The following is a 57,671-nucleotide window of genomic DNA, read 5'->3' as shown; positions in this document are numbered from 1 at the left end:
TATTCTACCGAGACATGAAGGTATTCTTATATCCAATGTTGGACGAAGATGGTACTTTAATGAACTCGAATAACTTAAAAGTTCATCCTAGAATGAAAGAATTGTACAAATTCTTCAAATTCAACGGAAAAGTGGTTGATATTGAAGATTACGATCCAAACATCTTGGATGTTTTCTCTAGAGAAGTTTTAAAAATGATCAACCAAGGAAAAAAAGGCTGGGAACCAATGCTTCCGTCCGGTATTGCAGAATTAATCAAAGAACATCATCTTTTTGGATATCACCCACAGAAAGAATTAGAACAAAATACATAATAAAAAAAGTCCCTAAAAAAGGGACTTTTTTTGTTTCAAGTTTTCTTTGTTTCAGGTTTCAGGTTATAGTTGGAGCGGATATTTTTTTACCGCAAAGCACGCTAAGTTTTCTTCTACCAGTTTATGCTAAAAATACAAAATTCGCAAAGCTTAGTCTATTTAAAGCTTTGCGAACTTTGCGTATACCATAGCGTGCTTTGCGGTTAAAATATGAGTTCCAACAGGCAACTTGAAACTTGAAACCTGAAACTTGAACCAAAAAAGCCACTATTTCAAAATCTGAGATGCGTGTTCTTTTGTTTTTACTTTTTCGATTACTTCTTCGATAATTCCTTTTTCGTTGATTACAAAAGTTGTTCTATGAATTCCGTCATATTCTTTTCCCATAAATTTCTTTGGCCCCCAAACTCCAAAAGCATTGATAACCGATTTGTTTTCATCTGCGATTAACGGGAAAGGCAATTCGTATTTTTCTTTGAATTTAACTTGCGCTTTTGCACTGTCTGCACTTACACCCAAAAGCTCATAATTATTGGCTTGAAAACGATGAAAATTATCTCTTAAATCACAAGCCTCTGCTGTGCATCCTGGCGTACTTGCTTTTGGATAAAAGAAAACTACTAGTTTTTTTCCAGCATAATCTGCTAGTTTATGTGTTTTTCCGTCTTGATCTATTCCCGAAAAGTTTGGCGCTTTATCTCCTGCCTTTAATGTTGTCATATATTTTATTTTAGATTGTTGATTTTAGATATTAGATTAAAAAACAAAGATAACTGATAACTATTTACCGAGCTAATAACTAATAACTCATAATTCATAACTTATTTGCCCCAGATTGAAGTGAAAACCCCGGAATTATGATAGTTTACATTTTTTGTATTTAAAAAGCGACCAACGGAAGCTCTTTTAAATACTTAAAAATGTTACTAGCATAATGAGGAGTTGAAACGGAAAGCTGGATTAGGCACATCATTAAAATTATATTATTTTTACAGCATTAAAAACACGGAAATGAATAAAGAAGCTCGCGTACAATTTGTTATCGACACCTTAAAAGAACTCTACCCTACTATACCTGTTCCGCTTGACCATAAAGACCCTTACACGCTTTTAATTGCAGTTTTATTATCTGCTCAATGCACTGATGTTCGCGTGAATCAAATTACACCACTTTTGTTCGCTAAAGCTGATAATCCGTACGATATGGTTAAAATGTCGGTGGAGGAAATCAAAGAAATCATTCGTCCGTGCGGTTTGTCTCCAATGAAATCAAAAGGAATTCATGGTTTATCTGAAATTTTAATTGAAAAACATAATGGTGAAGTTCCGCAGAGTTTTGAAGCCCTAGAAGCTTTACCTGCAGTTGGACATAAAACAGCGAGTGTGGTAATGTCGCAAGCTTTTGGCGTTCCTGCTTTTCCTGTAGACACACACATTCACAGATTAATGTACCGATGGAATTTATCTAACGGAAAAAATGTAGCGCAGACTGAGAAAGATGCCAAAAGATTATTTCCGAGAGAATTATGGAACGACTTGCATTTGCAGATTATTTGGTACGGCCGAGAATATTCTCCTGCGCGAGGATGGAATTTAGAGAAAGATATCATCACGAGAACTGTCGGAAAGAAATCTCTCATTGAAGAATTGCAAAAAACAGCATCAAAAAAATAAAGGCGCAAAGATAAAAATCTCTGCACCTTTGTTACTTTGCAACTTTGTGCCTTTTAACTGGAAACTACATTCCCGCTTTCAAAGCATTATACTCTGCTGTCATATCAAGCGATCTGTAAACGCCTAGCAGCGTTTTTGTTGCATCTTGATTTTTTGGTTCAAGCGTAAGCACTTTTTTCAGATATGGAATTGCACTTCTTGTGATGTCGTCTTTTCTGGCATTCAGCTTATCGTACTTCTGCATCTCAGCTGGCGAAGTTCCCAATGATGAAATTTCATCCGCTAAATCTTTCTTTATTTGCAATTTCAAATAAGCCAAATTGATATAAGCATCTACATAATTTGGATCTAATTCTAAAACATAATTATAAATGGATTCCGCTTTGGAATAATCCTTTTTCTCAAGATATGCATAAGCCAAATTGTTGTTCACTTCTATTTTTTTAGAAGGCACTGATTCTGTTCTTGGCTTTTCATAAAGACCTTGCTGTATAGCCGATTCTCGAGCTTTTGGCGAAATGAAAACATCTTCTTCTTTTGTTTTCTTATTTGTAGCGTAATACAAAACACCTTTTCCTGAATAATTAATCTTTTTTAGAAGTTCATAATAAGTTACAGCGGCATTGTAATCTTTTGCATTAATAGAGGAAGCGGCCGCATTGTACAAGTTTAGAGTATCTTTCTTGTCGAATAAATATACCTTATAACTTTTCTCGGCACTTTCTTTATATTTTCCAGCACTAAAATCTGCCATGGCCCCATTTACAAGACTGGCTTTCATATCTTTTAAAGCCATATTAGCTTTAACAGTCCATTTAAATTTTCCTGATTCATTCTCGTACAAAAATACATCTTGGTACGATTGTGATGCCAATGTAAAATTATTTGCTGCATCTATATTTTTTACAGCCAAATCTTTTAAAACGTTCCCTTTTAAGAAGTAGTAATCAGATTTGTCTTCATCAGATGCGTTAAGAATAAGATATTCTGTCTTAGTTAAAATCGCTAAAGCTTCCTGGCTATTTCCTTTATCAAATAAAGACTGTGCTTCCTTAATTTTGTCTTTTTGGGCAAATGCGCCAATACTTATCATCAATAAGCATGACAACACTTTAATGTTCTCTTTCATTTTGCGGTTAAGTTTTGGTGATTAAATGATTTTCTTAGTTTGTTTTGAGGTACAGTAAGAAGAGATAATTAAACTGGATTGAAAATTACCTTTATTACTATTTTATGAGAAACATTTGCTGGTCCAAATTGTCACTCAATAATCAAATGGGCATCAAACTTAACAAAATAAAGCAGGGTAGTTTTTCTTCATAAACAATCTGTTTTGGGGTTAAATATTTAATTCTTAATATATTGTTTTTCTAATTTTTAACTTAAACTGAATTTTCAATGCGAATAATCCTTTACAAAAGCATTTATACCGAATAAAAAATTAGTTTTTTAACTAAAATAGAATTAAAAATCAAACAAACACATAAAATCCAATCAAAATATTAAATTTTAACAAATTAGAGAGAAAAATGCTGTAAAACCTTATACTTTTTTTACACAAAAAAATTTAAAACAAAAAACTCACTACTTGTATATAGAATATACAAACAGTGAGCTCTTAAACCAAAACGACCATTTGGTTTGTTTTTTATAAACATCCGACAGGAGCAGTGGGCTGTTTAGTTAGCTATAATCTCAAAATTTTTATCGTCGATCTTAACAACAGTCAAGGCTTTCGAGTAATTCAATAAAAAAGAAACGACTTCTTTTTTAGGTTTAAGATTTTTAGAAGCTAGTGCTTTTTTTGAGTAAATTTTCCCCATACTATCAAAATGTTTTATACTAGTATAACGGGCTAATTATCAAAATAGTATTAGTTGGTTAAAATAATTTGATGTTTATCTATTATTTTTCTCAAATTCATCAGCGCATAACGCATTCTACCTAATGCTGTATTAATACTTACGCCAGTAACTTCTGAGATTTCTTTAAAACTCATGTCCTGATACATACGCATTACCAATACTTCTTTTTGATCTTCTGGAAGCTCTTGAATTAGTTTTTTCAAATCAAGCTCTACCTGATCTACAATCATTTTGCCTTCAATTGTAAGCGCATCATCTGACATAATAGAGAAGATAGAAAATTCTTCTGTTTCTCTGTACATCGGCATTTTTTTGGTTTTTCTGAAATGATCAACGATTAAGTTATGAGAAATACGCATAACCCAAGGCAAAAATTTACCTTCTTCGTTGTACGAATTGCTTTTTAAAGTTTTGATTACTTTAATGAATGTGTCTTGAAAAATATCATTTGAAATATCTCTATCAGCAATCTTAGAATATATAAAACCATATATCTTAGATTCGTGCCTCTTTATTAATGTTGCCAGTGCAGCTTCGCTACCGTCAACATAATTTTTTACTAATAGAGCGTCTGGAGTATGCAGATCAGCCATAATAACTACTTTTTTTAGTTTTATTTTAAAATTTGGAGTATTTTCTAAAAAGTAGTTTTCTTATATAGGCGTGTCTTTTTTTGAGTTATGTTAATATTGTGACCAAATTTAACAAATTTTAATTTTAAAAAGCAAATAAAATCATTAATTATTATTAGTAAAACTTTTATTAATGTACAATAAACATAATATTTACGCAAAAAAAGCTAAAAATCCGTAAAATAAAAGCTCTCAAAAAGTGTTAAAAAACAAACGTAAATACCTTACAATTAACAAGATAAAATATATTTATCACATAAAATCTAAATTTAAATTACAATTTTTCTTGAAATAAAACGACAATTCATCGATATTTTTCTAAAAAAGACTTTAAACTGCATGTTTTCACACTCTAAAAATAGATTTTTTCAGCCGAAAGAAGTCATTCGAATTATGATAAAATAGTTAAGATTTGGAACTAAATCCTTAACTAAATCCAATTCAAAATTGATTACTTTTGTAAAAATTGACTTTTTTATGCAAATTGACCTTTCTAAAATAGATCCAAAATCAAATATTATAATTAAAGGAGCGCAGGTACATAATTTAAAAAATGTAGATGTTGTTATTCCGAGAAATAAACTGGTTGTCATTACAGGTCTTTCAGGATCAGGGAAATCGAGTTTAGCTTTCGACACTTTATATGCCGAAGGACAAAGACGATACGTAGAGAGTTTATCTTCTTATGCTCGTCAGTTTTTAGGTCGTTTAGATAAACCTAAAGTAGAATACATTAAAGGTATTGCTCCTGCAATTGCTATAGAGCAAAAAGTAAATACGACCAATGCCCGTTCGACTGTTGGAACTTCTACTGAAATTTACGATTATATCAAACTTTTGTTTGCCAGAATTGGACGAACGTACTCTCCTATTTCTGGACAGGAAGTTAAAAAAAATACAGTTACAGATGTTATTTCTGATGTCAAAAGCCTTCCTCTAGACAGCAGATGGCTTCTCCTCGCTCCTATTCACTTAGAAGAAGGAAGACAGCTTGAAGATAAACTAAAAGTACTTTTGCAGCAAGGTTTTGCCCGTATTTTGGTTGATAACGAAATGATTCGTTTAGATGAATTTTCTGCCTCAGATTTACATCAATTTGACAATAAAGATATTTTATTGATTATTGATCGTATTGTTGTAAAGGAAGAAGAAGAATTTTACAATCGTCTGGCCGATGCAGTTCAGACTGCTTTTTTTGAGGGGAAAGGAATTTGTTTTCTTCAGGAATTAAACGGTGAGAAGAGATTTTCTTATTCGAATAATTTTGAACTTGACGGAATAACTTTTCTTGAGCCAAACGTTCATTTATTCAGTTTCAACAATCCATATGGAGCCTGTCCTGTTTGTGAAGGTTACGGAAACATCATAGGAATTGATGCCGATCTGGTTGTTCCAAACACTTCTTTATCTGTTTATGAAAGTGCTATTTATCCATGGCGAGGTGATAGCATGAGCTGGTATAAAGATGAATTGGTAAAACATGCTTATAAATTTGATTTCCCAATTCATAAACCTTATTTTCAATTAACAGAAGAACAAAAAGATTTAATTTGGACTGGAAATCAGTATTTTCAAGGGCTGAATGATTTCTTTAGAGAATTAGAAGAAAAAAATTATAAGATTCAAAATCGTGTAATGCTGTCTCGTTATCGTGGTAAAACGAAATGTCACGCTTGTAAAGGCAAACGCTTGCGCGAAGAAGCCTCTTATGTAAAAATCAACGGAAAAACAGTTTCTGATCTGGTTGATTTACCAATCAAACATTTGGTTACTTTCTTCAAGAACATTGAATTAAACCAATACGAACAGCAAATTGCAAAACGATTAATGATTGAAATTAATAATCGTTTGTCTTTTTTATCTGAAGTTGGCTTAGATTACCTTACTCTAAATAGAAATTCTGCAACTCTTTCTGGAGGAGAATCTCAGCGAATTAACTTAGCTACTTCTCTTGGAAGCAGCTTGGTTGGCTCAATGTATATTCTCGACGAACCAAGTATTGGTCTGCATCCTAAAGATTCTGAAAGGTTAATTAAAGTATTGCTTTCTCTTCGTGATCTTGGCAATACGGTAATTGTGGTTGAGCATGATGAAGATATCATGAAAGCTGCCGATATGATTATTGACATTGGCCCAGAAGCTGGAACTTTTGGAGGAAAACTGGTTGCTCAGGGAACTTATGATGAAATTTTGAAATCAGATTCTCTGACAGCTAAATATTTAAATGGCGATTTAGAAATTACTGTTCCGAAGAAAAGAAGAAAATACAAAAATCATATTGATATAATCGGCGCACGCGAAAACAACTTAAAAAATATTAATGTTACTTTTCCTTTAGATGTTCTAACGGTTGTTACAGGTGTTTCTGGAAGCGGAAAAAGTACTTTAATTAAGAAAATTTTGTTTCCTGCTGTTCAGAAAAAACTAGAAAGCGCTGCCGAAAAAGCAGGACAATTTTCTGAGATTTCAGGATCATTTTCTCAAATTAAGCATATTGAATATGTAGACCAAAATCCGATTGGAAGAAGCTCTAGATCAAACCCTGTAACGTACATTAAAGCGTATGACGATATTCGTGATTTGTATGCCAAAGAAAAATTATCAAAAATAAGAGGTTATCAGGCCAAACATTTCTCTTTTAATGTTGACGGAGGTCGATGCGAAACTTGTAAAGGAGAAGGCTCTATAAATGTCGAAATGGTTTTCATGGCCGATGTTTCACTGCCTTGTGAAACTTGTGGAGGAAAACGATTTAAAAAAGAAATTTTAGAAGTTACTTTTGACAATCAAAATATCAATGATATTCTTACGATGACGATTGACGATGCGATTGCTTTTTTCGAAAAAAATAAACAGTCTAAAATCACTCAAAAATTACAACCTTTACAAGATGTTGGTTTAGGATATGTTCAATTAGGGCAATCTTCTTCTACGCTTTCTGGTGGAGAAGCACAGCGTATTAAATTGGCTTCTTTTCTCGTAAAAGGCGCTACAAAAGACAAAGCTTTGTTTGTTTTTGACGAACCTACAACTGGTCTTCACTTTCATGATATTAAAAAACTTTTGGCTTCGTTTGATGCTTTAATAGAAAAAGGACATTCGATAATTGTAATCGAACATAATCTAGATTTAATTAAATGTGCCGATTGGATACTTGATTTAGGTCCTGAAGGTGGAGAAAATGGCGGTCATTTGCTGGCATCTGGAACTCCAGAAGATATTGTTAAAGTAAAAGAATCTGTAACGGGAGTTTATTTAAAAGACAAATTATAAGCAATTGCCTCGTTTTTTAATAACAAAGCCATAAATACAATTGATTAAACTGTATTTATGGCTTTGTATTTATTTTTCTTTTTTAATGTTCTAAGCCACCAAACATCTTTCCTCAAATGGAAGACCGTCTTCGTCAATAGCTACTAAAATCTTTTTCTGTTTTGAAGCCTCAAAGGTTAGATATAGCCAAGCAAATGACCATAAACCTAGAGTTAAACAAAAAATCAAAAAATTTAAACTGTGGTTAACCACTTTTCCTCCTTTAGATAAAACTGCAAAAAGCAATTCATCGTTTCTTTCTTCTAAAGTAAATCCATTATGAACTTTGTTTGATATCATATTAGAAAATACTTGCATGCTTTGTTCATGGCTGAGATGATTGTACTTCATAATTACTAATCTACAATTAATTCTGGTTACACTTTTATTCGTAATTTCCTGCAAAAATAGTTAATTCTAAAAAATAAAAAAACACCTACATTTAATCGTTTTGTTAGAAAAAAAACTGCTATTTGAGCAAACAAATGCTAAACATTCATGATAAAGTTAATTTTTATTCAATTAATTACAAAGTATTCAAGTGTTAAAGTTTTAAATTTAATCACTCGTTATCAATTATTTAACCTTTGTTCTTAATATTAAAAACAGGAGATTCATAATCTTCTTTTAAGTAATTTGGCGGAATCGTTGTGGTGTTTCCATCTCGTAAAGCGCTGTAATGAGGCGACATGATCTCGATACCAGCAACATTAAAAGAATCTTGAATATTCTGATGCAGCGAGGAATAAATTCGTGGCTGTTTTGTCGGTTCTTTTGTATAAACATTGATTTGATACGAAACATAAAAATCGTCTAAACTGGTTTGAAGCACAAATGGTTTAGGCTCTTTTTCTGTCATATCTGTTTTTAAAGCTGCATCAATCAAAGCTGCGTGAATATCTTTCCAAGGAACATCATATCCAATTGTCACCGTAGTATGAATTAATAATCCGCTTGTAGAATGTTTTGTATTTGCAGAATAATTGGTAGAAGTACTTGATAATACTGTCGCATTTGGAATCGTAATGTCTTCGAACTTCGGAGTTCTAATTCTAGTTACCAAACCTGTTTTTTCGATGACTTCACCGCTAACATCTCCAATTTTTATATAATCGCCAATTTTAAACGGACGCATATACGTAATGACCAATCCAGCAACCATATTAGCAATAGCATTGGAAGATCCCAATGAAAAAAGAACCCCGACAAACACTGAAACTCCTTTAAAAATAGGTGAATCCGAACCAGGCAGATATGGAAAAATAACCACTAGCATGAAGGCGTACATCAATAATCTTATTACATTGAATGTTGGCAGCGCCCAATCGCTGTAGAATCCGTCAATTTTTATATTTTCTGATTTTATTTCATCAAAGAAAAACTTAATTACTTTGAGTGAATATTTAAAAATGATAACAATTACAATGATAGTAAACAAGCTCGGCAAAAACCCAACAAATCCCATTAAAGCAGATTTAGCTGGCGTTAAAATCCATCTAAGCAACATTGTAGTGTAATCTTTAGTAGCCGGAAAGATGCTGAATAAAACTGGAAGCGATAAGTAAACTATTAAAACCAGCGTTATTATTTTTATGAAACCAAAAAAGCGAAGAAACAAAACCAATTGTTTTTCTGGAGATAATATTTTAATCGTATTGTAATTAAATCCTTTAAAGTATCTCGCTTTATTCTTGACAATGTAATTTTTAATGAGATTGAAAATCTTACCGACTAAAAATAAAACAAAACCGATTATAACAACTAATAAAGCGGTATAACCAATTCGTTTTGGCAATTGCGAGTAATTTTCATTCTGATATAGTATCGCGCTTTTAATTTTAGATAAATTACGATTAGCAATTGCGCTTACAGAACTATTTTCCGCCTTTGCATCAGCATCCAAAACAGACATGATAACAAAATCGTTTTGGTAAACAATATCCATTGAAACATCTGAAGGCACAATTTTAATAGAATCTTTTTCAAAAAAAGATTCATTATAAAGCCTTTTAATTTTATTGGCAATGTATTCTGCTCGTTCTTTTGCAGAAAAAGACCCCACATTGTGGTAAACTAAAAAAAGTGTGTCTTTAAAAGGAGCTACTGGATAACCTTTTATTTCTACATTTTTCTGTTCTTTATCAGAAGTCTTCAGATTCTTAGTCTGGGCGTTTACTGAAAAAGCAAATAAAACAAAAAATAAAGCTAATAACCTAAGTACTTTTATCCTCATATTCAATTAGAAATAAATTAGTTATCCTTTCTAACAAATATAAAAACAAAAAAGCTACGATTTTAAATTATTTACATTTTTCCTACGACTCAGAATTAAATTTTAATCCCTATCTTTTTAAAAATAGAATCTATAACATTATTAATATCTGGAGATATCTTGAACTTATAATTCAGATACAGATATACAATAGTTACTAATATCGATTTCAGAGCAATGCTGATTAATTGAAAAAATGGAAATTCCCAGAAATAAAACAGTAAAAACAATGCAAATGTTAGAAGCATTGAATGGATCGTCTGTTTGGTAAAAGGATACAAATCGAGCTTCTTAACTACAAAAAGTAATTTTGCCAAACTGTATAACGTAATAGACAAAAGTGTTGCAAATGCTGAACCCATAATTCCAAAATCAGGAATAAACAGCATGTTTAAAATCACAGTTAAAACCACCAGCATCAATCCTAAATATAATACCATTCGGTAATATTTGGTATTAAAAATAATGGCATTGTTATTTCCTAAAATCAAGTCAAAATATTTAGAAAGCCCAATCATAAATACGACCGCAATACCGCCACTGTATTCCTTTGGAACTAACTCATATAATTGTCTAATATTCACAAAAATGCACAACATTACAAATCCGCCTACAATCTGCAAGTTAATAGACGTTTTCTTGTACAGCTGATTCAATTCATCATGCTTATTTTCGTGCATTAATTTGGCGGTAATTGGATACACGATTTGATGCATGGCACGGCTTGGAACCGAAATAACCAAAGCAATATAAGTCGCCACAGAATAATAAGCAATATTCTCAATCTTCATGTACTGATTCAGCATTAGTTTATCGCCATCCAGAAGCAAATTGGCAACACTTCCTGAAAGAATAATATAAAAAGTATATTCCATTACTGCTTTTACATTCTCAGGTATTGTAATCTGAAAATTTGGCTTTTTGATATAGAATGCATAAAACATTGTAATCAGAAATGCGAAAAAATAAATCCCTGCTGTTATGTACACAAATCCAACCAGCGAAATCCAATTGAAATACAATCCAATTAAAGCAAATGTAGAAAGCAGTCTTAAACCAACTTCTTTGATAAAATTTCCGAAAACGGAATGCATATGCACTCGCGCCCAAGCGTAAAAAATTTCAAAATAAGCCATACAGATTCCGATAAACGGAATAAGAAGCATGAATTCACGAACAACTGGATTTTCTTTAGAAACAAAATCAGTTATATCGTCGTAGAAGAAGATTCCGATAAGTCCTAACGGAATACACATTAAAATTGGAAAGAGCGCTGTAAATGACAAAAACTGCTCTCTTTCTTCTTCTGTTTTATACTGCGAATAAAATTTTACAAGCGTATTCTGCATTCCAATCGCAAACAAAGGCATAATTACATTTGCAGCAGAAGTAATGTAATTGGTTAATGCGTAATAAGTTGCCCCAAGAAAAACGGGATAAAGATATAATGTATTAATGGCTCCGATACCAAAACCAATGTATGTAATTATAGTGTTTTTAAAAGACTGATTTAAGACAATACCCATTTTTTGAGTTTAGATTGTATGTGATTTTTAAATGATTATCCTTTAATCAGCTGTGCTAATTGTTTGGTTAGATTTTTTCTTGAATATTGCTGTAAACCAATCCCATGCGACTGCAATTTCCCTTCCAAAAACTGATTAAAAAAGTCCAAAATTACACTTTTTAATTTCGCTTTTTCAGAATAATCAAAAAATACTCCTGTATTGGTCTGCGTAACGATATCGGCAAAGTCAGAACCTTGAGGTCCAATGGCAATTATTGGACGGTTTGAGACCATATATTCGAATAATTTTCCTGGAATGATGCTTTTTGTATCTTCAGAATTAATTTCGATTAGAAGCAATACCTGAGATTTTCTTTGGTGCGCCACAGCTTCTTTGTGCGAAACGTAACCCACTAAGTTTAAATAGTCATTTAATTGATGTTCTTGAATAGCATCTAAAATTTCTTGACTTACAGCTCCAATTAGTTTTATTTCTAAATGAGATTTAAATTCTAGAATTTCTTGCAGCAATTCAACCAAAACTTCCCATAAAAACGGCGGATTTCTATCAGATAAAAAAGAACCAATATGAGCTAAAGTAAATTTAGTATCTAAAGTCTGTTTTTCGACAGTTTCAACATCATAACCATTTGTAATTACTGTAATTGGCTTATTGGTAATCGCCTCAAATTCAGTTTTAGTGGTTTTGCTGGTTACAATGATTTCGTCTGCTGAATTAAGAACTTTATACTCTAAATTTTTATGTTTTTTTTCTGCATAAGAAGACAAACGGAGTGCTTTATGATATCCAATCGTTGTCCAAGGATCGCGAAAATCGGCAAACCATTTTACTTTTAATTTCTGCTGTAATTCTAATCCGATTAAATGCAAACTATGAGGCGGTCCAGAAGTTACAATTGTATCAATATTGTTTTCTTGAATGTATTTTTCTAAATAAGAAACTGATGGTTTTACCCAAAATACGCGAGCATCTGGAATAAAAAGATTTCCGCGAACCCAAAGAAATGTCTTATCCAAAAAGGTTTGCTTTTTCTTTTGCGGAAAAATCCCAGAACTGATTTTCTTGGTTTTATTTTTTGAAAAAATGGAAGCCAATTGATAAGGCTCCCAAATTTTATTCTTTAAAACAATTACTTTATCTGATATTTCGCTTACCAAACCTTCATCTACAATTGGATAAGTCGGGTTTTCCGGAACGTAAACTATGGGCTGAACATCAAATTCAGGAAGATATTTTACAAATTTCAGCCAACGTTGTACCCCTGGCCCACCCGCAGGCGGAAAGTAATAGGTAATTATTAAAAGTTTTTTTTGTTCCAAGGAAAATGAGATTAATATTTTTTAAAGCGGAAATTTAAAATATTGAAGTTTTAGACTTCTTCTTTCTTATTAGAATTTTTACTTTCAAAATAAACTCCCCCAACCAAAAGCAACAACATTCCAATTGAACTTATTAAAGTAATTGTTCCTCCAGTTTTAATAATCTGAGGTTCAAATTTAAATTCAATAGTGTGTTTTCCAGCAGGAACTTCCATTGCTCTTAAAACATAATCAACTGGGAAATGATCTGTTAGTTTGCCGTCAATATAAGCGTTCCAACCATTTTTATAATACATTTCAGAGAAAACAGCTAAACCATCTCCTTTATTTTCTGACTTGTATTTGATATAATTTGGCTTATATGTAACAACTTTAATAGTTCCTGTTGTATCAAAAGCTTTCTTCAATCTTGCATTTTGGAACTTGCTTTCATGTTCGTGAACATTGAAAACCGCTACTTTTTTAGTATCCAAAGTGTTCAAAGCTTTCATTACATCGTCTGGCTTGTTTACCAGTTTTACCGATTCTACAAACCAAGCATTTCCGTTTGCATCTGGATTAACGCTCGGAATCTGATTTCCATCTTTATCCACTTGAATAACATACTTAACATTCAACATATTAAGTACTTCCAAATTATTTTTAGCAATTTGATAATCGTATAATTGTTGCATTCTTCTTGGTCTTACCGCACTGTATCCTCCAATTGTTTTATGGAAATAAGAAGATCTTCCTTGCAATTGTCCCTGAAGATCAAATACACGGTAAACTGAAGTATCTTTTAATATCTGAGCATCTGCTTGTGTTTCTTGGAAAGGTGCCGCAATCTGAACTGGACTAACAAAATCTTTAGCAGAAACATATTTTTTATCCACAAAGAACAAATCAAAAATCATTACGATTCCAACTACAATTAAAGTTGTAGTCTGAGAAAATTTGTTTTTAACAAACATCCATAATACGACAAAAGTAACTACAATTAAAAATCCAGATCTCAATAAATCTGCATAATACATCGTCATTCTGTCTTCTTTTAAAGCATCTACAAAACCTGGTCCGTAGCTTTCTAAGAAATATTGATCGCTTGTTCCTGTAAAATGAAAGAAGCTTTTTGCTATTAGTAAAATAACAAGAATTCCTAAACCAAAAACTCCTGTCTGCACTAATGCTTTCTGCTGTAATTTTGGTTCATCTTTAGCTTTAAAAAATGATTGTAATCCCATAACAGCTAAAACAGGGAAACATAATTCTAGAATAACCTGAATTGAAGATACAGCTCTAAATTTATCGTAAAGCGGAACATATTCAATAAAAAAGTCTGTCAATAATGAGAAGTTTTTACCCCAAGAAAGCACCAAAGTGAAAAGTGCTCCAGTAAGGAAAACATATTTAATTTTTCTTTCGTCAATAAATAAAGCTAAAACTGCTAAAAAGAAAACTACAGCTCCAATATAAGCAGGCGCAGAAACTATTGGCTGATCTCCCCAATAAGTAGGCATTCCCGAAACAAAATCTTGAGCTTGAGAAGCTGGAACTCCTTGTTCAACCATAAATGCATACATACGGCTGTCTGTACCCACATTTTCATGGCTTGAACCTCCAAAAATTCTAGGAGCAATTAAATTTAAACTCTCGGCAATACCATAACTATATTCTGTAATATAGTCTGTAGTCATAGATGCAGTGGTTTCATTTTTAGATCCATCCGGATTAAAAGTCAACTCGCTTTTATCTCTAATACTATATTTAGCATATTCATTTGTTGCCATTAAATTACCAGCATTCGCACCCAATGCAAAAATTCCAGCAACTAATAAGACTCCGCAAGAAATTAAAAGTCCTTTAAAGTCTTTTTCTTTGATATAATTAAAAGCATAATAACCAGTAAGTATCAATAAGAAAATCAATAAATAATAGGTCATCTGGAAGTGATTGGCACTAATTTCTAATGCCACCGCAAACATGGTGAGCAGACCTCCCTTAATGTATTTTTTCTGAAAGACGAGTATAAATCCAGCAATTACCAAAGGCATATAAGCAATGGCGTGTGCTTTTGCATTATGTCCAACACCTAAAATAATGATCATATAGGTTGAAAAACCAAACGCAATTGAGCCAATAAAGGCTTTCAATGGATCTGTTTTTAAAACCAATAGTAAGCCATAAAAACCAAGAAAATATAAAAATAAGTAATCTGCAGGACGCGGAAGAAAACGCAAAACGTCATCCACTTTACCAATAAAATCATTCGGATAATTTGCTCCAAGCTGATACGTTGGCATACCTCCAAAAGCAGAGTTTGTCCAATAAGGCTCAGCATTTTCCATAGCTCTAAAGTCATTTTGCTCTTTTGCCATTCCGGTGTATTGAGCAATATCAGACTGGAAAATTTGTTTTCCTTGAAGAACTGGATAAAAATAAATTAATGAAACAAAAATAAAGCCCAAGATAACAAGGGCATGCGGATAGAACTTATTTACTATTTTCAATTTTGGCTAGTTTGGGTTAAAATGAATCCTAAATTTTCAGGACACAAATCTAATCTATTTCTTCGTAATCAACATACTCTCCCACTTTTTTGGTTTCGCGCGGGTTTTTAGCATTGGCAGTATTAACAATTATTTCGTCTTTATTAGTATTTGTGTTTTGCCAAGTGTTACCTTGATTATATTGATTGTATTGCTGTTGCTGTCTCTGAAAATTTTCGCTGGCATTTTCTACTGCTTTTTTAACCAAGACTGGCAAAAAGATTCTAGCCAAAAATTTCATGATATAATAAAAGGCAATTAGCCCAATAATGAATCTTAAACCTGAAAATGATGCTTCCTGCATAACTCTATAATTTTTTTCCAAAATTAATAAATCCGTTGTTTAAAAATAAAATATGAATCTTAAATAAATAATAAAATATGTACATTTGAAATGCGTTATTATTTTTTAATCCAAAAAAAATTATATGTTCCAAATTAAAAACTTACTTGCCCCGGTACTTTTTTTTATTCCACAACTATTTTTTGCGCAATATACCGACGTTATTAATTCCAACCGCCCTGGCGAAACGATGTCAGCCTACGCTGTCGGAAAATCTGTAATTCAAGCCGAATTTGGCGTTTATGGCATTAAAGAAAAACACGACTTATTAGATTATGATGCCAGCGGATTTGGAACAGATTTAACCATTAGATTTGGTGCTTTTCTAGAACAATTAGAATTTATTGCTGATTTACAATATCAAGCAGAAAGTTTTGATACTCCGTACACTAGCTACAAAAAGAACAATTTTAGACAAACAGTTTTAGGAGCTAAATATCTTATTTACGATCCGTATAAAAATTACAAAAGAGAAGTAAACATTTACAGTTACAAAGCCAATCGAAATTTTCAATGGCGAGAGCTGATTCCTGCAGTTTCGGTTTTTGCTGGAGCTAATTTTGTTGGTGCTGACAATCCTTATTATTTTTCTGCAGATGGAGCCATTTCTCCTAAGGTTTCGATTATTACCCAAAACCTTCTTGGAGGCGGATCTTGGGTTTTTGTCACAAATATTATTGCAGATTATATCGGTACAGACTATCCAAGTTACGGATATGTATTAACTTTGACGCACGGATTTAATGACCGTTGGTCTGGTTTTCTTGAAAATCAAGGCTATAAGAGTGACTTTTACAGCGATTCAATTCTACGTACAGGTGCTGCTTACCTCCTTTCTTCTAACTTGCAGGTTGATGCTTCTATAAGCACTAACTTTAAGAATACGCCTTCTATTTTATATGGCGGAGTTGGAGTATCATGGCGTTATGATGGATGGTACAAAGAAAAACAAATAGAAGACAAAGCTGCAGCAAGAGCAAAAAAGAATCCAGACAATGAGAAACCAATAGATTATCAGGAAAGAGAAAGAAAACGTAAAGCAAAATACGAATAAACATAAATAACTAGATCCTTTTTAAGGACTCTTAATACCATCTAATGATTACAATTAAAGAAGCCAAAAGCAAGAAAGAATTAACCGAATATATCAAATTTCCTTTTTCATTGTATAAAGACAATCCATATTGGGTACCACCAATTATTTCAGATGAATTGGAATCTTTTGACAAAACAAAAAATCCTGCGTTTGATAATGCCGAAGCTTACTTTTATTTAGCATACAGAGACAATAAAATTGTTGGCCGCATAACTGCTATTATCAATTGGTCTGAAGTCAACAATCAGCATAAAAGAAAAGTGCGTTTCGGTTGGTTTGATGTAATTGATGATATTGAAGTTACGAAAGCACTGCTTGAAAAAGTGTATGAATTAGGAAGAAAACACAACTTAGAGCATGCTGAAGGACCAATGGGATTCTCAAACTTAGATAAAGTTGGAGTTCTTACTGAAGGTTTTGATCAGGTTGGAACCATGATTACTTGGTACAATCATGAATATTATGTTAGACATTTTGAAGAGTTGGGCTTCCAAGTTGAAAAACAATATATTGAAAGTATATTTCCTTTTTCTAATGTTAAACCAGAATTCTTCCAGAAAGCACAAGAGTTAATCAAGAAACGTTACGGACTAAAAGCACTTAATTTTACCAAAACAAAAGACATTATGCCTCACGTAGACAAAATGTTTGACTTGTTTAATGAATCTTATGAAAAACTAGCTTCGTTTGTAGCCATTTCTGATGTGCAAAAAGAATATTTTAAAAAGAAATACATCAGCTTCATTAATCCAGAATACATCAAATTTGTGGTTGATAAAGATGATAATCTGGTAGCTTTTAGTATTGTAATGCCAAGTTTTGTGGAAGCTTTGCAAAAAATAAGAGGTAAATTATTTCCATTTGGTTTTCTGCAATTATTAAAGGCTAAAAAACACAGTAAAGATGTTGTTTTTTACCTCATCGGAGTTCATCCTGAATATCAGAATAAAGGTGTAACCGCTATTATTTTTGACGAATATTACAAAACGTTTTCTGCCAAAGGAATTCAAACTTGCATTAGAACTCCAGAATTATTAGAAAATAATGCTATTCATTTACTTTGGAAAAATTTTGATCCCATTATTCACTGTCAGAGAAAGACTTATTTGAAGAATCTTTAAGTATTTTTCGATACAGTTATCACCATAAAAAAATCCATTCGCCCCCAAACGAATGGATTTTTCACTTTATAAAACACATCATTACTCTACTTTACAATCTACTTTTGTTAAAGTATTTTTTGCATCAAATTTCAGTTTTGTTTTATCTTTAAAAGAAACTTTATTATTTGCATCTACAACATCGCCATATCCTTCAATAAAAGTTCCGTCTTTTTGCAGAAAAGCAACTTCCCTAACAGACGAAACACCTTCAGAATTAAACGTATAATCAGCAATTAAAGTATCGCCTTTCATATTTCCTATTAAAGTTCCCTCATTTTTATCTTTTCCAACCAAATTATAGCTTAGTTTTCCGTTTACTTCTTGATGAGAATTAACATTAAAACTCATCTCGATAACACTTCCATTAGATTTCCAAGCATAACACTGATCTCCGGCAGGTTCAGCAATTTCAGCTTCTTTTGGCGGATTTGGCGTAATTTGCACTGGCTCAGTTGTAGTAGTTTCTTTTTTACAGGAAGTGAAAACTATTAGAATGATAGCTGTTATGGTAATAACTTTTTTCATACTTGTCTTTTTTTTTTATTTTGTTGATTATGAAATAAAATTACCTCAAATAAAAAAAAAATCCATTCTTAAAAAGAATGGATTTTTTACATAATTCCCATGTGGGAAAGTTTATTTTTTCAAGTCCTTACGAAACGTCAACTGTAGTACGTTCTGCAATTTCTTTATAAGTTCCATTAGTCAGTTTCTCGCGGATTGCTTCGAAAGCTGTTAACGTTTCGTTGATATCTTCTAATGTATGAGAAGCCGTTGGAATCATTCTTAATAAGATAATTCCTTTTGGAATAACTGGATAAACAACAATAGAAAGGAAAATACCGTAGTTTTCTCTTAAATCATTTACCATTACCATTGCTTCAGGGATACTTCCTTCTAAGTAAACTGGTGTAATACAAGTGTTTGTATCTCCAATATTAAATCCTTTTTCTTTAAGACCGTTTTGCAATGCATTTACGTTTTCCCAAAGTTTATCTTTAATTGCAGAAGATTTACGCAATAATTCTAAACGTTTCAAAGAACCAATTGTTTGAATCATTGGCAATGCTTTTGCAAACATTTGAGAACGTAAGTTGTATTTCAAATAATCGATAACCGTTTTATCAGCCGCTACGAAAGCACCAATATTAGCCATAGATTTTGCAAAAGTAGAGAAATAAACATCAATCTGATCTTGAACTCCTTGCTCCTCACCTGCTCCAGCACCTGTTTTACCTAAAGTACCAAAACCGTGAGCATCGTCTACTAATAATCTAAAATTGTATTTTTTCTTTAATTCAGCAATTTCTTTTAATTTTCCTTGCTGTCCACGCATTCCGAAAACACCTTCAGTAATAAATAAAATACCTCCTCCTGTTTCTTCTGCCATTTTAGTAGCACGCTGCAAGTTTTTCTCCATACTTTCAAGATCATTGTGTTTGTATGTGAAACGTTTACCCATGTGTAAACGAACACCATCAATGATACAAGCATGTGAATCTACGTCATAAACGATAATATCATTTTTAGTAACCAAAGCGTCAATGATAGAAACCATTCCTTGGTAACCAAAATTCAATAAATAAGCAGACTCTTTCATTACGAATTCAGCCAATTCATTTTCTAATTGTTCGTGGTACGTAGTGTGTCCAGACATCATACGAGCTCCCATCGGATATGCTGCACCAAACTGAATTGCCGCATCTGTATCTGCTTGACGAACCTCCGGATGATTAGCTAGACCTAAATAATCATTTAAACTCCAGTTTAAAATATTTTTTCCGTGAAATTGCATTCTAGGACCCAACTCTCCTTCTAACTTTGGGAAAACATAATAGCCTTCTGCTTGAGAAGCCCATTTTCCTAAAGGTCCTTTATTGTCCTGAATTCTTTCGAATAAATCTTTTACCATAATTATATGTAGTAATTTTTTTTACTTAATCAGCGAGCAAAAATAATCATTATTAATTTAAAATGAAGAGACTCAATTATTTTTATTTAAAAATAATCAACAGAATCTCTTTTGTGAGATTTAACTTAAAACATCCTATTAAGTTCTATTTAAGCCTCAATCAAAATTATCAGCAAACATGATTTTTATCATAATAAAAGACAAAATAGTCTTTTATTTTTGATCCATATTTAAATGAAAACAAAACCAAGTAATTATGGAAAAGAATAACAAAATTTGGATTAAAATGAACATGCTGATATGTTCATTTTTTATAATTTTTCTTTTGGGCAGTTGCAAAAAAGATGAAGCCAAAAATTATGCAGACATTATGACTGAAGGCGAAATGGATGCTGAACTTACATCTCCTCCGCACGTTCCGAAACCAGTTGGAAACAGAACAGCCATGAAACTGAAATTAAACATGGAAATTAAAGAACAAGAAGGTACAATGACTGATGGCGTAAAATATACGTATTGGACATTTGGAGGTTCTGTTCCGGGAAGTTTTATTAGAACTCGTGTTGGTGACGAAGTTGAATTTCATTTAAAAAACCATCCTGATAATAAACTTCCTCACAATATTGATTTGCATGCCGTAACGGGCCCAGGTGGTGGAGCAACTTCTTCTCTTGTAGCGCCTGGACATGAAAAAGTATTTAGTTTTAAAGTAATCAATCCTGGATTGTACGTTTACCACTGTGCAACAGCTCCTGTGGGAATGCACATTGCAAATGGTATGTACGGATTAATTTTGGTTGAACCAGAAGGCGGACTTCCTCCTGTTGATAAAGAGTATTACGTAATGCAGGGTGATTTTTACACTCAAGGTGAATATGGAGCAAAAGGTCTTCAGCCCTTTGACATGAATAAAGCCGTAAAAGAAACTCCTGATTATGTTGTATTTAATGGAAAAGTGGGGTCTTTAACAAATGGAAATGAATTGACAGCAAAAGTAGGTGAAACCGTTCGTTTGTTTGTTGGAAATGGCGGACCAAACTTGGTTTCTTCTTTCCACGTTATTGGAGAAATATTTGACAATGTGCATGTTGAAGGCGGAAGTACTATCAATAAAAATGTTCAAACGACTTTAATTCCTGCTGGTGGCGCTGCAATTGTAGATTTTAAAGTTGAAACTCCAGGAACTTTTATTTTGGTTGATCACTCTATTTTTAGAGCATTTAATAAAGGCGCTTTAGGAATGCTAAAAGTTGAAGGAAAAGAAAACAAAAATATTTACTCTGGAACTATTCAGGAAGGTATTTATCTGCCTGAAGGCGGAACAATCCAAAAAATGCCAGGTGCTACAGCTGCTAAAACAGTAGCTCCAAAACGTACTGTTGAAGAAAAAGTTAAAATTGGAAAAGAAATTTTTGGAACAACTTGTTTTGCTTGCCATCAATCTGAAGGACAAGGAATTCCTAGCACTTTCCCTCCTTTAGCAAAATCAGACTATTTGAATGCTGATTCTAAACGTGCAATTAAAACAATCCTTCATGGTTTAACTGGAGAAGTAACCGTAAACGGTAAAAAATACAACAATGTAATGCCAGCTCAGAATTTATCTGATGATGAAATTGCAAATGTACTAACCTACATTTACAACAGTTGGGGAAATAATAAAACCGAAGTTACTCCTGAAATGGTAAAAGCATTAAGATAAACAGCAAACATTCAGCATGAAAAAATACATTTTCATACTAACTATCTTTTTCTCTGTGTTTAGTGTCATGAAGGCTCAGGAAAAAGGAATGGCTTTCATAAAAGAGGGATCTTATGTCCCTCTTTATGGAGCTGTTTCTCAAAAACCCGTCACTGTAAAATCGTTTTACATAGACATTTATCCCGTTACGAATAGTGAATTTTTAGAATTTGTCAAAAAGAATCCTTCTTATCAAAAATCAAAGATTAAAGGGATTTTTGCTGACAAAAGTTATCTCTCTTATTGGAAGAATGATTTTGATTTTGGAAATGCAAAACCAAAATCGCCCGTAACAAGTGTTTCTTGGTTTGCTGCAAAAAAATACTGCGAATGTCAAGGAAAACGTTTGGCAACAATGGACGAATGGGAATATGTGGCAATGGCTGATACCAAAAAAATTGACGCACGAACCAAAAAAGAATTCAACGAATACATTTTGTCTTGGTATGAGAAATCAAGAACGTATGAAAATGAAATTGGAAAAACTTTCAAAAATTACTGGGGAGTTTACGACATGCACGGTTTGGTCTGGGAATGGACTTCTGATTTCAACAGTATCTTTTTATCAGGAGAATCTAGAAAAGACAAAAGCACAGACAAAAATCTTTTCTGCGGAAGCGCTTCTGTAAATGCATCCGATTTAATGGATTATGCGGCTTTTATGCGTTACGCTTTTCGCGGAAGTTTAAAAGCACAATATTCTACAAGAAATCTTGGCTTTAGATGTGCCAGCACAACAAAACCGAAAATCTAATTTAAAATTAGTTTACAATGAAAAAAATAGCAATTGCTTTACTTCTCCTATTCTCTTTTTACAGCTGTAAAGAATCTGATAAAAAAGAGGTTAAGGCAGAAACAAATAAAGAAATCAGCGATTTATCAATTTACAATCTTCCTTCAAAATGGACAACTCAAGATGGAAAGGATATTGAATTAAAATCACTCAGAGGAAATGTTCTCGTGATGGTAATGATTTACACAAGCTGTAAAGCTGCATGCCCAAGATTAGTAGCCGATATGCGCGATATTGAATCGAAACTGGAGAAAAAAACAAAACAGCATGTAAAATTGATTTTGGTAAGTATTGACCCTAAAACAGATACTCCGCAAAGATTAAAAGCGTTTTCAATTGAAAATAAAATGAATCAAGATCCTTGGATTTTCCTTCGTTCATCTGAAGAAAACACAAGAGAATTTGCGGCAGTTTTGGCTGTCAATTACAAACAAATTTCTCCAATAGATTTTTCGCACTCTAATATTATTAGTGTTTTTAATCCAGAAGGAGAATTGGTTTTTCAGCAGGAAGGTTTAGGTGTAAATAATGAAAAAACAATTGAAACCATAAATCAAGAAGCAGCAAAAATATAGATATTTAAATAGGTTAATTAGTAAGGAAACAAGAGCAGGTTTATGATAAAATCGGCTCTTGTTTTTTATTTATATAAGAAGCCCAGTTAAGCTTCGGAGAAGCGAAATATTTATAGAAAAATCTAAATCATCTACATAGAGATCTCCAGCGGAGCAAAATATTTATCAGGTTAACAAATTATAATCCTAATATGATTGTATAAATATATCGCTCCGCTGGAGCTTTTTATCTTTGTCAAACGTTTTCTATAAATATTTCGCTTCTCCGAAGCTTTACAATATCTCATCCCTCTGCTATAAATATGCCGTTCGCGGGAACTTACTTACTATCACAATATGATTTTCGTTTGATTATTGAACTCATCATTAAAACTAATCCCAAAACCAAAAGAATACTCAATATCAAAATACTTTGAAAATATCCTGGAAGAGTTCCTTCTCCAAAAAAGAAAAACCAGCCTTGCAGAAACAATAAAACTTCTGTCAAAATATATCCTAAAATAAAACACTTCACTCCTATTTTCAATATTGAAGAATCAGGAGAAAGCATTTTATTCTGAAGTAAAATTCCAAATAAAAATCCTGTTATGATTCCCAAAGTGGTTAAATGAATAAAGCCAATCACAAAATTTCTGATTTGATGCGAAACCTCAGCAAGATTTGGAAAAATAGTCAATAATTGGATACCTACTTTTAGAAAGAAAGAACACAAAGCCAAACCGTAAACTATTTTAGTCGTTTTATTTAATGTGTTTTTGAAATCACTGATTTGTGGTTTCAGCATTTTATAGAAATAAATAAAAGCCATAAACTGAATTAAAACTCCCAAAACATTGATATAACTCAAAATATCATCTTCGACAAACCATCGCACAGGAAAACAAACAGTTAAAAGTGTAGAAACAATAATCAAAAAGTAAAACTTTTTAAACTTTACCTCATCTATTTTATCTTGAAATTGCTTTAAAAACAAAGCTAGAATTGCCAATATAAACCAGCCATTAAACTGAAAATGCAGAAAAAACTGAATTGCAATCTGATAAAAAGCGCTTTGTTTTCCTAATGTACTCACAGCTGGACCAAGGCACCAGACGCCGCAAGTAGATAAAACCATAAATAGAACCGAAACCAAAAAAAGTCTCTGCGATGGAGATTTATCCCTCGAACAATCTTTCCAAACCAAACAGCAAAAACCATAACTCAGCAAAATATGCATGGTCGAAAAAACAATCGAAAACAAAGCATAGCCTTGAATCGGAAAAGCAATCATCATTCCGACAACCGAAAACTCTGTCAGCCAAAAAAGACGGTTATAAATTGGCTTCTGGCTTTTATCTTTCGGAATAAAAAAATGAACAATCAAGACATAAACAATCAAATAAACCCAGCCCAACATAGCAACATGCGAATGTGCATGAAGCAGAAAACTATAGTTTAGAAAATCTAAAGGAAACAGATACATCAACCGCATTAATAATCCGAAGACACAAGCAATCAGAAAATTAAAAAAACAGCACAGTATCCAAGCTTTTTGAGAATTCATAGATTATATTTTTATTTAAACACATAGAAACATAGATTTTATTTTTTCTGCACAATCTTGTCATCCTGACGAAGGAAGGATCACACTAGAAATTCCGTAAAGTATTTCTCCAATCTTTGTCGATTTCCGAGTGTGATTTCTCGTTCCTCGAAATGACAAAAGTTGCCATAAAGATCAGTAGCTAAAAATAACATTTCTTAAAAAATAAAAAACACCGATAATTATCATACTTAGATATTCTATCGGTGCTTTTTCCACTATTAAAATTAACCTTTATTCTACTTCTACAAAGTCTTTTTCTAAAGTCACAGCTTTTGGAAATAAAATATTGTTTTCCAAATGAATATGTTTGTGCAAATCTGCTTCAAACTCTTTCAGCATCGCAAAAGTTACCCTGTAAGTTGTACAGGCATCTGCTGGCGGAGTGTAATTATTGGTCAGTTCGGCAATTTCTCTAAAGCGTTCCCCTTCATTGTCATGTTCGTGCATCATCATCGCAATCGGATTGGAAACGGTTCCGAAAGATGGCTGATGTAAAATTCCGTCTGTATCTTTCGTTTTCACCATTCTTTTTACAAATGGAAATAAAACCAATTCTTCTTTTTTCATGTGTTGAGATAATTCTCCTGCACAGCCAATAAACAGTTCATTAATCTTAAATAATTCTGGATGATTTACTCCATGAACTTTGCATAATTTATCTAAAAACGGAAGTAAAACATTCGTTTTTTCTTCAACATAACGGTGATGTGTTTTCTCAATATAATCTGCCAATAAATCCAATGGCCATGAATTGAAATCAATACTTCCATTATTTTCTGATTGTACAACTTGCAGCACATTTTCCAATAAAGCATCTGCATCAATATTTTGTTTTTCGCATACTTCGGTTACTGTTCGGTTTCCTTTGCAGCAAAAATCTATTCTATATTTTGAAAAAACTGCAGCTGTTCTAAAATCTTCAGCTACAAACGATCCTATAGTTTTGTTTTTTAAATTTTCCATGATAATCAATTTTAAATTTTGTGTTTAATTTTTTTTGTTTTTTAACGTCAGCTCAAATACAAACCAAGCCATAGTTATGAAACCGATTCCGAAAATTGAATCTCCAATAGCACGAAGCCATTTTAAAGTAATCATTGTTGGTTGCTGCATTAATTCTGATGAACGAGCATACCACATTCCGTGATTGATACTTTCAATTGCCTGCCAAACGCCAATTGGCAATAAACTCAAGATTGCCATTAAGAACAATCCAATATTTAAAGACCAGAAAGTGATTTTAAGCAGTTTAGTATTCCAGCTTACATTTCGGTATAAACTTCTTAGTACGAATAATACCAGACCAATTCCCAGCATTCCGTACACTCCAAATAAAGCGGTATGTCCGTGCAAAGGCGTTGTATTTAATCCCTGAACATAATACAATGCGATAGGCGGATTAATAATGAATCCGAAGATTCCTGCTCCGAGGAAATTCCAAAATGCTACCGAAATCATAAAGTAAATCGGCCATTTGTAATCGGCAATCCATTGTGTAGATTTTGAGATTTTATAGTTTTGATACGCTTCAAACCCTATTAATGTTAGCGGAACCACTTCTAAAGCACTAAATGTTGCTCCTAAAGCCATAATTGCTGTTGGCGTTCCTGAGAAATACAAGTGGTGGAATGTTCCTAAAATACCTCCAGACATGAAAATAATCGTCGCAAAAAGCACATTTAAAGTCGCTGTTTTGGTTTTTAATAATCCTAAACGAACAAACAAAAACGCAATTACAACTGTTGCAAATACTTCGAAGAAACCTTCAACCCAAAGGTGAACTACCCACCATCTCCAATATTCAGCAATGGCTAAATTGGTTTGTCTTCCCCACATTAATCCTGCTCCGTAGAACATGGCAATTGCAGTACAAGAAACTAAGAACAAAATGATCAGGTTTTTCTCTTCTGTTTTTTTCTTTAAAACGGGAAGTAACGGACGAATCATTAAAGCCAACCATAAAAACAATCCCACCAAAAGGAAAATCTGCCAGAAACGGCCTAAATCTACATATTCGTAACCTTGATGTCCGAACCAGAAATTTTGCACTAAATTTAATTTCTGCATTACTCCAAACCATTGTCCAGCCATTGAGCCTAAAACAATAATTAGCAAAGCAATAAACAGAAAATTAATACCAAAACACTGAAATTTAGGATCTTTACCAGAAACTGCCGGAGCAATGTATAATCCTGTTGCTAGCCAAGCTGTTGCAATCCAGAAAATTGCCAATTGTGTGTGCCATGTACGGGTTACTGCATACGGCAAGATTTTATCAATTGGAATTCCGTATAAACCATGCCCTTCTACTCCATAATGCGCCGTAATAATTCCGAAAACCATTTGTAAAACCATCAACAAGCTTACAATCCAGAAATATTTGGTAACCAATCCCATAGATTTTGTTTTTCCCTGCTTAATCAGCGGATCTTCTTTTGGAAGCGGAAATTCTTCTTCTTCACCCGATTTTGCATGATAGAAAACTAAGATTCCAACGCTTAAAATCAATAAAATAATACTGACTCCAGACCAAGCTAAAAGTTCTGTTGTGGCGGTATTTCCAACCAATTCATCTGACGGCCAGTTGTGTGTATAGGAAATATCTCCATCAGGGCGATTGGTAACTGTTGCCCATGTTGCCCAGAAGAAAAAGGCATTCATTTTATGCATTCTTTCGACATCTGTAATCGAGTTTTTCGGAATGGCATATTCTTCTCTCAGTTTATCAAATTGCGGATCATTTGTAAAAAGACCTTTGTAATATTCGCTTAAATGCTCAATCGCAGCCAAACGATTTTCAGAAATGGTAAGCACTCCCGTTGCCGCATCATATCGATTGGTTCTTAAATCTTTCTGAAGACGAATCTTTAAAGCCGATTGTTTTTCGGCATCCAATTCATCATATTTTTGATTAAAATCTTTCTTGGCATAAATGTCCAATATAAAAACGGCTTCTCTATGCAACCAATCCGCGGTCCAGTCTGGGGCCACATAAGCGCCGTGTCCCCAGATAGATCCCACTTCCTGGCCACCTATACTTTGCCAGATATTTTGTCCGTCCTTAATTTCGCTTTCGCTAAAAACCATTTTTCCAGAATCGGTTACAATTTCTTTTGGAACAGGCGGTGCCTGCTGATAAATCTCATAACCATAATACCCCAGCACTGCAAATGAAATGCTCATAACTAAGGCAAAAACCAACCATAATTTTTTTTCTCTTTTCATTCTTTTTTTATTTAATAAAAGACAATTTTATCTTTTATTGGTTTTAAAAAAAACTCCAAATCCATTTACGGCTTTTGGAGCTTTTAATTATTTACTCAACAATTAATACGCCTTTCATCATGGCTACGTGTCCAGGGAAAGAACAAATAAATGGGTATGATCCTTTTTTATCAATTGTAAACTCGATTGTATCTTCTTCTCCACCGCCAATTAATTTAGTATGTGCGATAATAGAAGCTTTTTCAGATTCTGGAATATAATCAGTTGCTTTAGCATCATTAGCTTTTAAAGCAAAAGCAGCTTGGTCTGTTCCCTCTTGCAAAATCACTAAATTGTGTCCCATTGCTTCTTTCGGGATTTTACCAACGTGTTTCAAAGTCAATTTGATTGGTTTTCCAGCAACAGCTTTCAATTCATTTACATTAAACTGCATTTGGTCATTTCCTTCAATAACTAAAACATTTTCCTCTGTGGCTGCAGCTGCTGGAGCTTGTTCGCCTTCAGTAGATGTCTCAGTTGCCTCTGTTGGTTCAGCTGGAGTTGTTTCTTTTTTACCGCAAGAAGTAACTGCTAAAAATCCCATTAGGATTAATACTGAAATTTTGGTTTTTGTATTCATTTTTAAGATATTTAATAATATTAATTGTTCGTATTTGTTGCTTTGAGAAAGAAATCTCCCGATTTTACATCAGAAGCTAACTGTTCTAAAGTTGTACTTTTAAGCATTTCTAACAGCAGCCCTCTAATCTTCTTAAACTCGTGGTGAACCGGGCAAGGATGTTCTTCTGAGCATTCCTTTAATCCGATGCCACAACCGCTGTATATTTTGTTTCCATCAATCGCATCCACAATCTGAATTAGTTTTATTTTTTTTGAGGCTTCTGGCGAAACTTCAAATCCGCCCCCTACTCCTTTTGTCGAATGAATTATGCCACTTTTGGTTAAAATCTGCATAATCTTGGCTGTAAATGGTTCTGGCGAATCAATTTCTTTTGCTACGTCTTTTATTCCAACCCTAATTCCTTTAGACGATTTGGTTGCAATAAATATTGAAGCTCTTATTCCGTACTCACATGCTTTTGAAAACATACATCCTTTATTAATTCCATACAAATATAGAGAGGTTTTAAATAAAAGACAAATTTATCTTTAATTATTTTTTTAGCCTTTAGATATTATTTATAATGAAACTAATTAGTATCAATAACAACACATATTCATCATTCAATTCTTATAAAAACCAATTTTAATTTTAACTTTGAGAGTATTAAATTTTAAATATTTAACAAATGCCTTTAAGCAATTCAAAAGATTTAAAACTGGCAGTCCTTATTGATGCAGACAATGTGCCATATAGCAACGTAAAAGGCATGATGGAAGAAATTGCGAAACTAGGAACGCCAACCACGAAAAGGATTTATGCCGACTGGACAAAACCTAATGCAAATGGCTGGAAGGGCGTTTTATTGGAACATGCCATTACTCCTATTCAACAATATAGTTATACGGTCGGGAAAAACTCATCAGATTCGGCTCTGATTATCGACGCAATGGATTTGCTTTATTCTGGAAAACTAGATGGTTTCTGTATTGTTTCGAGCGACAGCGATTTTACAAGACTTGCTGTGAGACTTCGCGAATCGGGAATGAAAGTAATTGGAATTGGAGAAAAGAAAACGCCAAACTCTTTTATTGTTGCCTGCGACCGATTTATTTATATTGAAGTTTTGGATGGTGCAACTCAAAAGAAAAAACCAAAAACAGTTGCTGCCGATACCAAAAAACCAGTTGAAAAACCTGCTGAAAAAGCACTTCATAAAATTGACAAACAAACTATTGAACTTATTGAATCTACAATTGAAGATATTGAAGATGATGATGGCTGGGCATTTCTAGGGGATGTCGGCAATTTAATCGTGAAGAAAAAACCTGAATTTGACCCTCGAAATTATGGTTATTCAAAACTGACGCCAATGCTTAAATCATTAACTGATATTCTGGAAATTGACGAAAGAGAGTCAGACAAAAAAGGAATCAAACACGTATATGTACGTTTAAGATTCAACTAATTATCGCATTTATTACCTATCTAATTTTTTAAAAACATGAGAAAGAAATTCTTTATTTACGGATTCTTATTGTTTCTAATTGTTGCAGCAATTTACTATTACACAGGACGAGGTTATTTACTCGTTATTATTATCCCAATTTTGCTAATTGTGGGTATTTACAACGCATCTCAAGAAAAACATGCTATTTTAAGGAACTTTCCGGTTCTGGGCTATTTCAGATATTTATTTGAAATGATTGCGCCTGAGATTCAGCAGTATTTTATTGAAAGATCTACAGACGGAAAACCCTTTTCAAGAAACCAACGTTCTTTAGTATACCAAAGAGCCAAAAATATTGATTCGAGCACTCCGTTTGGAACGCAATTAAACTTAAATACAGAAAATTACGAAGGAATCAAACATTCTATTTTTCCTGCAAAAGTAAACGAAGAACTGCCTCGTGTACTCGTTGGCGGAAAAGATTGCAAACAGCCTTATTCTGCCTCTTTATTTAATGTTTCGGCAATGAGTTTTGGTTCGTTGAGTGAACATGCAGTTCGCGCCATTAATATTGGAGCAAAAAAAGGGAATTTCTATCAAAATACAGGAGAAGGCGGATTAACTGAATTTCATCTTGAAGGCGGCGGAGATATCACTTGGCAAATTGGAACTGGATATTTTGGATGCCGCGATGCAGAAGGGAATTTCAGCCCAGAAAATTTCAAAGAAAAAGCCAATCTTCCAAATGTGAAAATGATTGAAATCAAGCTTTCTCAAGGAGCAAAACCAGGTCATGGTGGTGTTCTTCCTGCGAAAAAAAATACAGAGCAGATTGCTAAAATTAGAGGCGTTGTACCACATACAATGATTCTTTCTCCTCCTGGACATCATGCTTTTTCTGACTCAAAAGGGTTAATACGATTTATTAAACAATTACGTGATCTATCTAATGGAAAACCGATTGGATTTAAATTATGCATTGGAAATACAGCTGAGTTTGAAGCTATCTGCCAAGAAATGATTAATGAAGATACTTACCCAGATTTCATTACCGTTGATGGCGCTGAAGGAGGAACTGGAGCTGCTCCACTTGAATTTGCAGATGGTGTCGGAATGCCTTTTGAGCCAGCGTTGATTTTCGTAAACAAAACTTTAGTTCGTTTAGGGATTCGCGATAAAATGCGTATTATCGGAAGCGGAAAAATCATTTCTGGTTATTCTATTCTACATGCGATTGCGTTGGGTGCTGATATGTGCAATAGCGCCAGAGGATTTATGTTTTCTCTTGGATGCATTCAAGCTTTACGTTGTCATAATAACGAATGCCCAACTGGAGTTGCAACTCAGAATAAAATGCTGATGAAAGGTTTGGTTGTTACCGATAAATCTGAAAGAGTTTACCATTTTCATAAAAATACGCTTCATGCTGCAAACGAACTTTTGGCTGCGGCTGGAAAAACCTCATTTGCAGATGTTGACATCAATATCTTTATGCGTGGTGATGAATTTACGAACTTATCGGAACTTTATTTTCCAGACAACTTGAAAAACGTTACTCAGTTCTCATAAATAGAAAAGCCTCTTCAAAATTGAAGAGGCTTTTTGTTTATTTGAAATAAGGCAATCAAACAACCGAAATTCATTCCGTAGGAATGTCTCATTGGTAGAATTAAATTTGAATTGTTGTTATGCGTACGTTCCGTAGGAACGTTTGATTAACAATACATATATTCAACATAAAAAACAGGTGTCCCTACAGGACACTATGCAAAACAATACCATTTTTTTTCTACCAATGAGATATTCCTAACGGAATATTAAGAATTTGTTTATGTTTATAATTTTGCAGTTTCTTTACCTGCATTTGCAGTTCCTTCTAAAACCGCTAATTCTTCTTGATCCACCAATTCCTGTGCCAAAATAGCATTATTATAAGCCAAGAAATACACATCAAACTTTACACCTTCAGCAATAAGAGAAGGAGAAATCTGATCGTTCTTGATCATCTCTTTTAATAAGTCTGGAAAAGATTCTTTGTAGGCTAGTTTATTCGCATCGTTTTCTTCTAAATTAGTTTCAATTCTGATTTCGATTTTATTGTCATTAAGAAAAGCTTTTGCTGATGTACTCGTAATTCCACTTCCTTTTATAGAAGATGAATTATTATAATTACTTACATGTTCTTGAATTTTCTGCTTGGTATTTTTACAGCTTACTAAAAATAATGCAAATGCAAACACAAATGCGATTTGGGTAATTTTTTTCATAAATTTTTGGTTTAATAGTTATTTTTTAACTCAAACATAATTAATTTATAACACAAAACCAACTCTCGATTACAAAAAACAAACCTCCAATTCTTTGTAAACAAACTGATTAGACTCCTTAAACCCATGCAATTTGTAAGAATAAAAATATTTCTTTTAAACTTAACTTTTAGCCTTAAACACAAAAAAGTCTCTTTAAATAAATTTTAAAGAGACTTTTAATATGTAAGAATCAAAATGATATGTTTTGTGCAAAAATATTATTTCAGAAAATCTTTAAGTGATTCACCTGTTAAGGTTTCTTTGTCTAAAACCGTGTTGTCGTCTGCTAGAAAATAAACGTCAAACTTCACTCCTTCCTCAATCAATTGTCTCGGAATTTCGTCCTTATCGATCATTACTTTTATCAATTTTGGAAAAGAAATAACAGATGCCGATTTATTAGCTTCATTTTGCTCTAAATCAGTCTCAAATCGCAATTCTATTTTATCATCGTTAATATAACCTCTTGCTGTGGTAAGCGTTACATTATCGGCTCTAAAACTCGGGGCAATAGTTTTATTATAGGTAACAACATACTCTTGAAGTTTCTGCTTGGTATTTTTACAGCTTACAAGCATCAATACCATCATTATTGCAAAGGCAATCTGGTTTATTTTCTTTAGCATAATTTTTTTATTTTAATTTTTGAAGTCTTAATAATGCCTCAAGATAGTAATAATCTGCGTAATTTATAGAACAATCTATCTCACTATTTGCAGGTTTATGACCTGTTGAATGCAATAAAAATGCTGAATTTACATCGTGACTCTGATAGTTGTCAGAAAGTGAAACAATCATCTTTTTAGCTTTTGCCAAATATTCCGCTTTCAAATTCTTGTCTTTTGTGTACGAACTTAATTCTAAAAGTGCAGAAGAAACAATAGCAGCCGCCGAAGCATCTCGAGGTTCATTAGGAATATTTGGCGCATTAAAATCCCAATACGGAACTAGATCTTCTGTGGTTAATTTATCCAAATAAACACGCGCTAATTTATGGGCGAAATCTAAAAACTTAACATCTTTTGTTTCTCTATACGTCATTGTGAAACCATAAATAGCCCAAGCCTGACCGCGCGCCCACATACTATCATCGCTATATCCTTGAGCGGTTCTTCCTTTTATCTTTTTTCCTGTTTCGTAATCGTAAATAATAACGTGATACGAAGTATTATCTGGTCTAAAATGATTTGCCATTGTGGTTTCGGCATGTTTTACAGCAATATCATAAAGTTTCTTATTTCCGCCATTTTTTGAAGCCCAAAACAAAAGCTCCAAATTCATCATATTATCAATAATGGTATTATGTCCTCCCATTTTGTTGTGAGGCCAAGATTGGATTGTTCCCACTTTCGGATTAAAAAGTGTCGCCAATGTATCTGCAGTTCTTAAAATAATCTGTTTGTATTCCAGATTTTTAGTCAACCTGTATCCGTTTCCGAAACTATTAAAAACCTGAAAACCTAAATCATGATCGCCTGCTTTGCTGGTAGAAAGTGGCGTTAAAAAGCGACTGAATTTATCAGCTTCTTTTTCCCATTTTTTATCTTTAGTCGCTTCATACAAAAACCACAATTCTCCAGGCCAGAACCCGCTTGTCCAATCTTTATAGCCAACAAATTTCCATTCATTGCTTCCATTTGGAACTGTTCTGGGAGAAGTTCCGTCATTCGGAATCACTTTTAAAGTTTTAGAAGCTTGTTCTGCGCAATAATCCAATTGCTTTTTAATACTAAACGAATTGTCTTTTTGAGAATAGCTTTGATTTCCTAAAAGAAATAAAGCTGCAATCAGGGTAAAAAATTTTGCCTTCATGTGGTTATTTTGATAGATAATTAATTAACTGATAAATTTATAAAATAAAGTGACGTTATAGAGGCTTTGTATTTTTTGTTACCTAAAAATGGATTATTGACTACCTTATTCTAAAGTATTCGGTCTAGTTTGTCATTCCGAGGAACGAGGAATCACACGAGGAATTCCGCAAAGTAATTCGCCAATCTTTGTCGATCTGCGAGTGCGATTCCTCGTTCCTCGGAATGACAAACGAGGCTTAATTTCTTTTAAAAATTTAGCCTAAATTTGCTTTAACCAAAACCCATTCTCAACTTGAACAAAACAAGAATTAACTATTTCCTAATCTTCCTAAGCATAATTGTTTTCGGAATACTTTCAAGAAAAATTCCTTTTATTCCTTTATGGATTGGTGATTTTCTTTACGCTGTAATGATTTACTTTTTAGTTAGAATTTTCTTTCCATCAAAAAAGTTTTGGTTTGTAATACTATTTTCTCTTTTTATTTGTTATGGAATTGAGTTTTTACAGCTTTATCGAGCCAAATGGATTATTGACCTTAGAAAAACGCTTTTTGGAAGATATGTTTTAGGTCAAGGATTTTTATGGTCGGATATTCTTGCTTATACGTTTGGAATTTCACTTACCTTTATTATTGAAAAATCATTTTTAAAATACTATAACAATGAATCTCGTTTTCGCATCAAACAACAAAAATAAAATTGCAGAAATTCAAAGTATGCTTCCGGAAAGCATTAAAATATTAAGTTTAGAAGATATTAATTGTTTTGAAGACATTCCTGAAACAGCTGACACCATAGAAGGAAATGCCATTTTAAAAGCCGATTATGTAACTCAAAAATATGGTTACGATTGTTTTGCAGATGATACAGGTCTAGAAGTAAATGCTTTAAATGGCGAACCTGGAGTTTATTCTGCACGTTATGCGGGCGAGCAAAAAAATGCAGATGATAACATGAACAAGCTTTTGGAGGCTTTAAAAAATAAGGAAAATCGCAGCGCCCAGTTCAAGACCGTTATTACTTTAAACTTAAAAGGAAAACAATATTTGTTTACCGGAATTGCAAAAGGAGAAATTACACAAACAAAAACAGGAACAAATGGTTTTGGCTACGATCCTATTTTTAAACCAGAAAATTTTAATGAAACCTTTGCCGAACTGCCTTTAGCAACTAAAAACACTATAGGTCACCGCGGAAAAGCCGTTAAGCAACTCATTGATTTTCTGAGCACCACAAAATAATTGTTTAAAATACAACATTTTAGAGGCTAAATTTTACATTTCACGACGTGTTTTTTGGCGATTTTCTGCATTTCTTGCAAAAAATTATTTTAATCAAATTGTAACTTTTTGATAATCAATTCTTAACAAATACATAATTCTTAAAACTGCATTAGTTTATCTGAATAATTAACAGTAATTTTGCACCCTATTTTAAAACACATATGAATAAATTTGAACAATTAGGATTGAATGAATCGTTACTGAAGGCGATTTTAGATCTAGGATTTGAAAATCCGTCAGAGGTACAGGAAAAGGCGATTCCCCTATTATTGGAAAAAGACACGGATATGGTTGCGTTGGCTCAAACAGGGACAGGGAAAACGGCAGCTTTCGGTTTTCCGCTAATTCAAAAAATTGATGCCGACAACAGAAATACACAAGCATTAGTTTTATCGCCAACACGCGAGTTATGTTTACAGATTACTAACGAACTTAAAAACTACTCAAAATACGAAAAAGGTATTAATGTGGTAGCAGTTTACGGAGGAGCTAGTATAACAGAACAAGCAAGAGAAATAAAGAGAGGTGCACAAATCATTGTGGCGACTCCAGGAAGAATGCAAGACATGATTAACAGAGGTTTAGTAAACATTAAAAACATAGATTACTGTGTTCTTGATGAGGCTGACGAAATGTTAAACATGGGATTCTATGATGATATCGTATCTATTTTATCAGATACTCCAGACGAAAAAAGCACATGGTTGTTCTCTGCAACTATGCCGCAAGAGGTTGCTAGAATTGCAAAACAATTCATGAGCGATCCATTAGAAATTACTGTAGGAACTAAAAACTCAGGTTCATCTACAGTTTCTCACGAATTTTATTTAGTTAATGCTCGTGATCGTTACGAAGCATTAAAACGTTTAGCTGATGCTAATCCAGACATTTTCTCTGTAGTTTTCTGTCGTACAAAAAGAGACACGCAAGCTATTGCAGAGAAGTTAATTGAAGATGGTTATAGCGCCGCTGCGTTACACGGAGATTTATCTCAAGCGCAACGTGATGGTGTAATGAAATCGTTCCGTGGAAGACAAATTCAGATGCTTGTAGCTACTGACGTTGCTGCACGTGGTATTGATGTTGACAATGTAACTCACGTTGTAAACTACCAATTGCCTGACGAGATTGAAACTTACAACCACCGTTCTGGACGTACAGGTAGAGCTGGAAAATTAGGTACTTCTATTGTAATTGTTACAAAAAGCGAGTTACGTAAAATTTCTTCTATCGAAAGAATCATCAAACAAAAGTTTGTTGAAAAAACTATTCCATCTGGAATTGAAATCTGCGAAATTCAGTTATTGCACTTAGCTAACAAAATTAAAGATACTGAGGTTGATCACGAAATTGACAACTATTTGCCAGCAATCAACAATGTTCTTGAAGATTTATCAAAAGAAGAGTTGATCAAGAAAATGGTTTCAGTAGAATTCAACCGTTTCATCACTTACTACAAAAAGAATAGAGATATCTCTGTTTCTGGTGGTGAAAGACGCGAAAGAGGTGATTCTGAACCAAGAGAATTCAGTAATAATGGAGCAGTTCGTTATTTCGTAAATATTGGTTCTAGAGACAATTTCGATTGGATGTCATTAAAAGATTACTTGAAAGAAACATTAGACTTAGGTCGTGATGATATCTTTAAAGTAGATGTAAAAGAAGGTTTCTCTTTCTTTAACACTGATCCACAGCATACAGACAAAGTAATGGATGTTTTAAACAACGTTCAATTAGAAGGTCGTCGTATCAATGTTGAGATTTCTAAAAATGATGGTGGAGGAAGACGCGATCATAACAACCGTGGCGGAAGACGTGATTCTGGAAGAAGAGAAGGAAACTTCGCTCCAAGACGTGAAGGCGGTTTTAGAAGTGACAGAAGTTCTTCTAGAGACGGAGGTTCACGCGAAGGCGGATCTCGTGATGGAGGCTTCAGAGGCGACAGAAACTCATCTTCAAGAAGAGAAGGCGGTTTCAGAAGCTCTGCTCCAAGAAGTGAGGGTGGTTCAGAAAGAGCTCCAAGACGTTCTGAAAACTTTGGAGATAGCTCAAGACCAAGAAGATCAAGAAGAGATTAATTTTTCAATTTCTTAAAATACAAAATCCCGAATTCCAAACATACATGGAATTTGGGATTTTTTTATTCCCAGAATTTAAGTCACTATATGACTTTTGTAATCCAATATAACCTCCTCTGTCTTTTTTTATTTAACATTAAAAAGGCAATACTTCAGCCTTTGTTAATTTTCTTATAATTAAATTCTAAGACTGCGAGATATTTAATCCCTATTTACTACTTTTAGAGCTTTAAATCAGGATATGAAATATTTCGCAATTTTCTTTTTTACACTTCTCGCTAACATTGGTTTTGCACAAGATACGCAGCAGCCAACAGTTCCACAAAGAGTTTCAGGTTATGTTATTAATGACGACAGCAAACAACCGCTTGCTGGCGTAAACATCATTAACACCAATAAAGTGCGTGGTGCAAAATCTGACGAAAAAGGGTATTTTGAAATTGACGTGCAAGTCAATGATACGCTTCACTTTTCTATTCTAGGATTTCAATCATTGAGAATCAGAGTTACAAACGACTGGATCAAGAATAAAGTAACTAGAATTCAGCTGACAGAAAAAGCAATTGCCCTAGAAGAGGTGGTTATTGCTCCATTTTCTTTGACAGGATATCTTGAAATAGATTCAAAATTAATTCCAACAAAAGAAAACTATCGTTATAGCATTTCTGGACTTACGCAAGGTTATGAAGCTGGAGAATATGCTCCAAATGCTTTTGGAAAAGTTCTAGGATCGATTTTTAATCCCGCCGATATGCTCTATAATTTCTTCGGAAAAAATGGTAAAGAGCTCAAGAAGCTTAAAGAAATGAAAAAAGACGATACCGTACGAACGCTCTTGGAGTCCAAATATGATCGCGAAACGGTCGCTGTCCTATTAGGAGTGAGCAAGGATGAAATCCCTGAAATTATGCACCGCTGCAACTATTCTGATTCTTTCATACAAACCGCAAATGATCTTCAGATTATGGATGCAATTAGCGCTTGTTACGAACAGTATAAAGTTTTGAAAAGAAATTAATAATATTTTATCATAAAAAAAATCCTCAATTAAGATTGAGGATTTTTTTATAGTCGCAGTTGACAGTCTCAGTTTAACAGTTCTACGAACTGAATACTGAGACTGCTACTGAAAACTATTTTATTTAACTGGAATATTCTCTAAGATCTCAAGAACAAATTTCCAATACTTCTGTGCAGATGAAATACTTGCTCTTTCGTCTGGAGAGTGCGCTCCGTGAATAGTCGGTCCAAAAGAAATCATATCCATATCAGGATAATTTGTTCCTAAAATTCCGCATTCTAAACCCGCGTGGCAAGCTACAACTTTTGGCTGTTCACCATTTTGCTTTTCGTAAATCTCTTTTAAAACTTCTAAAATTTCAGAGTTTACATTTGGAGTCCATCCTGGATAAGAACCAGTAAGTTCTACCTCGCATCCAACCAATTCAAAAGCAGAACGTAGTGAATTAGCCAAATCAAATTTTGAAGATTCTACAGAAGAACGCGTTAAACATCCAACTAAGATTTCTCCGTCTTTTATAACAACACGAGCAATATTATTTGAAGTTTCAACTAAGTCAGCCATATCAGCGCTCATTTTGTAAACTCCATTTTGAGCTGCATAAATCGCTCTGATAATTCCTTCTTGAACTCCTAAGTCCATTACCTTTTCAGGCAAATCACCTTTTACGATTTCAATAGATAAGTTTGGTTCGGTTGTTTTATATTCAGCTTTAATATCAGAAATAATTTCCTGCATATCGTAAACGTAAGCTTCATCAAACATTTGAGAAATAATTACTTTCGCAACACTTTCTCTTGGAATTGCATTTCTAAGACTTCCTCCGTTAATTTCAGCAATCTGCAAACCAAAGTTTTCAAATGCGTCAAATAATAGACGATTCATGATTTTATTTGCATTTCCTAAACCTTTATGAATATCCATTCCTGAATGTCCACCATTCAAACCTTTTACTGTAATGGTATACCCAACAGAACCTTCTGGAACTTCTTCTTCGTGATACGTTCTTGTTGCTGTTACGTCAATTCCACCAGCACATCCGATATCAATTTCATCATCTTCTTCTGTATCCAAGTTCAATAAAATCTTCCCTTGAAGAATCCCACCTTTTAAGTTTAACGCGCCAGTCATTCCTGTTTCTTCGTCAACAGTAAACAATGCCTCGATTGCCGGATGCGGAATGTCTTTGCTTTCAAGAATAGCCATAATAGTCGCCACTCCTAGCCCATTATCAGCTCCAAGTGTTGTACCGCGTGCGCGAACCCAGTCACCATCAACATACATGTCGATTCCTTGTGTATCAAAATCAAAAACTGTATCTGCATTTTTTTGGTGCACCATATCTAAATGCCCCTGCATTACGATTGGTTTACGATTTTCCATCCCTGGAGTTGCCGGTTTTCTGATGATTACGTTTCTAATTTCATCTTCGAAAGTTTCTAAACCTAAGCTGTTTCCAAAGTTTTTCATAAACTCAATGACACGCTCTTCTTTCTTGGATGGACGAGGAACTTCGTTTAAATCTGCGAATTTGTTCCAAAGTGCTTTTGGTTCCAGATTTCTTACTTCTTGACTCATTATATTTTGTTTGATGTTTAACAATTAAGAGCTTCAAAGTTACAAAGTTTAATTGCTTTTTTTGCCACGAATTGCACGAATTAGCACAAATTATCGGCTTTAAAATTAAAACCCCAAAATACTATTCTTTTTAGTTATAAATAATTGTATTTATATTTACGTATCTAAAAATTGCGCCGTGAAATCAAAATACATTTTACCTTTATTTCTTATAGTTCAAATTATTTTTTATAAAATTCTTGTTTACTTTCCAGATTTTGTGGAGGGCTTCTACAGCAAAAATTTATATATCAGGATTTCACATTTTTCAAGAATGCTTTTAGGCAAAATTCCATTTTCTGTTGGCGACTTTTTTTATGGCCTCTTAATCATTTCTATGATCAGCTGGTTTTGGAGAATCAGAAAGACATGGAAAACAGACTGGAAAGATCATCTTTTAAAAATAGTAGGCAAAATTTCTATTTATTACTTTTTGTTCCATCTGCTTTGGGCTTTCAATTATTATCGTGAGCCCCTTTCTCAAAAAATGAATATTAAAAGAGAATATAGCGATGCAGATTTATTGGCCTTTACCAAAAAACTAATTATAAAAACCAATGAAATTCAGTTTAAAATCACAAAAGATAAAAACGAAAAAATTCAGCTTCCTTATTCCCAAGAAGAAGTTTTTAAAATGAATATAAACGGATATGATAATCTTGCTCGAGAACATTCGTATTTTAAGTACGAGACTTTAAGCGTTAAAAAATCATTATTCAGCCTTCCCTTAACTTATATGGGATTTGGAGGTTATCTTAATCCGTTTACAAACGAGGCACAAGTAAACAATTTACTTCCAATGTATTCTTTCCCTCTTACCTCTTCTCACGAAATGGCACATCAGATAGGTTTTGCGAGCGAAAACGAATGTAATTTTATTGGCGTTTTGGCATCTGTGAAAAACGATAATTTGTATTTTCAATATTCAGGATACAGTTTTGCTTTGCGTTATTGCCTTGGAATCTGGAAATTTAAAAACGAGAAAATTTTTGAAATTTTAAAGAAGCAAGTAAATACTGGAATTTTAAAAAACTATCAGGAAAGTCAAGATTTCTGGAAAAAATACGACACTTTTATAGACAAAGGTTTTCATTTTTTATACGATAATTTCCTGAAATCAAATAACCAGAAAGATGGCATGGAAAGCTACAGCAGGTTTATTGATCTGATGATTAATTATTACAAAACAAGGGAATTATAATTTCTTTTGCTACAGATTAAATGATTGAAAATGATTTCTAATCGCTTTAATCATTTAGCGTAAAAATAGAAATCATTAAAATCTATTCAATCTGTGGCAAAAAAAAATACATTGAACTGTAACAAAAATGATTTCATAACTACTAATACATTATGAGCGAAAATCTAGAACAGTCATTTGTTGCGCAGCTGCAGGCAAATCAGAATATAATCCACAAGATTTGTAGATTATATACTGCTGGAGAAGACGCTCATAAAGACCTGTTTCAAGAGATTACCATTCAGCTTTGGAAAGCTTATCCAAAATTTAGAGGCGACAGTAAATTTTCGACTTGGACATATCGTGTTGCCTTAAACACAGCAATTACCTTATACCGCAAAACCAAAAGAACTATTTCGACCGTAGATTATGAAAACCATCAGCATTTTGTAAAAGATGTTGACTACAATTATGAGGAAGAGGAACAGATTAAACTTATGTACAAAGCAGTTTATCAATTGAATGACATTGAAAAGGCATTAGTTTTTATGTATTTAGAAGACAAAGATTATCAAGAAATAGCTGAAACCTTAGGAATCAGCGAAGTGAATGCGCGCGTGAAAATGAACAGAATTAAGGGGAAACTTAAAAAAATACTAAATCCTTAAAAATTATTATGAAAGAACTGGATTTATTAAAAAAAGATTGGCAAAAGAACTCTGATTCTTTTCAACAAATTTCTGAAAACGAAATCTATAAGATGATTCACAGAAAGTCATCTTCCATTGTAAAATGGATTTTGATTATCAGTATTTTGGAAATTTCGTTTTGGACATTTTCAAATTTATTCATCAATACAGACGACGTATTGCATAAAATGAATCACCCTGAAATTGTAACCGCTTTAGAGTTTCTAACGTACTTTAATTATGTTGTCGTACTGATTTTTGTTTACATTTTCTATAAAAATTACAAAACAATTTCGACCACCATAGCCACAAAATCATTAATGAGTGCTATTTTAAGAACCCGCAAAACGGTTCAATATTATGTATGGTATAATCTCGGAATGATTGTAATTACTGCAATTTTAAGTTTCTTCATTGCTTTTGTCTATAATCCAGACATGGAATTTCTTAGAGAGAAATTAGCGATGAACGGAAAAGCCATGTTTGTTACAATCGGGATATTATTCCTTGTGATATTAGGCTTCTTCGGATTGTTCTGGTGTTTCTACAGAATTATTTACGGAACGCTTTTAAGACGATTATATGCGAATTATAAGGAGTTGAAGAAGATTGACTTTTAAAGTTGCTAAGGTTCTGAGATGCTAAGTTTCTAAGTTTTTTCAACTTGAAACAAATCTACAATCTACTCAGAAATCTAAAATTTCTAGTAATCCCATCGTCTCATTTTATTCAGTTCTTCTTGTGCTTTTATTTCTTCAGCTGGAATAACTTTTAAAAATGAAGGATGTTGTTCGATTGCGTATTCTACTTTTTCTACGATTTGTTCGATAGTATCATTTTCATAATCAATATCAAGAGGTTCTTTGATGATGAAAGATTGTAGAATTCCTTTTTTCTTCATTCGAAGTCCTTTCTTATCGAATGATCTGCGGAAACCATCAATTACAATTGGAATAACGATTGGTTTGTGCTGTTTGATAATATGAGCAGTTCCTTTACGAACGGGTTTGAATGATTTTGTCGTTCCTTGCGGGAAAGTAATAACCCAACCATCTTCAAGTGCAATTCTGATGTTTTCAGTATCATTCGGATTCACTTCTCTTTTTTCGGTCACATCAACACCTTTTGATCGCCAAGTTCTCTCAACTGTAATGGCGCCTACATAAGCCAAAATTCTTGGCAGTAAACCAGCCTGCATCGTTTCTTTTGCCGCTACATAATAAATATTCATTTTTGGCTGCCACAAATAACCAATATTCTTAATCGTGTCTTGACGTCCTGATAAACTGGCATTAAAGACATGAAACATCGCTACAACGTCTGCAAAATAAGTTTGGTGGTTGGAAATAAATAAAACATTAGTATCTGGAAGCGTTTTAATAATTTCAGATCCTTCAATCTGCAATTCATTAAAACCTCTATATCTCTTATGAGTCATGGCACCTAGAACTCGGATCAACCATTTCTTGATGAATAATATATGTCCAAAAGGATTTCGTTTAAACAATCCCATAACTAATTTATCTTATTTTTTTGTTAGGTCGCAAACATACAAAAATTATTCTTTTAGCAACACTATAAAACAATTTCTAGAAATAAGAGGTATCCAAATGAATATCAAATCATTAAATAAACCTTATCAAATTTATTTTTCCATCGCTTCTTTTAAGACATCTCGCAATTCGCTCAAAATCATTGCCGTGGCTCCCCAAACAACATGATTCTGAATATTAAAGGCGGGAACTAAAATATTGGCTCCATAAGAAGTTGATAATCTGGCTTCGATAATAATATCATCATTTAAAAAAACAGATAAAGGCAGTTCGATAATTCCGGCAACTTCTCTTATATCGGGATAAAAAGAAAGTTCTTCTTTGGCAATTCCTAAAAACGGATGCACCAAAAAGTTGCTTGGCGGAATATACATTGGTGAGAAATGTTTAACAATGTCTATTTTATCACTCGTAATTCCAACCTCTTCATGGGTTTCTCTAAGAGCTGTAGTTTCAAAATTTAAATCTTCCTTTTCATACTTCCCGCCTGGAAATGCAATCTGAGCTGAATGAACTCCGTCATAAGCATTTCTAACAATCAAAACCAGATGTGTTTTTTCCTGTTTGGGATAAAACAGCATCATTACCCCCGCCATTCTAGCGTTTAGTGCATCAATATCAAGATTTTTTAATCCCTCTATACGCTCTTTTGGAGCCATTTTTAAATGTGAAGTTACTGCTGGCAGCTCTACTGGAATTATATTGGGAACATATTTCAAAAAGTCTTGAAAATTCATAATCAAAGCTTATTTTTGTATTTTCAAATAAAACATAAATATACTCCAGAAAACGCAGTACCACAAGTTTTCTGCTATTAAAGCCTAAAAAATGTACAGTAAAGAAGAATCACAAAGAATAAAAAGAGAATTTTGGGTAGCTTTTGCCGAAAAATATCCTCGTAAATGGGTGCTTTATGATACGAAAATTAAAGATTTCTCTTTTAAGTTTTATGTTGACAATAAAAAGGCTCAGGTTTTAATTGATATTGAACAGCGAAGCGATGAAAAACGTATTGCTTATTTTGAAAAATTAGAAGCTTTAAAAAACATTCTAGAAGAAGAATTCATCAAAGATTTGGTTTTCGAAAAAAATTATACTCTTGAAAGCGGTAAAACCATCAGCAGAATCTGGGTTGAAAAAACTGGCGTTGGTTTCAGCAATAAAAATACTTGGGATGCTATTTTTGATTTTTTCAACGAAAATATGCACGCGCTAGAAATGTTCTATTTAGAATACGATGAGTTTATTAAGGATGTGGAGAATTGAGGTTCTAAGATACTAAGCTTCTAAGTTTCTGAGATACTAAGATTATATAGCAAACCCGACTGGTTTAAAAACCTGTCGGGTTTATTATTTAAAAACTTAGAATCTTAACATCTCAGAAACTTTTACACAGTAATAATATTATACACAATAATATGATCGTCGTAATTGATGTAAAGCTGTTTTCTATAATCCTGCTTTTTTCGGGTTATGATTGATAATTTACACTCTCTCCCATCATTATCCTTACACATAAAAGAATACAGAATATCGGTATCATTTTCTTCTCTTTCGATATAATCCAAAATATTATAAAGTTGGATTTCTTGCGAATACACAACAATTCTATGCTTATTGGTATCTAAAACCACCGAAAGATTGACCAAATCAAGATTCGACCATTCTCCCCACTTTCCTCTTTCGTTTTTTTCTAAAACACTAAATCCAGATGTTTTAAAATGATAAGTCTGACTCTGAACTTGTTGCAATCCAAAAGCTAAAAAAAATAGTAATATATAGGTGCGTAGAGAATTCATAAAATATTTCTTGCAGGTATTAAAACTCAAATGTAGTCTTTTCTTTGGATGCGGTTTCAAATTCGGCTATCATTTGTTGAATAATTTCTTCAACCGGTAAAATTTCGTGAATCAGACCTGCTACTTGACCAATTTCTAACTCTCCCTCTTCCAAATCTCCTTCAAACATTCCCCTTTTAGCTCTTGCTCTTCCTAGAAGCTGAACCAATTCTTCTTTAGACGGGCATTTTTGGTACAAATCCTGAACATCCTGATAAAACTTGTTTTTTATCAAACGCACAGGTGCTAATTCTTTCAATGTCAATTGCGTACCTCCTTCTATAGTACTAACTATAGTTTCTTTAAAATTATTGTGCGAAGAAGATTCTACAGAAGCAGCAAAACGGCTTCCAACCTGAACGCCATCTGCTCCCAAAACTATAGCGGCAAGCATTCCTCTTCCTGTAGCAATTCCACCAGCAGCAATTAAAGGAATTTGTATTTTTTCTTTAACCATCGGAATCAAAGTCAAAGTAGTCGTTTCTTCACGACCGTTATGACCGCCCGCTTCAAAACCTTCGGCAACTACAGCGTCTACACCAGCATCTTGGGCTTTCAAAGCAAAAACACTACTGCTAACCACATGAACCACTGTAATGCCTTTTTCTTTCAAAAATGAAGTCCAAGTTTTTGGATTTCCTGCCGAAGTGAAAACGATTTTAACGCCTTCATCGACCACAATATTCATAATCTCTTCAATGTTTGGATATAACATCGGAATATTGACACCAAAAGGCTTATCGGTCGCTTTTTTACATTTTTGAATGTGCTCTCTTAAAACTTCTGGATACATAGAACCCGCACCAATAAGTCCTAAACCTCCAGCATTGCTTACAGCTGAAGCCAATTTGTAACCGCTGTTCCAGATCATTCCGCCTTGAATGATTGGGTATTTTATATTGAAAAGTTGGGTGATTTTATTCATTAAAATTATTGCTTGATTATTTTCCCTGTTTTATGCAGATTATCAGCATCAAAACTATAAATGTACAATCCACTTTGAAGCGATTGCAAGGAAAGAACTGGATTTGAATTATTGATTTTTTCTTCTATTAATTTTTGTCCCAATATCGAATAAATAGTTACAGATGCTGTATTATTTTCATTTAAAAAAGAAAAAGAAACTTCATTTTTTGCTGGATTTGGATATACCGCAAACGAAGCTTCTGCGATAAAACTATCAACACTTAATGCTGCTCCAAAATTCGGTATTCCGTATCCGTAATTATTATCAGGGTTCACATATCGATCAGCAGATTGCAAAATCATTTGTCTGATTTCTTTATTGGTTTTGTTTGGAAATGCCTGCCATAAAGAAGCTGCCATTCCTGCCATTATCGGACATGAAAATGAAGTCCCACTTGCTGTTCCAATAACTCCATTTGCATCAGAAACTACCGCCGACACCCCTTGTGCCATAACATCTGGTTTTATTCTTCCATCGTAACTTGGCCCGATTGAACTGGAGCCAGCTCTTACTTTAGATGCATTAACAGAACCAATTGCCAATACTGAAACAGCATCTGCAGGCGAACCAATGTGTTTTTCTGGCTGATTTCCTTCATTTCCCGCTGAAGCTAAAACTAATATTCCTTTACTAAATGCGATTTCTGCGCCACGAGAAATAAAAGTCGTAATCCCGTTCATCTCGCTATAAGTATGATTGTACCTGATTTCATCTCTATCCAAAAAATATCCCAATGAAGTCGTTATGATATCAACACCTAAAGCATCTGCCTTTTCTGCAGCCTCAACCCACAGCGATTCTTCTAACGGAATCTCTTGAGCTTGAATTTCTGTAATAAAAAGGTAATAAGATGCATTTGGAGCAGTTCCAACTAACGAATTTGCTTTAAAACCTCCCATTGTTGAAAGCACCGAAGTTCCATGAGAATCGCCCGTATAAAAATTGGTATTTCTGGTAGTATAATCATAACCGCCTAGAATTTTATTATTATTTCTAAGATTTTCAAATGGCTGTGCAGTATTTACTCCAGGAAAACCACCGTCCATAACGGCAATAATTTTGCCTTCTCCTGTATAATTCTGCTGATGCAGAACTTGCCCGTTTAGCATCTGAATTTGATTCGCAGAATTTCCATACGAATAATCAATAGTTGCTTTTAACTGTTCATGTGTTTGGCTTATCGAAGTCTCTGAAACTCTTTTTCCTGTAGTATTCAAAGTTTTGTCGGCAAATTCAATTCTAGAAACAAAAGCTAACGATTTTAAAGCATTAATATTAGCTTGAGTTCCTTGAATATGAAGTGCATTTAGCCATTTTGACTGCGCTTTTACCGTAATTCCTGTGCTTGAAGTAATTTGATTTACATAGGAAGTTTCCAGAGGAGCATCAGTAATAGTCAAAGTGATATTTTGGTTCGTTCTTCGATCCAAAGCTCTTTGAGAAAGTTCTGTTAGCGGATTGTCATAAAAGGCTTGTGCATTAGGCTTACCATTAAAATAAACCCACGCATCTTCTTGTGAAAATACGGTAAACGAAAGAAGTAATAAAAGAAAAGTAAAGTTATATCTCATCAATTTATACCTTTATGGGATTTGCTCCCAAATAAAGTATAAAGCTAAGAAATTACTCCCGAACCAACTAATTCATTTTCTAAATACCAAGCAACAAATTGTCCTTCTGTAATAGCAGACTGCGGCTCTTCAAACTCCACATACATTCCGTCTTCAAATTGATATAAAACCGCTTTTTGCAAAGGCTGACGGTAACGGATTCTTGCCATCACTTCCATTTTTTCACCTGCTTTTAGTGTCATATCTTCTCTAACCCAATGTACTTCAGATTGTCCAACAAAAAGCGCTTTTTTGAATAAACCTGGATGCTCGCTAGACATACCTGTATAAATGGTGTTGGTTTCTACATCGGTTGCAATTACAAATAAAGGCTCTGTTGTTCCTCCAACATTTAGACCTTTTCTTTGCCCAACTGTAAAGTAATGAGCTCCTTGGTGTTTTCCAACCACTTTTCCCATTGTTGGAATATAGTCTAGTTTTTGAGATTCTAACTTTAATCTTTCTTCCAAAGAAAGTTCAGCCGATTTCTCAATATTGTAAATCGGATCATTTTTATCAACCTGAACAATTTTACCTTCTTTAGGCTGTAGTTTTTGCTGTAAAAATTCTGGAAGACGAACTTTTCCAATAAAACACAAACCTTGAGAATCTTTCTTTTCTGCAGTAACCAATTCCATTTCAGCCGCAATTTCTCGCACTTCTGGTTTTGTTAAAGCTCCAATAGGAAATAGAGCTTTTGACAATTGTTCCTGCGACAATTGGCATAAGAAATACGATTGATCTTTGTTTACATCATTTCCGGCAATCAATTGATACACCGTTTTTCCGTCCACTTCGATTTCAGTTTTTTGACAATAATGCCCAGTTGCAACATAATCTGCACCAAGCCTTAAAGCGATTTTCATAAACACATCAAATTTGATTTCGCGGTTACAAAGCACGTCAGGATTTGGAGTTCTCCCTTTTTCGTATTCGTTGAACATATAGTCAACGATTTTCTCTTTGTATTCTTCGCTCAAATCAACTGTTTGAAACGGGATTCCGAGCTTTTCAGCAACAAGTAAAGCATCGTTACTGTCTTCAAGCCAAGGACATTCGTTCGAAATAGTAACTGAATCATCGTGCCAATTCTTCATAAAAAGGCCAATAACTTCGTATCCCTGCTGCTGCAATAAATATGCTGCAACACTAGAATCTACTCCACCTGAAAGTCCAACAACTACTCGTTTCATTTTGAAATGTTTAATTTTTTAAGGTTGCAAATATACGCCAAATAATAGAAAATTTTAGCATGGTTTTCATTAGTTTAAGCAATCTCGCGGTAGATAAAACTTATTACTTTTTTAAGTACATTTAATCATGCATTTTTATCCTATGAGAAAATACATTTACAGCTTATTTTTCTTTCTCGCCTTAACGTCATTAAGCGCGCAGCGATTTAGCGCTTCTTTATCAAATTATGAAGCGTATAAGGCATTTAGAGGAAAACCTTTGTCTGATAAATTTTCGAATATCGAATCTGTAAAAGTGATTTATGATCTTCGAAAACAGAAAATGTATTATTTCAACAGCAGCGTTATTCCGCTTCATTACGATTTTGTTGTCAATTATTTGGGCTACAGTCAAGATCTTGAAGTTTTTAACAATGAAAATTACAGTAATACGGAGAAAAACAGAGACTTCCTTCTCGGAAATTTAAACCACATTAAAGGAACCGATAAATGGATTTTTGAACTCGCAGCATCCGATCATATGCCTTTACCATTGATTGAACGTTTCTTCAATATGGTTAAAAGTTCCACTTTTATTGGCGAAAAGCTTAAATTTTACTTGAATAATCCAGAAATGATGGAATGGTTTCAACAGCAAAAATTCAAAATTCCTTGTATAAAATCAGATTATATTTTTGGCGAAATTAAATATCAGGAAGTTGTTCGAGGAAGTAATGTTGGAATTCTAAAAAAATATAAAATCAAAGAATTAGAAACTGTAAAACCAAATTCTGATGAAATCGTTATTTTAGACGGAACGCCTGATATTCTCCCAAACGTTCGAGGCATAATTGTAAACGAACTTCAGACACCTTTAAGCCATTTGGTTCTTTTAGGAAAAAATAGAAAGATTCCAATTATGGCTTACACCGATATTGAAAAAGATAACAATATCAAAAAACTGCTTTCAAAAAAAGTAGAATTAAAAATAGAAGTCGATACTTTTTTCATCAAAGAAACCACTAAAAAAATTCCAGTGAAATCTGCTGGAAAAAAGAAAAAACTCACTATCGACAATTCTGTAACTGATTTGGTCAACTTATCTGAAATTCCAAAAAAGGGAGTGAATTATATTGGCTCGAAAGCACAAAACATGGCGTATTTAATTGCAATTTCAAAAGAAATCCCATTTAAAGTTCCAGAAAATGCGCATGCTATTCCGTTCTATTTTTATACACAACACATTCAAAAAGCTTCTATTTATCCATTAATTACTGAACTTTTAGCTTTTCCCAAAAAAGATTCTACAATTTGGATCAATAAACAGCTTAAGAAAATAAGAGACGCTATCAAAAAAGAACCTATTGATCCCGAATTAATTTCAAAATTGAATATTGCTTTTAAAGATGCGAAATTCAAAAATTTCAGATTTCGTTCCTCTACCAACGCAGAAGATTTGGATGATTTTAATGGCGCTGGGTTATATGATTCAAAAACAGGAATTTTAGGCGATTCCATAAAAACTTTTGAAAAAGCCATAAAACAAGTTTGGGCAAGCGTATGGAATGAGGCTTCGTATAACGAAAGAGAACTTTTTGGAATTGACCAGCAAAATATTGCCATGGGCGTTTTAGTGCATCGTTCGTTTCCTGACGAATTAGCAAATGGCGTTATTATCACCAAAAATATATTTAGAGAAAACTTTCCTGGAATTACGGTTAATGTTCAAAAAGGAGAAAACTCTGTTGTAAAACCCGAAAAAGGAGAAATCTGCGAACAATTTGTTGCCTATCATTTCAATGACGGAAAAGACGAAACCGATTTTGATATCGATTATACTTCCAATTCAAATTTAAACAATAACGAGCCTTTATTGACCCGAAAAGAAATGAGCAATCTGTATGATGTCAGCAAAAAAATTGAGACCAAAATGTATCGCTATTGGCGTAAAAACCAATTTCATCCCGTCGATATCGAGTTTAAAATTATGGGCGAAAAAAGAGATTTATATATCAAACAAGTTCGTCCGTTCAACGATTAATTAAAGATACTTATTATTATCCTAACAGGTTTGAAAACCTGTTAGGTATCTTACGATATAAACAAAATGATCTGCATTTGATTTCAGACAATACCTAACAGGTTTTAAAAACCTGTTAGGATATTAATAAAAAACCAATAAATCTATTTCGCTATTTGCGGTATTAATTAGTACAATTCTAAAATCAAAATCTTCAATTTTAATTTTATCTTGAATTGATTTTCTAATTATTTCTGGTTTTAAAGAAAAGTTTTCGTCAAGCGGAATTTTCACGTCAACAGAATTCAGGTATTTTGAAGCTTTTTTATTGACGATAATCGAAGCAGCGACATAAAATCCAATGATAATGATTTGAAAAAACAGCAGTAATTCAATCTTTTCAAACGGATACATTATATCTAAAATAGACAGCGTAATGGTTGCAAAAAGGAAAATGATTGCATTAACAGTAAAAGATTGTGTTCTAAATCGGAGAATTGAAAAAATAGCGAAGAGACCAAACCCAATTCCTACTCCAATTTCGATTTTGGTAAATAAATAACAAAGCGAAAAAGTGCAAAGCCCAACAATAACCATCAACGGATTTATAGTTGCATTATCTTTTCTGTTGGAGAAAAAATACAGAACTAAAATTGAGCAAAACAGCAGTACAAATCGTCCTAAAAGTTCATTTAAATCCATTGGTTAGCATAATTGGTTAATCAAATGTAAACATTTTACAATTAACCTTTTATTATTTTAAGCAATGAATTCTGAGATTTTAAATTCTTATTTTTTTGACGTTCCTCCTTTTTCAGAAGCTTTATTCGTGTTTTTAGGATCGCTCATATTTACTTCTTTTACCAATTTTCCTTTTTGGTAAAACTGCCAGATTCCTGCTTTTTTGCCATTTACAAATTTACCTTTAGAAGCAATCGATTTGTCTGAATCATAAAAAACAGCATCACCATTGTATTCGTTATTTTTAAAATAAGATTCTTCTAAAAGCGTTCCGTCTTGCCCTATTTTTTTATATGGTCCTTCTTTTAAACCATTTTTATAAGTCATCTCTTCTGCAACTTGAGCATTTGGATAATAAATAGTTTTCAAACCTTCTAATTTCCCATTCTTATAATTTTCAACAGACATTACAACTTTAGAAGCTTTATGATAATACTTCCATTCTCCATCTCTTGCTTTTCCGATTTCTTTACCTTCGCTTACTTTATTCTTATTCTGATCATAAAAAATAGTATAAGAACTTCCATCATTTGCACTAAAATCTCTTGTAGCTATAACATCGCCTTTTTTTGTATCATCAAAAAATTTAAAAACACCAGTTTCTTTCCCATGATCAAAAGTTCCTTCATATCGAGGGCGTTTAGACTCGGCATAAGTTCCTTTCCAAAGTCCGTCTTTTTTTCCGGCTGCGTCAACTTTATTAATATCAGTCTGGGCATTTGAAACTAATGCTGTTAGGAATAATAATCCAAGTATGATTTTTTTTGAGATCATGGTAAATTCTATTTTTAAGCTTAACGAAAATCTTAATTATAAAGTATAATGGTATAAAAAAATCCCGATAAATCGAGATTTTTTTTATTGAGAATTATTTCTTCTTTTTGTTTGCTTGAGCTGCTTTTGCCGCTTCTTGCTGTTCCATCACTTCTTGAAGACGCTGTTGGAACTTGCTTGGTTTCTTAGGCTCTCTTTGTTTGTTTTCTTGAATCTGAGCATGAATCTTATCACTGTCTACTATGTAATTCTTGATCACAAACATAATTCCGATTGTAATTAAGTTCGAGATGAAGTTGTATAAAGATAACCCAGAACCGTAATTGTTGAAGAAAATTAACATCATTAATGGTGAAACATAAATCATGATTTTCATCATTTTTGCCATGTCTGGCATACCTTCTTGTTGAGGAGCTGCCATTTGCTGGTCTCCAGAAGTCATTTTCATGTAGAAGAAAATCGCAATTGCTGCCAAGATTGGGAACAAACTGATATGGTCTCCATACATCGGAATATTGAATGGTAATTTTACAATCGAGTCAAAAGATGATAAATCGTCTGCCCAAAGGAAACTTTTTTGTCTTAATTCAAATGCCGCAGGGAAAAACTGGAACGATGCGTACATGAAAGGCAACTGAATCAATGCTGGAATACATCCTGCCATTGGGTTTACACCTGCTTTGTTGTACAGTTTCATTGTTTCCTGCTGTTTCTTCATTGGGTCTTTTTTGAATTTCTCTCCCAACTCAGCGATATCAGGTCTTAAAACTTTCATTTTAGCCTGAGACAAGAATGATTTATACGTAATTGGCGACATAGCCAATTTGATGATAATTGTAAAGATAATAATCGCAATACCTAATGATAAACCGATTGTTGAACTTAAGAATCCGAATAACGGAATGAAAATCCATTTGTTAATCCATCCGAAGATTCCCCATCCTAATGGAATAATCTTTTCGAAGTTTTTATCGTAAGCTTTTAATGTTTTGTAATCTGCAGGACCCATATACAAATTCATTTTGTAATCGATCTCTCCATTTGAAAACGCTAAAGGCAAGTTTGCTCTAAACTGTTTAGTGAAAACAGTATCAATTTTTTCGTCTTTAACTAAATCGTCAGATTGTAATTTTGAAGTTTCAAAAGGTTTCTCTGTAGATAAAATCGTAGTAAAGAAATGCTGTTTGAAAGCTACGTAACTCACTTTTGTCGGTGTTTCTTCTTTACCTTGTCCGTGTGAACTTACGTTATTATATTTTGATTCTTCGTATTTGAAATCAATTTGTGCATAACGGTTTTCATACGCAACGCTTTTTTCGTTTCTGTATGTTTTTAAATCCCATTGCAAATCAACTGGTTTAGCAGAATTTAAAACTCTGTTTAAACCTTGAGAACGAATATCAAAACCAACTAAATAATCGTTTGGCTTTAAAATGTATTTATATTCTAAAAATTCATTAGCTCCAGCTTTCAAACGCATAGAAAGAACTTGGTCTGCACCAATTTTTTCTAATGTTGGTTCGAAATACAAATCTTTAGAATTTAATGTCCTATTATCTGTAGTAAGAAGCTGTAAATTTAAGTTTGAGTTGTTGTTTTTGATTAACTCAACTAATTGACCAGAACCTTTTTTTAATCTTTCGAATTCTTTTAAAGTAGCTTCAACAATATATCCACCTTTATTAGCAATCTTTAATCTTAATTTTTCGTTTTCGATTGTAGTAAAAGCTTCTTTTGCAGAAGGAAGTGTTGCAGAATAAGCAAATCCTCCTAAAGTTTTTTGCAATTGAGTCAATTGAACTGTATCTCCAGGAGTTACAGCTGTAGCTGGTAATGATACAGCTTTAGCTTTATCTGCTTTTGCTTGTGCTTCTTGTTTAGCAACTAATTCTTTCTTGGCTTTCTCAGCAGCAATTTCTTTTTCAGAAGGCTGATTTTGATACATGATCCAAATCAAAATTCCAAAGATCAACACAAAACCAATGATCGAATTGAGGTCTAATTTTTTTTCTTCCATTATTAATTTAAAAAAGTTATTCGTTGAAGGTTATTAGTACTGAGTTTAACTCAAATGTTACATCTTCACAGAATATAATTATTATTTTTTATGTGCATTTACAGCAGCAGCCACAAAGTTCACAAAAATAGGGTGCGGATTAGCAACAGTACTCTTGTATTCTGGGTGGTATTGTACACCAATGAAGAATGGGTGATTTTCAAGCTCCACAATTTCAACTAATCCTGTATCAGGATTAACTCCAGAAGCTTTTAAACCAGCTTTTTGCAATTCGTCAGCATATTTATTGTTGTACTCATAACGGTGACGGTGACGCTCCGAAATAGTTTTTTCTCCGTAAATTTTGTATGCTAAAGTGTCTGGTTTAATATCACATTTCCAAGCACCTAAACGCATTGTTCCTCCTTTATCGGTTACATTTTTCTGCTCTTCCATTAAACTCACAACCGGATGAGGCGTTTTGTCGTTCATCTCTGTTGAGTTCGCTTCTGCATAACCTAAAATATTTCTAGAATATTCGATAACAGACATTTGCATTCCTAAACAAATTCCGAAGAAAGGAATATTGTTTTCACGAACGTAACGAACTGCTTCAATTTTTCCTTCAATACCTCTTTCACCAAAACCTGGAGCAACTAAAACTCCGTCTAAAGAACCTAATTTTTCTTCCACATTTTCAGCATTGATATGCTCTGAGTGAATTGAAATTACGTTTACTTTTGTTTCGTTTGCAGCTCCTGCATGAATGAACGCCTCTAAAATAGATTTGTAACAATCTTGCATTTCTACATATTTCCCAACCAAACCAATATTTACAGTTTGTTTTGGACTTTTTAATCTTTTTAAGAAAGTGTTCCAGTTTTTAAGATCCGGAGATGCTTTTTTAGGTAAATCTAATTTCTTTAAAGCTACAACATCTAATCCTTCTTCAAGCATTAAATTTGGAACTTCATATATTGTAGAAGCATCAATAGATTGAATAACTGCTTCTTTCTTCACATTACAGAATAAAGCTAATTTCTGGCGTAATTCCTGAGACAATTCGTGCTCAGTTCTACAAACCAAAATATCGGCTTTAATACCGCTCTCCATTAAAGTTTTAACAGAGTGTTGTGTTGGTTTTGTTTTTAATTCACCTGCTGCAGCCAAATAAGGAACTAATGTCAAATGAATAACGATTCCGTTATTTTCACCTAATTCCCAAACTAGTTGACGAACAGATTCTATATAAGGTAGAGATTCAATATCACCAACTGTACCGCCAATTTCAGTAATAACAATATCATAATCGCCAGATTTACCTAGCAATTGCATTCTGTCTTTGATTTCGTTTGTGATATGAGGAACAACTTGAACCGTTTTTCCTAAAAATTCTCCTCTTCTTTCTTTTTCAATAACCGAAAGATAAACTCTTCCTGTAGTAACGTTATTAGCCTGAGAAGTAGGAACGTTCAAGAAACGCTCGTAGTGTCCTAAGTCTAAGTCAGTTTCAGCTCCATCATCTGTCACATAACATTCTCCGTGCTCATACGGGTTTAGTGTCCCCGGATCTACGTTAATATATGGATCAAATTTCTGAATTGTAGTGCGGTATCCTCTTCCTTGTAACAATTTTGCCAAAGATGCCGCGATAATCCCTTTTCCTAATGAAGAGGTCACACCTCCTGTAACAAAAATATATTTTGTTTGATTCATTCTGTTGTTGTTTGTAAGTAGTTGTGTAAAAAACTTGGCAAAAGTACAAATTTAATTAGACAATTTATCAATTCCAGAATGAGATAATTTTTAAAATTTTAGAGTTCTTTCGAATTAGATAAAGGTTTAAAGTTCGACTATAAGAAAACGAAAGGTTTTACTGATTTTAGCTGCAAATTCGCAACTAATAAACAATAACCTTAACAATTTAAAAATCCGATTTTTTATTGAATTGGACAATTATTAGACCCTTTTTTACATATGTAATATAAAATCAGGAATTATCTCTTTGAAATTTTTCATGCAAGTAGACAATACTTGCTGTAGAGGTAAGTTTTGAGCAAAAAAAAATACTATAATTTAAAAAACACTGACTTGTACACATTTATGAATTCAGGCTGGAATTCTGTGGTATCATTATGTTTTTAGAAATTATAATATTTTGTATTTCAAACTTATATAAAAAAATCGAAATCACAAAAGATTTTTCCTACTTTTTAAATAGGTTTCGGATATTGCTTCTTAATATTTCGAATCAATTCTTCCAATCCGTTCAATTTCAACTCATAAATCAATTGTAATTGCTGCCCTAATTCTCCTTTTGGAAATCCTTTATTATGATACCAAACCACATAATATTCAGGCAAGTCTATTAGATATTTCCCCTCGTATTTTCCGAAAGGCATTTTGGCGTGGGCTAATTTTATGAGTTGTTTTTTGTCTTGATCCATAGTTTTTAAGAAGAAAGAAGCAAGAGGAAAGGCTTCTACTTTTCTCTTGCTTCAATTCTATGCAAAGCTATTATTTATTTGCCACAGATTAAAAGGATTCTCACAGATTATTAAATCGAAAATTAAAAAACTTAGAATCTTAGCGTCTCCGCATCTTAGCGCCTTAAAAAAAAGAAGCAAGAAAAAAGAACCTTATTTCAATCCTCTCTTCCTGCTTCAAAAATATTATTTATTACCAATTTCCAAAGACCAAGAAAACTTAGAATCTTAGCACCTCAGGATCTTAGCAACTTAGTAATGCCATCTCACGAAAGCTTCCATTGCAGCATATGTAGCCAAACCTAATTGGTGATACAACTCAGCTGTTTCACGGTTTCTGTCTTCTGCTCTCTGCCAGAACTCTCTTGCGTCTGTTCCTTGGAAAACAACTCCGTCTTTTTGAGATTGGTGTTTGAAGATCCCGTGACGTTTTGCTAAAACTTGGTCTGGACTCATCGGAACTGCCATTTCAACTTCGTCAATTCCCCACTCTTGCCAAGCTCCACGGTATAACCATAACCAGCAATCGTTCATGAATTCTTTTGGTTTTAAAACTTTAACCGCTTCAAAAATTGCATCTAAACAAACTTTGTG

The 57,671-nt window shown here is 33.3% G+C and carries 51 protein-coding genes (2 of these 51 cut by a window edge); 19 read left to right on the top strand and 32 right to left on the bottom strand.

The features are described from left to right. Positions 1-314, top strand: partial view of a TonB-dependent receptor gene (locus tag ACNRYB_RS12030; RefSeq protein ID WP_008462537.1) — the end only. It extends 1,147 nt beyond the left edge of the window; only the last 314 of its 1,461 coding nucleotides appear in the window; its start codon lies beyond the left edge, outside the window; its stop codon occupies positions 312-314. 267 nt (positions 315-581) lie between these two features. Here the strand turns inward: ACNRYB_RS12030 and bcp are convergent, their stop codons facing one another. Beyond that, positions 582-1,034, bottom strand: a complete 453-nt coding sequence (gene bcp / locus ACNRYB_RS12025; RefSeq protein ID WP_473730206.1) for a thioredoxin-dependent thiol peroxidase — start codon at positions 1,032-1,034, stop codon at positions 582-584. A 291-nt stretch (positions 1,035-1,325) separates the two neighbouring features. Here bcp and ACNRYB_RS12020 point away from each other — a divergent pair, with 291 nt between their 5' ends. Beyond that, positions 1,326-1,988: an endonuclease III domain-containing protein gene (locus ACNRYB_RS12020; RefSeq protein WP_119789814.1), complete on the top strand. Its 663-nt coding sequence runs from the start codon at positions 1,326-1,328 to the stop codon at positions 1,986-1,988. A 64-nt stretch (positions 1,989-2,052) separates the two neighbouring features. Here the strand turns inward: ACNRYB_RS12020 and ACNRYB_RS12015 are convergent, their stop codons facing one another. Together ACNRYB_RS12015 and ACNRYB_RS12010 are read right to left on the bottom strand one after the other, a co-directional pair. Beyond that, positions 2,053-3,117, bottom strand: a complete 1,065-nt coding sequence (locus ACNRYB_RS12015; RefSeq protein WP_473730205.1) for a tetratricopeptide repeat protein — start codon at positions 3,115-3,117, stop codon at positions 2,053-2,055. Positions 3,118-3,861: 744 nt separating this feature from the next. Further along, entirely contained in the window at positions 3,862-4,446 is a 585-nt protein-coding gene (locus ACNRYB_RS12010) for an RNA polymerase sigma factor (protein WP_129748384.1), read from the bottom strand. A gap of 516 nt (positions 4,447-4,962) precedes the next feature. On the opposite strand from ACNRYB_RS12010, the gene uvrA reads away from it, so the two are divergent. Beyond that, complete coding sequence (gene uvrA, locus ACNRYB_RS12005; protein ID WP_473730204.1) at positions 4,963-7,758, top strand: excinuclease ABC subunit UvrA; 2,796 nt, start codon at positions 4,963-4,965, stop codon at positions 7,756-7,758. 90 nt (positions 7,759-7,848) lie between these two features. On the opposite strand, the gene ACNRYB_RS12000 is transcribed toward uvrA, so the two are convergent. The 6 genes from ACNRYB_RS12000 to ACNRYB_RS11975 form a co-directional block, all read right to left on the bottom strand. Next, complete coding sequence (locus ACNRYB_RS12000; protein WP_242502587.1) at positions 7,849-8,097, bottom strand: hypothetical protein; 249 nt, start codon at positions 8,095-8,097, stop codon at positions 7,849-7,851. A gap of 280 nt (positions 8,098-8,377) precedes the next feature. Continuing rightward, positions 8,378-10,030: a mechanosensitive ion channel family protein gene (locus ACNRYB_RS11995; RefSeq protein WP_129748386.1), complete on the bottom strand. Its 1,653-nt coding sequence runs from the start codon at positions 10,028-10,030 to the stop codon at positions 8,378-8,380. Positions 10,031-10,125: 95 nt separating this feature from the next. Further along, positions 10,126-11,595: an oligosaccharide flippase family protein gene (locus ACNRYB_RS11990; RefSeq protein ID WP_129748387.1), complete on the bottom strand. Its 1,470-nt coding sequence runs from the start codon at positions 11,593-11,595 to the stop codon at positions 10,126-10,128. 35 nt (positions 11,596-11,630) lie between these two features. Continuing rightward, positions 11,631-12,917 carry a glycosyltransferase family 4 protein gene (locus ACNRYB_RS11985; RefSeq protein WP_473730203.1) on the bottom strand — a complete coding sequence of 429 codons (1,287 nt, stop codon included), beginning with the start codon at positions 12,915-12,917 and terminating at the stop codon, positions 11,631-11,633. 50 nt (positions 12,918-12,967) lie between these two features. Then, entirely contained in the window at positions 12,968-15,406 is a 2,439-nt protein-coding gene (locus tag ACNRYB_RS11980; protein WP_473730202.1) for a YfhO family protein, read from the bottom strand. A gap of 49 nt (positions 15,407-15,455) precedes the next feature. Next, a complete protein-coding gene (locus ACNRYB_RS11975; RefSeq protein ID WP_343542095.1) occupies positions 15,456-15,749 on the bottom strand; it encodes a DUF4834 family protein in 294 nt (97 codons plus the stop codon). 124 nt (positions 15,750-15,873) lie between these two features. On the opposite strand from ACNRYB_RS11975, the gene ACNRYB_RS11970 reads away from it, so the two are divergent. Next, positions 15,874-16,842: a transporter gene (locus ACNRYB_RS11970; protein ID WP_473730201.1), complete on the top strand. Its 969-nt coding sequence runs from the start codon at positions 15,874-15,876 to the stop codon at positions 16,840-16,842. A 44-nt stretch (positions 16,843-16,886) separates the two neighbouring features. Continuing rightward, positions 16,887-18,005: a GTP cyclohydrolase gene (locus ACNRYB_RS11965; protein WP_129748392.1), complete on the top strand. Its 1,119-nt coding sequence runs from the start codon at positions 16,887-16,889 to the stop codon at positions 18,003-18,005. Positions 18,006-18,086: 81 nt separating this feature from the next. Here ACNRYB_RS11965 and ACNRYB_RS11960 read toward each other — a convergent pair whose 3' ends face one another. Next, positions 18,087-18,572, bottom strand: a complete 486-nt coding sequence (locus ACNRYB_RS11960; RefSeq protein WP_473730200.1) for a hypothetical protein — start codon at positions 18,570-18,572, stop codon at positions 18,087-18,089. A gap of 127 nt (positions 18,573-18,699) precedes the next feature. Beyond that, on the bottom strand, positions 18,700-19,959 hold the full coding sequence (locus tag ACNRYB_RS11955) for an aminotransferase class I/II-fold pyridoxal phosphate-dependent enzyme (protein ID WP_008462520.1): 1,260 nt from the start codon (positions 19,957-19,959) through the stop codon (positions 18,700-18,702). Between the two features lie 256 nt (positions 19,960-20,215). On the opposite strand from ACNRYB_RS11955, the gene nirK reads away from it, so the two are divergent. From nirK to ACNRYB_RS11940, 3 genes are read left to right on the top strand one after another with little or no spacing between them, the layout of a single operon-like run. Further along, positions 20,216-21,661, top strand: a complete 1,446-nt coding sequence (nirK, locus tag ACNRYB_RS11950; protein WP_473730199.1) for a copper-containing nitrite reductase — start codon at positions 20,216-20,218, stop codon at positions 21,659-21,661. A gap of 16 nt (positions 21,662-21,677) precedes the next feature. Continuing rightward, positions 21,678-22,454, top strand: coding sequence for a formylglycine-generating enzyme family protein (locus tag ACNRYB_RS11945; RefSeq protein WP_473730198.1), 777 nt, complete (start codon positions 21,678-21,680; stop codon positions 22,452-22,454). Positions 22,455-22,471: 17 nt separating this feature from the next. Beyond that, on the top strand, positions 22,472-23,068 hold the full coding sequence (locus ACNRYB_RS11940; protein WP_473730197.1) for an SCO family protein: 597 nt from the start codon (positions 22,472-22,474) through the stop codon (positions 23,066-23,068). A 319-nt stretch (positions 23,069-23,387) separates the two neighbouring features. Here the strand turns inward: ACNRYB_RS11940 and ACNRYB_RS11935 are convergent, their stop codons facing one another. From ACNRYB_RS11935 to ACNRYB_RS11915, 5 genes are all read right to left on the bottom strand, one after another. Continuing rightward, positions 23,388-24,611, bottom strand: coding sequence for a hypothetical protein (locus tag ACNRYB_RS11935; RefSeq protein WP_473730196.1), 1,224 nt, complete (start codon positions 24,609-24,611; stop codon positions 23,388-23,390). A 273-nt stretch (positions 24,612-24,884) separates the two neighbouring features. After that, positions 24,885-25,616 carry an iron-sulfur cluster repair di-iron protein gene (ric, locus tag ACNRYB_RS11930; protein ID WP_473730195.1) on the bottom strand — a complete coding sequence of 244 codons (732 nt, stop codon included), beginning with the start codon at positions 25,614-25,616 and terminating at the stop codon, positions 24,885-24,887. A 24-nt stretch (positions 25,617-25,640) separates the two neighbouring features. Continuing rightward, positions 25,641-27,878 (bottom strand): nitric-oxide reductase large subunit, encoded by a 2,238-nt coding sequence (locus ACNRYB_RS11925; RefSeq protein WP_473730194.1) that lies wholly within the window; start codon positions 27,876-27,878, stop codon positions 25,641-25,643. 91 nt (positions 27,879-27,969) lie between these two features. Continuing rightward, positions 27,970-28,497 carry an azurin gene (gene azu, locus ACNRYB_RS11920; RefSeq protein ID WP_473730193.1) on the bottom strand — a complete coding sequence of 176 codons (528 nt, stop codon included), beginning with the start codon at positions 28,495-28,497 and terminating at the stop codon, positions 27,970-27,972. Between the two features lie 20 nt (positions 28,498-28,517). After that, complete coding sequence (locus ACNRYB_RS11915) at positions 28,518-28,967, bottom strand: RrF2 family transcriptional regulator (protein WP_473730192.1); 450 nt, start codon at positions 28,965-28,967, stop codon at positions 28,518-28,520. A 200-nt stretch (positions 28,968-29,167) separates the two neighbouring features. Between ACNRYB_RS11915 and ACNRYB_RS11910 the strand changes: the two genes are divergently transcribed. Both ACNRYB_RS11910 and ACNRYB_RS11905 read left to right on the top strand, forming a co-directional pair. Continuing rightward, positions 29,168-29,947 carry an NYN domain-containing protein gene (locus ACNRYB_RS11910; RefSeq protein WP_260669402.1) on the top strand — a complete coding sequence of 260 codons (780 nt, stop codon included), beginning with the start codon at positions 29,168-29,170 and terminating at the stop codon, positions 29,945-29,947. Between the two features lie 36 nt (positions 29,948-29,983). After that, positions 29,984-31,498 (top strand): FMN-binding glutamate synthase family protein, encoded by a 1,515-nt coding sequence (locus tag ACNRYB_RS11905; protein WP_473730191.1) that lies wholly within the window; start codon positions 29,984-29,986, stop codon positions 31,496-31,498. 266 nt (positions 31,499-31,764) lie between these two features. Here the strand turns inward: ACNRYB_RS11905 and ACNRYB_RS11900 are convergent, their stop codons facing one another. From ACNRYB_RS11900 to ACNRYB_RS11890, 3 genes are all read right to left on the bottom strand, one after another. Next, on the bottom strand, positions 31,765-32,196 hold the full coding sequence (locus ACNRYB_RS11900; protein ID WP_129748405.1) for a hypothetical protein: 432 nt from the start codon (positions 32,194-32,196) through the stop codon (positions 31,765-31,767). Between the two features lie 260 nt (positions 32,197-32,456). After that, positions 32,457-32,864 carry a hypothetical protein gene (locus ACNRYB_RS11895; RefSeq protein ID WP_129748406.1) on the bottom strand — a complete coding sequence of 136 codons (408 nt, stop codon included), beginning with the start codon at positions 32,862-32,864 and terminating at the stop codon, positions 32,457-32,459. Between the two features lie 7 nt (positions 32,865-32,871). Continuing rightward, positions 32,872-34,050: a glycoside hydrolase family 88 protein gene (locus ACNRYB_RS11890; RefSeq protein ID WP_473730190.1), complete on the bottom strand. Its 1,179-nt coding sequence runs from the start codon at positions 34,048-34,050 to the stop codon at positions 32,872-32,874. A gap of 294 nt (positions 34,051-34,344) precedes the next feature. Between ACNRYB_RS11890 and ACNRYB_RS11885 the strand changes: the two genes are divergently transcribed. The 4 genes from ACNRYB_RS11885 (at position 34,345) to ACNRYB_RS11870 (ending at position 38,431) form a co-directional block, all read left to right on the top strand. Next, complete coding sequence (locus tag ACNRYB_RS11885) at positions 34,345-34,749, top strand: ribosomal maturation YjgA family protein (RefSeq protein WP_473730189.1); 405 nt, start codon at positions 34,345-34,347, stop codon at positions 34,747-34,749. Then, complete coding sequence (locus ACNRYB_RS11880) at positions 34,715-35,293, top strand: non-canonical purine NTP diphosphatase (protein ID WP_160782379.1); 579 nt, start codon at positions 34,715-34,717, stop codon at positions 35,291-35,293. The genes ACNRYB_RS11885 and ACNRYB_RS11880 overlap by 35 nt, the downstream gene beginning before the upstream one ends. A gap of 203 nt (positions 35,294-35,496) precedes the next feature. Next, positions 35,497-37,413: a DEAD/DEAH box helicase gene (locus ACNRYB_RS11875; RefSeq protein ID WP_129748410.1), complete on the top strand. Its 1,917-nt coding sequence runs from the start codon at positions 35,497-35,499 to the stop codon at positions 37,411-37,413. A gap of 241 nt (positions 37,414-37,654) precedes the next feature. Next, a complete protein-coding gene (locus tag ACNRYB_RS11870; RefSeq protein ID WP_129748411.1) occupies positions 37,655-38,431 on the top strand; it encodes a carboxypeptidase-like regulatory domain-containing protein in 777 nt (258 codons plus the stop codon). Positions 38,432-38,551: 120 nt separating this feature from the next. On the opposite strand, the gene ACNRYB_RS11865 is transcribed toward ACNRYB_RS11870, so the two are convergent. Further along, positions 38,552-40,012 (bottom strand): aminoacyl-histidine dipeptidase, encoded by a 1,461-nt coding sequence (locus ACNRYB_RS11865; RefSeq protein WP_473730188.1) that lies wholly within the window; start codon positions 40,010-40,012, stop codon positions 38,552-38,554. 178 nt (positions 40,013-40,190) lie between these two features. Between ACNRYB_RS11865 and ACNRYB_RS11860 the strand changes: the two genes are divergently transcribed. The 3 genes from ACNRYB_RS11860 (at position 40,191) to ACNRYB_RS11850 (ending at position 42,540) form a co-directional block, all read left to right on the top strand. Then, positions 40,191-41,252: a DUF3810 domain-containing protein gene (locus tag ACNRYB_RS11860; RefSeq protein WP_066032286.1), complete on the top strand. Its 1,062-nt coding sequence runs from the start codon at positions 40,191-40,193 to the stop codon at positions 41,250-41,252. Between the two features lie 152 nt (positions 41,253-41,404). Then, positions 41,405-41,899, top strand: coding sequence for an RNA polymerase sigma factor (locus tag ACNRYB_RS11855; RefSeq protein ID WP_008462500.1), 495 nt, complete (start codon positions 41,405-41,407; stop codon positions 41,897-41,899). Between the two features lie 8 nt (positions 41,900-41,907). Continuing rightward, on the top strand, positions 41,908-42,540 hold the full coding sequence (locus tag ACNRYB_RS11850; RefSeq protein WP_008462499.1) for a hypothetical protein: 633 nt from the start codon (positions 41,908-41,910) through the stop codon (positions 42,538-42,540). 83 nt (positions 42,541-42,623) lie between these two features. Here the strand turns inward: ACNRYB_RS11850 and ACNRYB_RS11845 are convergent, their stop codons facing one another. Further along, positions 42,624-43,433: a lysophospholipid acyltransferase family protein gene (locus ACNRYB_RS11845; RefSeq protein WP_473730187.1), complete on the bottom strand. Its 810-nt coding sequence runs from the start codon at positions 43,431-43,433 to the stop codon at positions 42,624-42,626. A 132-nt stretch (positions 43,434-43,565) separates the two neighbouring features. After that, positions 43,566-44,210, bottom strand: a complete 645-nt coding sequence (locus ACNRYB_RS11840) for an NUDIX hydrolase (protein WP_473730186.1) — start codon at positions 44,208-44,210, stop codon at positions 43,566-43,568. Between the two features lie 91 nt (positions 44,211-44,301). Here ACNRYB_RS11840 and ACNRYB_RS11835 point away from each other — a divergent pair, with 91 nt between their 5' ends. Continuing rightward, positions 44,302-44,739: a DUF4268 domain-containing protein gene (locus tag ACNRYB_RS11835; protein WP_343705762.1), complete on the top strand. Its 438-nt coding sequence runs from the start codon at positions 44,302-44,304 to the stop codon at positions 44,737-44,739. Between the two features lie 122 nt (positions 44,740-44,861). On the opposite strand, the gene ACNRYB_RS11830 is transcribed toward ACNRYB_RS11835, so the two are convergent. From ACNRYB_RS11830 to mnmA, 4 genes are read right to left on the bottom strand one after another with little or no spacing between them, the layout of a single operon-like run. Then, a complete protein-coding gene (locus ACNRYB_RS11830) occupies positions 44,862-45,272 on the bottom strand; it encodes a hypothetical protein (RefSeq protein WP_473730185.1) in 411 nt (136 codons plus the stop codon). A 19-nt stretch (positions 45,273-45,291) separates the two neighbouring features. Next, entirely contained in the window at positions 45,292-46,236 is a 945-nt protein-coding gene (locus ACNRYB_RS11825) for an NAD(P)H-dependent flavin oxidoreductase (protein ID WP_473730184.1), read from the bottom strand. A 5-nt stretch (positions 46,237-46,241) separates the two neighbouring features. Next, positions 46,242-47,849 (bottom strand): S8 family serine peptidase, encoded by a 1,608-nt coding sequence (locus tag ACNRYB_RS11820; protein WP_473730183.1) that lies wholly within the window; start codon positions 47,847-47,849, stop codon positions 46,242-46,244. A 44-nt stretch (positions 47,850-47,893) separates the two neighbouring features. Beyond that, entirely contained in the window at positions 47,894-49,081 is a 1,188-nt protein-coding gene (gene mnmA, locus ACNRYB_RS11815) for a tRNA 2-thiouridine(34) synthase MnmA (RefSeq protein WP_473730182.1), read from the bottom strand. A gap of 142 nt (positions 49,082-49,223) precedes the next feature. Here mnmA and ACNRYB_RS11810 point away from each other — a divergent pair, with 142 nt between their 5' ends. Next, positions 49,224-51,101 carry a PEP/pyruvate-binding domain-containing protein gene (locus ACNRYB_RS11810; protein WP_473730181.1) on the top strand — a complete coding sequence of 626 codons (1,878 nt, stop codon included), beginning with the start codon at positions 49,224-49,226 and terminating at the stop codon, positions 51,099-51,101. A gap of 123 nt (positions 51,102-51,224) precedes the next feature. On the opposite strand, the gene ACNRYB_RS11805 is transcribed toward ACNRYB_RS11810, so the two are convergent. The 6 genes from ACNRYB_RS11805 to nagB all read right to left on the bottom strand — a co-directional run. Beyond that, positions 51,225-51,782 carry a DUF4956 domain-containing protein gene (locus tag ACNRYB_RS11805; protein ID WP_473730180.1) on the bottom strand — a complete coding sequence of 186 codons (558 nt, stop codon included), beginning with the start codon at positions 51,780-51,782 and terminating at the stop codon, positions 51,225-51,227. Between the two features lie 87 nt (positions 51,783-51,869). Beyond that, positions 51,870-52,595: a toxin-antitoxin system YwqK family antitoxin gene (locus ACNRYB_RS11800; protein WP_473730179.1), complete on the bottom strand. Its 726-nt coding sequence runs from the start codon at positions 52,593-52,595 to the stop codon at positions 51,870-51,872. Between the two features lie 94 nt (positions 52,596-52,689). Then, on the bottom strand, positions 52,690-54,612 hold the full coding sequence (gene yidC / locus ACNRYB_RS11795; protein WP_473730178.1) for a membrane protein insertase YidC: 1,923 nt from the start codon (positions 54,610-54,612) through the stop codon (positions 52,690-52,692). An 81-nt stretch (positions 54,613-54,693) separates the two neighbouring features. Next, entirely contained in the window at positions 54,694-56,307 is a 1,614-nt protein-coding gene (locus tag ACNRYB_RS11790) for a CTP synthase (protein ID WP_473730177.1), read from the bottom strand. A 497-nt stretch (positions 56,308-56,804) separates the two neighbouring features. Further along, entirely contained in the window at positions 56,805-57,038 is a 234-nt protein-coding gene (locus ACNRYB_RS11785; RefSeq protein ID WP_473730176.1) for a DUF3820 family protein, read from the bottom strand. A 291-nt stretch (positions 57,039-57,329) separates the two neighbouring features. After that, positions 57,330-57,671, bottom strand: partial view of a glucosamine-6-phosphate deaminase gene (gene nagB, locus ACNRYB_RS11780; RefSeq protein ID WP_129748427.1) — the 3' portion only. 1,587 nt of this gene lie beyond the right edge of the window; the window shows 342 of its 1,929 coding nt (coding positions 1,588-1,929); its start codon lies off the right edge, out of view; its stop codon occupies positions 57,330-57,332.

It is taken from the genome of Flavobacterium sp. CR10 (assembly GCF_055814415.1).
Note: the sequence above shows the minus strand (reverse complement) of the source record. Positions and strands in the feature narration are given on the sequence as shown.

Excerpts from the sequence above, each read along its gene's own strand:
- bcp (WP_473730206.1), bottom strand. The coding sequence starts at position 1,034 with ATGACAACATTAAAGGCAGGAGATAAAGCGCCAAACTTTTCGGGAATA.
- ACNRYB_RS12020 (WP_119789814.1), top strand. The coding sequence starts at position 1,326 with ATGAATAAAGAAGCTCGCGTACAATTTGTTATCGACACCTTAAAAGAA.
- ACNRYB_RS12015 (WP_473730205.1), bottom strand. The coding sequence starts at position 3,117 with ATGAAAGAGAACATTAAAGTGTTGTCATGCTTATTGATGATAAGTATT.
- ACNRYB_RS12010 (WP_129748384.1), bottom strand. The coding sequence starts at position 4,446 with ATGGCTGATCTGCATACTCCAGACGCTCTATTAGTAAAAAATTATGTT.
- uvrA (WP_473730204.1), top strand. The coding sequence starts at position 4,963 with ATGCAAATTGACCTTTCTAAAATAGATCCAAAATCAAATATTATAATT.
- ACNRYB_RS12000 (WP_242502587.1), bottom strand. The coding sequence starts at position 8,097 with ATGATATCAAACAAAGTTCATAATGGATTTACTTTAGAAGAAAGAAAC.
- ACNRYB_RS11995 (WP_129748386.1), bottom strand. The coding sequence starts at position 10,030 with ATGAGGATAAAAGTACTTAGGTTATTAGCTTTATTTTTTGTTTTATTT.
- ACNRYB_RS11990 (WP_129748387.1), bottom strand. The coding sequence starts at position 11,595 with ATGGGTATTGTCTTAAATCAGTCTTTTAAAAACACTATAATTACATAC.
- ACNRYB_RS11975 (WP_343542095.1), bottom strand. The coding sequence starts at position 15,749 with ATGCAGGAAGCATCATTTTCAGGTTTAAGATTCATTATTGGGCTAATT.
- ACNRYB_RS11970 (WP_473730201.1), top strand. The coding sequence starts at position 15,874 with ATGTTCCAAATTAAAAACTTACTTGCCCCGGTACTTTTTTTTATTCCA.
- ACNRYB_RS11965 (WP_129748392.1), top strand. The coding sequence starts at position 16,887 with ATGATTACAATTAAAGAAGCCAAAAGCAAGAAAGAATTAACCGAATAT.
- ACNRYB_RS11960 (WP_473730200.1), bottom strand. The coding sequence starts at position 18,572 with ATGAAAAAAGTTATTACCATAACAGCTATCATTCTAATAGTTTTCACT.
- ACNRYB_RS11955 (WP_008462520.1), bottom strand. The coding sequence starts at position 19,959 with ATGGTAAAAGATTTATTCGAAAGAATTCAGGACAATAAAGGACCTTTA.
- nirK (WP_473730199.1), top strand. The coding sequence starts at position 20,216 with ATGGAAAAGAATAACAAAATTTGGATTAAAATGAACATGCTGATATGT.
- ACNRYB_RS11945 (WP_473730198.1), top strand. The coding sequence starts at position 21,678 with ATGAAAAAATACATTTTCATACTAACTATCTTTTTCTCTGTGTTTAGT.
- ACNRYB_RS11940 (WP_473730197.1), top strand. The coding sequence starts at position 22,472 with ATGAAAAAAATAGCAATTGCTTTACTTCTCCTATTCTCTTTTTACAGC.
- ACNRYB_RS11935 (WP_473730196.1), bottom strand. The coding sequence starts at position 24,611 with ATGAATTCTCAAAAAGCTTGGATACTGTGCTGTTTTTTTAATTTTCTG.
- ric (WP_473730195.1), bottom strand. The coding sequence starts at position 25,616 with ATGGAAAATTTAAAAAACAAAACTATAGGATCGTTTGTAGCTGAAGAT.
- ACNRYB_RS11925 (WP_473730194.1), bottom strand. The coding sequence starts at position 27,878 with ATGAAAAGAGAAAAAAAATTATGGTTGGTTTTTGCCTTAGTTATGAGC.
- azu (WP_473730193.1), bottom strand. The coding sequence starts at position 28,497 with ATGAATACAAAAACCAAAATTTCAGTATTAATCCTAATGGGATTTTTA.
- ACNRYB_RS11915 (WP_473730192.1), bottom strand. The coding sequence starts at position 28,967 with ATGTTTTCAAAAGCATGTGAGTACGGAATAAGAGCTTCAATATTTATT.
- ACNRYB_RS11910 (WP_260669402.1), top strand. The coding sequence starts at position 29,168 with ATGCCTTTAAGCAATTCAAAAGATTTAAAACTGGCAGTCCTTATTGAT.
- ACNRYB_RS11905 (WP_473730191.1), top strand. The coding sequence starts at position 29,984 with ATGAGAAAGAAATTCTTTATTTACGGATTCTTATTGTTTCTAATTGTT.
- ACNRYB_RS11900 (WP_129748405.1), bottom strand. The coding sequence starts at position 32,196 with ATGAAAAAAATTACCCAAATCGCATTTGTGTTTGCATTTGCATTATTT.
- ACNRYB_RS11895 (WP_129748406.1), bottom strand. The coding sequence starts at position 32,864 with ATGCTAAAGAAAATAAACCAGATTGCCTTTGCAATAATGATGGTATTG.
- ACNRYB_RS11890 (WP_473730190.1), bottom strand. The coding sequence starts at position 34,050 with ATGAAGGCAAAATTTTTTACCCTGATTGCAGCTTTATTTCTTTTAGGA.
- ACNRYB_RS11880 (WP_160782379.1), top strand. The coding sequence starts at position 34,715 with ATGAATCTCGTTTTCGCATCAAACAACAAAAATAAAATTGCAGAAATT.
- ACNRYB_RS11875 (WP_129748410.1), top strand. The coding sequence starts at position 35,497 with ATGAATAAATTTGAACAATTAGGATTGAATGAATCGTTACTGAAGGCG.
- ACNRYB_RS11870 (WP_129748411.1), top strand. The coding sequence starts at position 37,655 with ATGAAATATTTCGCAATTTTCTTTTTTACACTTCTCGCTAACATTGGT.
- ACNRYB_RS11865 (WP_473730188.1), bottom strand. The coding sequence starts at position 40,012 with ATGAGTCAAGAAGTAAGAAATCTGGAACCAAAAGCACTTTGGAACAAA.
- ACNRYB_RS11855 (WP_008462500.1), top strand. The coding sequence starts at position 41,405 with ATGAGCGAAAATCTAGAACAGTCATTTGTTGCGCAGCTGCAGGCAAAT.
- ACNRYB_RS11850 (WP_008462499.1), top strand. The coding sequence starts at position 41,908 with ATGAAAGAACTGGATTTATTAAAAAAAGATTGGCAAAAGAACTCTGAT.
- ACNRYB_RS11845 (WP_473730187.1), bottom strand. The coding sequence starts at position 43,433 with ATGGGATTGTTTAAACGAAATCCTTTTGGACATATATTATTCATCAAG.
- ACNRYB_RS11840 (WP_473730186.1), bottom strand. The coding sequence starts at position 44,210 with ATGAATTTTCAAGACTTTTTGAAATATGTTCCCAATATAATTCCAGTA.
- ACNRYB_RS11835 (WP_343705762.1), top strand. The coding sequence starts at position 44,302 with ATGTACAGTAAAGAAGAATCACAAAGAATAAAAAGAGAATTTTGGGTA.
- ACNRYB_RS11830 (WP_473730185.1), bottom strand. The coding sequence starts at position 45,272 with ATGAATTCTCTACGCACCTATATATTACTATTTTTTTTAGCTTTTGGA.
- ACNRYB_RS11825 (WP_473730184.1), bottom strand. The coding sequence starts at position 46,236 with ATGAATAAAATCACCCAACTTTTCAATATAAAATACCCAATCATTCAA.
- ACNRYB_RS11820 (WP_473730183.1), bottom strand. The coding sequence starts at position 47,849 with ATGAGATATAACTTTACTTTTCTTTTATTACTTCTTTCGTTTACCGTA.
- mnmA (WP_473730182.1), bottom strand. The coding sequence starts at position 49,081 with ATGAAACGAGTAGTTGTTGGACTTTCAGGTGGAGTAGATTCTAGTGTT.
- ACNRYB_RS11810 (WP_473730181.1), top strand. The coding sequence starts at position 49,224 with ATGAGAAAATACATTTACAGCTTATTTTTCTTTCTCGCCTTAACGTCA.
- ACNRYB_RS11805 (WP_473730180.1), bottom strand. The coding sequence starts at position 51,782 with ATGGATTTAAATGAACTTTTAGGACGATTTGTACTGCTGTTTTGCTCA.
- ACNRYB_RS11800 (WP_473730179.1), bottom strand. The coding sequence starts at position 52,595 with ATGATCTCAAAAAAAATCATACTTGGATTATTATTCCTAACAGCATTA.
- yidC (WP_473730178.1), bottom strand. The coding sequence starts at position 54,612 with ATGGAAGAAAAAAAATTAGACCTCAATTCGATCATTGGTTTTGTGTTG.
- ACNRYB_RS11790 (WP_473730177.1), bottom strand. The coding sequence starts at position 56,307 with ATGAATCAAACAAAATATATTTTTGTTACAGGAGGTGTGACCTCTTCA.
- ACNRYB_RS11785 (WP_473730176.1), bottom strand. The coding sequence starts at position 57,038 with ATGGATCAAGACAAAAAACAACTCATAAAATTAGCCCACGCCAAAATG.